Genomic DNA, 57671 nt, shown 5'->3' on the forward strand with positions numbered 1-57671 from the left:
AGGATGGGTCAACAACCAAGAAGATTGGTTGTACTCTTCAGCTCCAAACTATGCAGAAACAGAGATAATTTTACTAAACGAATTAGTATGTTTAACTCAAATGGTAGAAACTATTAAATGAAGAAGTTGATAAGAAAAATATTCCGCAGAGTTGCAAACACCTGCGGAGCATCCTGCTTATAATAACATTTTGTGAAATCAGGGAACAGGAGCTTTCTAGTTCAAAGAAATATAATGAAGGATTGCAAACTAGTCGGAGCTGGATTGTGTGGAGTTTTTTATTTTTTGAGCCTGTTTTTCAAGTCCATACTTTCGTGTAAAATTCTGTTTATCTCTATAGTACTGTTCTCAATAGATTCATAAAAAATTATATGACGTCCAAATTTAAATCCAAGTAATTTTGGTTCAACTTTATCATAATTTTTTCCAACTTTTGGATTATCTGCGAGCTTTTGAATGCAGTCAATTAGTGAATTATAATACTTGTCAGCTTGGGCAATCGACCATTTATTAAATGTATATTCCCAAATTTCGTTTAAGTCCTTATTAGCTGAATTTAAGATAATGTACTTAGACATTTATCCCATGTTTAGCTTTTAAGTCTTTTAAATTTTGCACTGGATCGAAGTCTTTAGCGATACCACTATCTTTTCCTTCTCTAATTGCTTCTCTTAATGCAGCAACTTTACTTTCTTCATCATCTAAAAGTCGAAGTCCTGCACGCACGACTTCACTCACATTTTTAAATCTTCCTGAAGAAATTTGATTAGAAACAAATTGGTCGAAATAATTTCCAAGTGAAATTGATGTATTTTTACTCATATTGCTGTTTTTGTCAAAAGTACCAAAAAATAATATTATTGACAATTACACACAACAAGTGGATATGATTTTTAGCACAGTTCTTCTTATGAAATCAGGGAACAGGAGCTTTCTAGTTCAAAGAAATATAATGAAGGATTGCAAACTCGTTTGAGCTGGGAGTTAGCTGCGTTATTTTTTTGTTCTATTGTTAAATTTATTTCTTTCAATCCATTCGTTATTAAGTGATTTCAAATTATTTAGGTCATCTTTAAATATCCAATCTGATATCTTATCTAGGTCTCTTTTTTTTAAACTACTCTCAAAACGAATTGATGTTTGATTTTTCAACCTATCATCAACACTAGGGAAAAACCCTTTCCCTAAGTCCTTTTGTCCCGTATATGAAATAATGTGAAAATGTGGTTGACCATGTTCACTTCTGCCACTTGAACCTGTTTCTCCTCCTCTCACATCGAGATAAAAATTACTAAAGTATCTTCCACTTATCCTGCGAAGTTTAACTAAGTCTTTAGAGTTCTTGATTTGTTTTTTATCTTTTTGATAATGGGGTAGTAACTCCTCTAAATAAAATTCATTAGAGTCATTTGACTTTATTAGTTCAATAGCAAATTGTTCAAGAGCAATTTTTCCATATCTATCGTTTATTTCAAATTCAATTCCTTTTGCTCTGTCTTTGACACTATCCAAACTCCATACAGTAAATGATTCAATTACATATCCATGAACTTTATTTGATTTTCTAGATTTTAATTTAGCACCTAAGTAAGTAAAAATTTCATTTGCTGGAAGAACTCCATTTAAACTGTTATCTTTTTCGTCAAAGTAATATTTAGAAACATCAATCTTGTTTCTTTTTTTCATCACTCGAAGAAGAATTTGATTTACGATTCTGCCAAGTCCAAGTAGATAAACTATATTGTCCGAAATACCTGAATAGAAATGTATATCATTTACGTAATTTTTGATAATTACATAACCGATACGCCAATGATAGAGCGCTGTAAAAGCTACTAATACTACAAAGAGTAGTAAAGAAATCCCAATTAATGGTATAAGGTCCAAATAATATAATAGATACATTAGTCCAAGACCCGGTAATGCAAATAGAGCTGTTAATATTGTTCCAATTAATAATAATGTTGGAAATGAAATTAGATTAGTTAAGAATATCAGTTTAGCTAACTTTCTATTTTCTTTCGAGAAATATAGAAGTAAACAAATAAAGATGGTTATAGCCATTAAACATCCATAAACTATGATGCCAAGGAATATTAAAAATGTAGGGGGCATTTATTTATGGTTATTATATATTGCAGCTAACGCCCAAATATGGTGCGTAGTGAGTTAAGTAAAGATACAATTTGCTAAAAACTAAATAGTAAAAATCGCAGAGCGATTTTGTACATTTTCTTTTTCTACAAAATTCGCTTGCGAATTTTACGGAGTATCAGATAGCAATTAAACTTTCTTAATCTGCTGACTCACTATGCAATATATTTAATGTTAGCATTAGTTTTTTATTTATCTATTTCTATTTTTTTATGTTTGCCCTTTTTTGAATAAATAATTTCTTCGATAAAAGCGTTAGTGTCAAGCAGAAGATTGGCATTTTTAAACCGAATCATTGGTGTAGTAATTCCATATTCATGGGTTGTATCATAATCAATCCAACCTTCAATTTTATATCTGTAAGAATGGAAGTAAAAAGGATAGGTTAATGAATAATCATATTGGCTATTGTTTATAGACTCTGGGATACCTTCATTGTTGTAATAGATCTCTGCTACATTTCCTTTGTTCTTCTTATATATGATTTCCTTTTTAAGATGACCATTGGGATGCCTTAAATATTGTGTATAGTCTCCATATCGATTATATGGTATTTTAAAAGGTTTTCTTGTCAAAAAATAATACCAATTACCAACCTTATAAGTTGTATCAATCTTTAAGTCTTCAAAGTAGAATGTCCAAATGGTGTCGTTAAAATAGTTCCCTTCAGAAATAAGATTACCGTAATTAGATTGCAATTTAAAATATTCAGGTTTTTGGTCTAATATTTCTACGAAAGCTACGAGGTTGGTATCCCCGTATATATTTTCAATTTTCCAAAATCCATCTTTAGGCTTAACCTCAAGTTTGTTTGCTTGTAAATATATTGAGTCATTTGAAAGTACGTCAATCCATAAGCACCTTTGACCAAAACAACTGGTTGAAAATATTATTAAAAAAAAGATGGTATTAAATTTAGTCATTCCAATTAATGCTAACAAGTAGATATGACGCACTCCGTGCGTCATATCCATATTATAATTCCGTCCAAATTAACTAAAAAGTTCTAAAAAATCGTTTTATTACACTGACTGTTAGAAATATAATTCAAAAAATCTAAATAACACCTCAAACCTTTTCAAATTCCCAATTAAAAAATTATCAAAATCCACCAATTCTCAATGGGGTGGTGTTCAATTATGGTCAGTATATTTATGGCCTAAATCATTTTAATGACTCCCTTAGATTATTCTAAACGAACATACGGATTAGACATTTTTCGAGCTGTAGCGATTATCCTTGTCGTGCACGGCCACGCTAGCTATATGCTCGATTATACTTTTCTATCCGGTCTTCCTTGGATCAAACTCATAGATGGAGTGGAATTTTTCTTTGTCCTCAGTGGGTTTCTAATCGGAACCATACTTATCAAAGAAGTGGTGAAAAGTGATTTTAAATTTAGCTCCTCTCAATTGTACACTTTTTGGAAAAGACGTTGGTTTAGAACCTTACCCAACTACTATTTGATTCTATTCGCCAATTATTTAGTGGTACTATTTGGCATCATCCCGGGCGACATCTCTCAATTCAATTGGAAATTCTTATTTTTCTTACATAACTTTTCAGGCCCTTTTTACGATTTCTTTTGGGAATCTTGGAGTTTATCCATCGAAGAATGGTTCTATATCTTTCTTCCATTTCTGTTGCTGCTGCTTCTAAAACTCCTACCATCACGCAAAGGAATTTTAACGGTCATCATCATCATGTTAGTGGTTCCACTACTCTATCGTTTTGCTCATGCCGATTTGGTACTGGATGATTTTTGGAGAGATGTGACTTTCAGAAAAGTAGTTTTGATGCGATTAGATGCCATCGTTTACGGGGTTTTGGCAGCTTACATCAAGTTTTATTATTTAGATCATTGGAAAAAATATGCACGCCCTTTATTTATTTGGGGGATCATTTTAGCCTTAACCATCCCTTATTTTAACTTCCCCAATTGTTTTTCGAATACACTGGGTTTCAATTTAGTCGCTATTTCGGCTACTTTACTATTGCCCTTGGCTGATGGTTACAAATCTTTTAAAACCAATGTAGGAAAAGCAGTAACACACATCAGTTTGATTTCTTATTCCATGTATTTAATCAATTTAGGATTGGTCTCTATGGTGATTGGAACCAACTTTCCAATCCAAGAAAACGCCACCGATGGCTTGGTGAAATATGGAATTTATTGGGTAATTGTGATTGTAGTTTCTAGTTTTATTTTTAAGTATTTTGAATTGCCATTCACTAGTTTGCGAGACAAGAAATTCTTTAAGTAGTAGATTGGTCATTGAATAAACGATGAAATAGTTTATCTTGAAACGAAATTAAAAATCAATTAAAATGAGTTCATCCACCGTTATCTTACAAGCCGAATTTAATCCAAAAATAAAAGCTTACATCCTTTTTGTTGGGGTTTTATTACTGACCATCACCATTTTTGGAATTCCTTTAATTGTAATTTGGTTGCTAGGTTTAGGGCAATTGGTAAGCAGGAAATACTATGAAAACCTTTCCTGTCAGTTGACTTCACATCATTTGGAATTCAAAAAAGGCGCATTCTTTAAAATCGAGAAAACCATACCGTTGGAAAATATTCAGGATTTGACTTTTATCCAAAATCCTATTCTAAACTTATTGAACCTAAAAATTCTAAAAGTAGAAACTGCCGGTAATGCACAGGCTCATGGTTCTGACATGAAACTGGTAGGAATCATTGATGCCGAAAACTTTAAAAAGCAAGTACTGCTACAGCGTGAATACTTGCAAACGGGACAAAAATCTTCATTTAACTCCACCAACGAACAACCAGACTGGAAAGAAACCAATGATTTATTGCGTGAGATTAGGGACCTCTTAAAAAAGAAAACAACGAATTAACAGTACTATCGTTTTTATAAGAACTTCCGACTTTGAAAAACTACCTGATTATCCTATTCGCATTTTCCACTTCTCTATCCTTTGCTCAATTAGCGTTGGACACGAATACTGCCTACCCAGAAATGGTAAAGGAGTATTTAATCGGCCCTACTTCAGGAATAATTGTAAATGCAGTTCAATACCAAGGTCATCGAAAATCGATTGCAGGTTTTACCGACCCCAGCAATTATGCCATCATATCTAAAGGAGTCGCCATTAGCACCGGAAATGTGTTCGATGCCATTGGCCCAAACGATTCAGGCAGCAAAGGAGAAGGCAGCAGTGGATTAAGCGATAAAGATTTAGAACTGTTGGCCAATGGAAAAAGCTATGATGCAGCTATTTTAATCATCGATTTTATTCCAACCTCCGATTCATTTTCATTTGACTACTTTTTTGCTTCCGAAGAATACCCTGAATATGTTAACAAAGGAGTAAATGATGTATTTGCATTTATTGTAAAACGAGTTGGAGATTCTGTTGGTCAAAATTTAGCCGTTTTTGAGAATGCTGCAATTCCCATCACAGTCGATCAGATCAATGGAAAAATAAACTCCCACTTATACATCGCCAATTCCCTTTGGGACCCTAATGACATCAACAAATGGAAAGATGACCGTGCAAGAGGTGAGCGTTCGTTGCAGTATCAGTTTGATGGATTTACCCACCTCCTACACGTGAATACAAAAGTGATTGCTGGGCAACGCTACCAAATTAAGATAGCCATTGCAGACATTGGAGATCGTATCTACGATTCAGCTGTTTTTCTAAAAGCAGGCTCCTTGAAAAGCGACGGTGAAAAAGCAAAAGGTGTAGAATACCTCCAGTTAATCGCCGAAAATAGTACGTGGGATAATACACCCACCTTTAAAAAAGTAAATGAAAACTGCTTTGCTATCAATGCAAAAATCAATTATCAAACGGATGAATTCCGCTTGCGTGCAGACATGCGACCCATGCTAAACAAAATGGTTTCCTTACTGAAAGCAGATGAACGGATTCAACTAAAAATAATAGGCCATACTGACAATACCGCAAGTTCTGAATACAACAAAACGCTTTCTGCTAAGCGTGCTAATGTGATATACAATTATTTAATTTCATCGGGTATTGCTCCAAACCGACTCTCGTTTGAAGGGAAAGGTGACTCTTCACCAACACTCCCCAACTCATCCGAATCCAATCGTTTAGAAAATAGACGAGTGGAATTTCAATTAAGTTTGAATTAAATATCGTCGTAATTGACAATAACACCAGCCGTTTTAGGGCGACTACAACAGGTCAAAACAAATCCTTCCGCAATTTCTTCGTCATCTAAACCAAAGCTTTCGCCCATTTCTACTTCACCTCGAGTCACTAAAGCTTTACATGTGGTGCAAACCCCTGACTGACAAGAATAAGGAGGATCTATACCTTGACGATCGGCAGCTTCCAATATTGTTTCTCCTTTTTGAAGAATCAATTTGTGCTCTTCTCCGTCCAAAATTGCAATTACTTCATTCACATCGCCTTCATAAACAGTCTCTTTTCCTTCATCAACTGCAGAATTGGTAAAGTGCTCAATATGGATGGTTTTAGAATCTACTCCAGCATTTTTCAAGGCCTCATTTGTCACTTGAATCATTCCTTCGGGACCACATATAAAATAGACTTTCTCAGTAGATTGTTGCTGTTCTTCTGCAACTATTGCACTCACGATTTCTGGAGTAATCCGTGTATTATTCTTCCCTCCATCTATAGCGCCTTGGCTGATGATGTATTGCACGGTTAATCGATCTGAATAATTCGCACTCAAGCGTTGTAACTCGTCATAAAAAATGATGTCTTCGATTTTACGATTACCATAAATCAAATGAACAGTGCTTCTTGGCTCTTCTTCCAAGGCCGTTTTTAAAATAGAAATAATCGGTGTAATCCCACTTCCGGCAGCAAATAGTATGTATCGTTTACTTTTGATAGCATCTGTTTCTAGCACAAAATTGCCATCTGGTAACATCACCTCTAGAATATCGCCAACATTTACATGGTCGTACAAATAATGAGACATTTTTCCATTTTCAACTTTCTTAGAAGTCACTTTCAGAAAAGAATCTATCGATGGCGATGAAGACAAAGAATAAGAACGTCTTACTGATTCCCCTTTGATGTCGGCTTTAATGGTCAGATACTGACCTGCTTTATATTTAAAATCTTGCTTTTGATCCGATGGAATTTCAAAAACTATGGAAACAGCGTCTTTGGTTTCTTTTATTACTTCTTTGACTGCTAGCTGACGAAAATGCTTACTCATATATTTCTATTTTTACGTCCGTAAAGATACTATTTGTAATTTCCTTATTCCAATTGATTTTGGGAGTTTATTCTAATTTAACAATACATTACATGCGTCTAATTTCATTTTTCATCCTTTTGAGTATTACCATTACTAGTTCTGCGCAAGGATTACTAGATGGGTATATGAAAGGTAAAAGTAACACGGATATAGCCTTATCGGGTTCCTTTGAGACTGGGAGCCAGTTTTTTCTAGAAGATGGAACAACGGCTATTTCACGTTCAATTGCCAGTGTAAATTTATTTGCTGCTCATGGAATAACCAACTGGTTAGATGGTGTGGCTTCTCTTCCTTTTGTATCTAATGGTGGCAAAGAATCGGGTTTACAAGACGCTTCATTCTTTTTGCGAGCGCAACTTCTGGAAACAACTATTAAATCGGTTAAAACTCGATTTATGCTAGGTGTAGGATATCAATTTCCGGTGACTGATTATGAAACAGAAAGTTCATTCGCTATTGGGCAACAAGGTGAATCTAAAGAAATTCGCGGAATTATTCAATTTGAAAAAGGAAGCTATTTTTTGATGCTAAAAGGAGGCTATAGTTTTAGAAATAATCCAAACACCAATGCACTACCTCTGGTAGCAAAAATCGGAATTGCTAAAGAAAAGTTTTACGCTGATTTATTTGTAGACTATTTAGAAGCAGACGGCGGAGGCAATTATTTGCCATTAAGTGAACGCACTTCATTTCAGGAATTGGGTGTTAGTTACCTGAGAATTGGTGGAAACTTATACCGTCCATTTAGCGATTTAATTGGCGGAGTAGCTGGGGTGGCTTATACTTTGGACGGAAGAAACATTGGACAAACGATAAGATTATCTGTAGGTTTGGTGGTGAAATTGTAACAACTGCTTCACTTCTACTCCTCTCCAAAAAGCAACATATCCTTCAATTTGTTTCGCTCCTTCTTTAGTCTGTGGATAATACCAAGCAGCATCCTTATTTTGTTCTCCGTTTACTTCTATTGTATAATAGGAAGCTGTTCCCTTCCACGGGCAAACCGTATGCGTTTCTGTCGGTTTGAAATATTTAGAATCAATACTTTCAGCTGGGAAATAGTGATTCCCTTCTATATTAATTGTCTCTTCGCTTTCTGCCAAAATTTGGCCATTCCAAATCGCTTTCATCGTCTTTTATTTTATACTCCAAAGGGTGTCTGTAAATAAATGCTTGCAATCAAAATAATTCTTCACCACATTAAATCCAGATTTACTGGCTAAATCTTTCAAATCTTTGATGCTGTACTTTTGAGAAATTTCCATATCAATAGGTTCTCCTGCTTCAAAATGAATCTGTAAATCCAGTGAGCTAATGCATACCGTTTGCTCCCTTTTACTGATTAAATAGCTTTTTGTGGCTCCACTAACCGGATCATAAATGGGAAAATGCTCAAAATTAAAAATGTCAAAATCTCCTCCTAATTCTTGATTAATTCGATTCAACAAATTCAAATTAAAGGCCCTAGTTATTCCGTTCTTATCGTTGTAAGCAGCCAATATCACATTGGGATCCTTTTTTAAGTCTACTCCCATCAACAGGTAATCATCAGGATTCATTCGATCAGAAAGCTGAGTTAAAAAACCAGGTGCATTGTTCTTCGTGAAGTTTCCAATATTGGATCCTAAAAACAAAATTACCTTACGGATATTATTCGATTTCAAATCTTCCAATGCACTGAAGTAGTCTTTCGCAATTGGCCTAACCTTTAAATCAGGCAATTCTTCTTGCAAGCTATTTTCTAGCTGAACTAGTACTGAAGTTGAAATATCAATTGGAATATACTCAAAGTCTAATTCACTTTCTAATAAAAAGCGCAGCAATACTTTGGTCTTGTATCCATCACCTGCCCCAAACTCAATCAGCTGAAATGGTGCATCCATCAACTTCATATCGGCAACCAATTGCTCCTTTTGCATCGATAAAATCTCGTACTCTGCAGCAGTCAAATAATATTCGTCCATTTTCATAATGGATTGGAACAACTCGTCTCCTCTCTCATCATAAAAATATTTTGAATACATTTTTTTGGGAGTTTGTGACATCCCTTCTTTTACATCTGCGGCAAATTGTTTTATAAAATTTGCATGTTGTTCGCTTTCTATTTGTTCTGTGTCCATTAATATTCTAGTTGTAGTCGTTTTTTATAAAGATTTTGCCAATCGAAATCCGTTGAATAACCAACGTAAATTAGGATGGAAGAAATTACGGTAAGTGATTCTAAAATGGTCGCTTGGTGTGGCAATTGAACCTCCTCTAAGTACCATCTGGTTAATCATAAATTTGCCATTATATTCCCCTAGAGCCCCTTCGGGTGGTGTATAATTGGGATAAGGCCGATAGGCACTTGAGGTCCATTCCCAAAGAGTACCAAAATAATGTGGACCTTCCTCAGATTGAATTGCAGGAGTTAATCGATTTCCTTCTACAAAGCAATTGTCTTTTACTTTCCCCATTTGACTTGCTGCCACTTCCCATTCAAATTCTGTTGGCAATCTCATTCCTTTCCACCGAGCATAAGCATCTGCTTCAAAAAAACTAATGTGAGACACAGGTGCCTCCATTTCTATGGGCTGAATTCCCGAAAGGGTGTAATTCATCCATTGTCCATCAATTTTATGCCAGTATTCTGGAGCATTTATCTGATTCATTTTTACCCAATCCCAACCTTCTGCTAACCAAAATTGAAAAGAAGAATAACCTTCTGCATTCATAAATTCTAAATATTCCTGATTAGTCACTAATCGATTGGAAATCTCGAAGGGATTCAAATACACTTTATGTTCTCCTTTTTCATTGTCAAAATGAAAACCATCTCCTTGATGCCCTATTGTATAGACTCCTTCTTGTATACTTTCAAAAGTGAGCGCAGTGGCTTTTTCGTTGGAATCGGCCTTTTTATTCATCGTAGAATAGGCCGGAAACAAAGGGTTATTCCCTAATATGTACTTAATGTCGTATTGTAATAATTCTTGATGCTGTTGTTCGTGATTCAATCCCATTTCTAAAATAAAACGCACATTTTCGTGAACGCCAATTTCTGATTGAATCAATTCCTCCATATACTCATTTACGTGTGCCCTATATTGATACACTTCTTCGGTAGTAGGTCTGCTCAAGTTTCCACGATCTGTCCTCAAAACTCTAGCACCAACACTCTCATAGTAACTATTAAAAACGTAGTTAAACTCAGAGTGAAATAAAGGATATCCCTCTAGAAAAGGAACTAACAAGAAATTTTCATAAAACCAAGTGGTATGGCCTAAATGCCATTTTGGAGGACTCACATCTACTATTGGCTGAACTACATAATCTTCAGTCTTTAAAGGTTTACAAATTTGTTCTGTCCGTGAACGAACCGTTCTGTATCGATTCAAAAAATGGTCTTGCATACTGAGTTAACGGCTTATAAAAGTAATTGTTCGATTGCAGAGAATCAATGAATTGATTTTCCATTTAATAAAGGACACAAATTACCCATATTCTTGCGGTTTAAAAAGTTCGATGGATTACATTTGAAAACATTTAAAAAAAATTAACTTAGTCTTATGGATTTGGAATAAGTCCGTACTTGGTTACAATTTAAAATCTATTCACATGAAATCAAACGTAGGAAAATTTGATAAAGTCATCCGAATATTAATTGCCGCGATAACCTCCACTTTATACATAACAGGTATAATTTCTGGAACTTTTGGAGCTGTTTTATTATTTGTCGGTGGAATACTATTACTAACTGCTTTAGTTAATTTCTGTCCACTGTATAAACTAATTGGAGTAAATACTTGTGGTGTGAAGAAGTAGTTAGTAAACGACAGACTCTTTAAACTGAAGTTCGAAAAGCTTTCTGTAATGGCCATCGTTAGCCAACAAATCCTGATGGCTACCTTGCTCAATTATTCTCCCTTTTTCCAGTACTATAATCTTATCAGCTTTTTGAATAGTAGACAAACGGTGTGCAATTACAATTGAAGTTCGACCTTTGGTTAAAACATCTGTTGCCTTTTGAATCATCAATTCTGATTCTGTATCAATTGAAGAAGTCGCTTCATCCAATATCAATATTTTGGGCTTGTGCACATAAGCTCGGATAAAAGAAATCAACTGACGCTGCCCAACAGAAAGCATTCCACCTCTTTCCTTTACATCATAATCATACCCACCTGGTAATTTAGAAATAAAATCATGCGCTCCAACTGATTTCGCTGCTTCTATCACCTCTTCAAGGCTGATTTCGTTATTGTTTAATGTGATATTATTGTAAATGGTATCTGAAAACAAGAATACGTCTTGCAAAACTACTGACATACTCTTTCGAAGTGAAGGAATAGTATATTTTCGAATGTCCACACCATCAACTTCAATCGTTCCTTTTTGAAATTCGTAAAACCGCCCTAATAAATTAATAGTAGAAGTTTTTCCTGAACCAGTAGCACCAACAAAAGCAACAGTTTCTCCTTCCTTTACTGTGAATGAAACATCCTTCAACACATAGTCTTCATCAATGTACGCAAACCATACTTTATTAAAAGATATATCGCCTTTCACAGCATCGGCTAACAATGTGCCCGAATCTTCGATAGTGGAATCGGTGTCTAACACCTTAAAAACCCTTTCAGAACTAACCATTCCCATTTGAAGGGTATTAAAACGGTCTGCCAACTGTCGGATAGGACGATACAACATATATATGTATAAAATGAATTGAAAAAGTACCCCTAAAGTTACTCCACTTCCCTCTTTCACCACTTCTCCTGTTCCCCACCAAACTAATAATGCCAAAGAACCAGCAGACAACATATCCACTACAGGAAAAAATACGCTGTACGCCCAAACGGTTTTAATATGTGCATTTCGATGTTTCTTGTTGATCACCTCAAATCGAGACATTTCTAACTCCTCACGGTTGAAAATCTGAATAATCTTCATCCCCGTCACATGTTCTTGCACAAAAGCATTCAGTTGAGAAACCTGAGTTCTTACCTCCTGAAAAGCAGACTTTATTACCCGCTTAAAAACGGAAGTTGATGCAATCAAAATAGGAATTGGAATTAAGCAAATTAAGGTCAATTTCCAATCTGCATAAAGCATTACTCCAATGACCACTATAAGCTTTAAAATATCTCCTATGATTTCCAATAAACCTTGAGAAAATACATCGGCAATGGTTTCTATATCCGAAACCACCCGTGTCACCAATGTTCCTAATGCAGTATTATCAAAGTACTTTAGTCGAAATCGAGTAACCTTTTGATAAAGTTGAGTTCTTAAATCCTTGATCACGGATTGTCCCAACCAAGAAGTTAAATAGGATTGAAAAAATTGAACGATGGCCTCAGCAATTAAAACTCCGATCAATAACATCGTCATATTCCATAGCCCTTGCATGTCACCATTCATCAACTCTTCATCAATGATTTGCTGAATCAGCATCGGACGAATTGGGGCAGCAAAAGCCAATGCGATAGTTAAAATAGCAGTAAGATAGAAAATACCTTTATAAGGTTTTACGAATCCTAAAACTCTCTTTAATATGGGTAAATCAAGTGCTTTTCCAGAAACTTCACTCATGGGTGTAAAGTTATTTAATTAAAAGGTTGAATTGGGTATTCTACCCAACTTAGATATAAACCACACGCAGGCACAGATGTTCCTGCTAAAGACCTATTTTTGGATCGAATAATTCGATGTAAATCATTTATTTCCAATTTTCCTGATCCGATTTCTAATAATGTACCTACGATAGCTCTAACCATATTCCTTAGAAAACGATTAGCCGTGATGTGAAAAACTAATCCATCAGACTCTACTTCCCATCGAGCTAACTTGATTTCGCAGTTATTGGTAAATGTTTGCGTATGGGACTTACTAAAACACGAAAAATCTTCATATTCAAAAAGGACCTTTGCTGCAGTATTCATTTTTTCTACGTCTAATTCTTGATTATAGTAATAAGAACGCTCTACTTTAAAGGGACTTTTTTCCTGATGGATACGATACTCGTAACTTCTGGCAGTTGCCGAAAATCGTGCGTGTAAATCAGACGGAACGCCTACTATTTTTTGAATAGCAATAGAGTTTGGCAATAAACTATTTACTTTAAACACTAATTTCTTCAAATCTTCAATAGCTGAATCATGGTCAAAATGGGCCACCATCATTTTAGCATGCACTTGAGCATCCGTTCTTCCGGCTCCTGTTATTTCAATCGGTACTCGCAAAATGGTGGATAAAGCTTGCTGAATTTCATCTTGCACAGAATGAGCATTCTTTTGGATTTGCCAACCATGAAATGGGGTTCCATCAAACGAAAGTTGAATAAAATAGCGCATTAGGAATGATTAAATTCTAATGCGAAATTACCCTTAGTATTTGAGTTGATTGTTCTCAATGGCTTAAAAATTGTTGTAGAAGTTGTAATTTCATCCACAAATAAAATAAGAAATACCATTATGAAGAATTGGAGAATAGCAATCATCGCAATGAGTTTATTTGCATGTAAATCCGCTGAAAAGACAACGGATCAGAAAGTTGAAGAAAAGAAGACCTTAAGCATTGAAAAACCAATTAAAGCAAGCGCGGGGCAAGGAAACGAATGGAACATTTGGTTCTTCTCCGACAACACGGCTACTTTCAAGGTACACGATGAGATTGTTTTTGAAAACCATGAAATCATAACTACTCCTAACGAAAGCGGCAATAAAAAAATAATTCGAGTTCATGACTTTGAACCAATTAAGATGCTTGTTTCAAAAGAAGAATGTATTCAAGAAGGCACAGGAAATGTTTATGACAAAGTAATTTCTATTCAGTATGCTAGTGATGAGTACAGCGGTTGTTATATTCAAATGGAGCAAGAGTTCAATGAAAATGAAAAATGGGACTTAACTTTTATAACCGGTATGGATAGAAAAATGATTTATGACTTGTCTACTCGTCCCTTTGTCAAGCTTTCTAGCGAAAACAAAAGAATTTCAGGTAATAATAGCTGTAATTCATTCAATGGAGACTACAAAACAAAAGCTGGAAAAATTAGTTTCGGACAAATGGTACAAACTAAGAGAGGGTGTCCTGAAAATAGTATTGAAGAACAGTTTATGGAAGCGATGACAAGGACGAACAACATTTCACGAGAAGATTATTTACTAAAATTTCTTGAAGGAGAAGATGTTTTACTTGAATTCAGACTGTCCGAATAAAAAATAGTTTAGAAAAGATAAGGCCCATTTAGCAATGCTGAATGGGCCTTTTTGATGATTCCAATTTCTTAATGAAACTAGTTGTAATGTGGTAAGAAAGAATATTTCTTAGCGTAATACAGCATTTGATCTTTAAAGCTTGTCGGATATTCTACTTTTACATCAGTAATATTTCCATCCGCATCCATCTCAGGAGTTAACACAGGATTAATAAACCCTCCATACGCTGCTTGATTTAAGGCTTCGTATCTATCTAAAACTTCTTGGTGCAATTCTGCGTCTACCTGAACTCCATAAGTTTCTACTAGATTTTTACCTGCTTCGTAATCACCTTCACTTTTAATTCGCTGTAATTCTCTGAGTAAGTCTCCAAAAAGGACTCTTAGCTTTCCGTAATCGTTGATTACAAAGTAGGTCTTTCCGTCTTTTACTTTCTTTTCGATTACATTTTCTGCTTTCCCTTTTTCATATGCCCATCCAGCTACTAGTTGTCGATTTCGCATATGTGCTTCTTCAATTACATCACCTTTCTTGATTCGTCTTAATTGCAACATCATTCCATTTCGGATGTAATCATCGTAAGCAGCTTTACCTACTTCATCAGAATCTACTAAGCCCATTTCGATCAATTTTGCATCAGGTAAATAGTACAAAGCAACTAAGTCTGCTCGTCCTTCCTCCAATGTCGAAGCATAATTCTTCAGCGTTTCTTTAGGTGTTCCTATCCCCTCATTGATCACTCCTGATGCATGTCCAATTACTTCATGCAAATCTGTGTGAAGAACGTCTGCTAATGAACCGTATTTTTTCTGACGATCAATTTCCTCTTGATTGTATGCAAACTCAGCTAATGCACTTTTTCCTTCTTTAGCAGCCATTTCATAAGCATGAACGATGTTACCTAAATTCACTGACTTAGAACCATGCTCCTGACGAATCCAATTGTTGTTCGGTAAGTTTATCCCGATTGGAGTTGATGGTGAAGCGTCTCCACTTTCCATCACTACTGTAATCACCTTTCCAGTAATACCCACTACATTCTTTTTCTTATGCTCAGGCAATAATGGAGAATTATCTTCAAACCACTGCGCCTCAGACCCTACTGCTGCTATACGTTTAGTAGCTTCTTCATCTCTAAAAGATACTACTGACTCGAAAGAACCTTTATATCCTAAAGGGTCATTGTAAACTTCAATAAATCCATTGACTGCATCTACACTTGCAGAGGTATCTCCAACCCATGAAATATTGTATAAATCCCAATCGGTTACTTTTCCACTTTTGTAGTAGTTGATTAGTTTTTGAAATGTTTCCGCTTGATGAGGAGTCTCAGCAACATTAACAGCTTTCTCTAACCAATAAACAATTTTCTCGATAGCTGGAGAATACATTCCCCCAATCATCCATTTCTTCTCAACTATTTTTCCATTTTCCTTTACCATTTTGGAATTCAGTCCATATTCTGGCTGATTTCCCTCCTTTGGCATATTCGAAAAATAATCCTCTACTTCTTTTTGAGTAACACCCTCATAAAAGTTAACTGAAGAAGAAGCAACTAAATCTCCTTCTGCATCTAATGATACTTTTTTAGGAGCGATAGCTGGATCAAACATAATCGGAATTAGGCGATCCGCTAATTCTACTGGAGTTTCTCCATTACTCAATGGCAATTTATCGCCATCTAAAGCACTGATTTGCTCCTTGAAAAACTCCTTAGAGAATTCAGGCATTAATTTCTCATTTCCATAATGATGATGTATACCATTCGAGAACCAAACCCTTTTTGTATAAACCATAAAATTTCTATAGTCTTCAGTGGCAGTATCACCAGCATAATTTTCAACGATAGCTTCTAAACTTCTTCTTATGGTTAAGTTGTGCTTAAAGTTTTGGTCGTACATGATATCACGACCTGCTACAGCAGCTTGAGACAAGTAGTATAATAACTCTTTTTGTTTCAATTCCAAATTTTCCCATCCTGGTATTTGGTATCGAACCAATTTCAAATCAGCAAATTGCTCTGACAAATATTGAAAGTCAGGCGATTCTGTTTTTACTTCTTCTACCACTGTCTCTTTTTGCTTTGGCGCATCACCACAAGCAGTTAAGATGGCAAAAGTTGCAGCAGTTACTGCAAACGCTATCTTTTTCATAAAAAATTAAATTTGATTTAAGTCGCTAATTTAAGCGGATTGAAAGGATAAAAAAAGAAGAAATAATTTATTCCTTGCCTTTCTCTATCAAATACAACGTATAATCTATTCCTCTTACAATTTTACCGTTCACTTCTGTTCTCAGATCTTGGAACTTACGATAAACCAGGCCATACTCTTTACTGTAATTTACGGCTTTAAACCGCTTTTCAATTAAATTCTCTTCATCTTGCAGTGTTACGGTGATGGTAGAATCAAATGACAAAACACCGTTATTGAAATTGGATTGGATTTTAGTTATCTCAGCGGTTACTGCATCAAGGTTATTTTTATGATTGATATCCCACTTGAGGTCTTCTGCAATAGGAAAAACCAACTGGACAATGGATTGATTCTCTTCAATTCTTACAAACTGACTAACTGTTTTATAAGCAACCCATACATTTTTAATCTTCCAATCTTGACTAGAATGACTTCTTTGATATCGCTCAATTCTATAACCAGTTTCACCTCCTAATAATTCGTAAGATGAATCGATTACTTCTTTCAATTGAAATTGAAAAGTATCTACCCGATTGGCAAAATCATCATAATGAATAGAATCAATTTGATAAATAAAATAATCTCCGACATTCAAGGGAGCATAATCATATCCAAAATCTATTGAAAGTGATTCATCGTCTTCTTTGCAACCGATACAACAAACCGCAATCAAAAGAAATAATATGGATATTTTATTTTTCATTTATTCGCTGATAAAACCACCACCTAATAGATCATTTCCTTCATAAAATACAGCAGATTGACCTGGAGCAATTCCTTGAACTTCCGCAAAAAAATCTACTTCTAATTCATTATCTCCTATGTATTTTACTTCTGCCATAGCTCCAGCATCTTTGTATCTTATTTTGGTTAGAATCTCTGTACCTTCAGGTAAACGATCGTATTTTCCCAAATTCGGATTTTTGACCTTCATTGTTTTTCGATTCAAATCTTCTTTATGACCCAAAACTACCGAATTGTCAGACGCATTTATACGAATAACATACAATGGATCACCGACCGCAATACCTAACCCTTTTCTTTGCCCAATGGTGTAAAATGGATAGCCTTCATGTTTTCCGAGAATATTTCCTTGCATGTCAATAAAGTCTCCACCTTTCACTTTTTCTTCCAATCCATCTACTTTCCGCTTGATAAAACCACGATAGTCATTATCGGGTACAAAACAGATTTCATAGCTTTCTGATTTTTTCGCCAATTCTTCATGCCCCCTATCTAGTGCCATTTGACGAATCGCCTTTTTAGTATACTTACCAAGCGGAAACAGTGTTCGTGCTAAAGCTTTTTGTGTTAAACCCCAAAGCACATAGGACTGGTCTTTATTTTCATCCAACCCTTTAGATACTACATATCTTCCATTTTCTTGGCGAACATTTGCATAATGTCCTGTCGCAATAAAATCACAACCCAACTGATCTGCTCTTCTTAGTAAAGCGTCCCACTTAATATGCGTATTACATAATACACATGGGTTTGGAGTTCTCCCTGCCATGTATTCCCCTACAAAATTATCGATGATATAATCTCCGAATTCCTCTCTAATGTCAATAATCATATGGTGAAACCCATATTCTACTGCTAAAATACGAGCATCGTTAATATCATCTAAACTACAACATCCTGTAGTTTTAGTGCTCCCACCTGAGCTTGCATAATCCCAAGTTTTCATGGTTACACCAATTACTTCATATCCTTCCTCATGCAACAACAAAGCAGTAACAGAACTATCTATTCCACCACTCATTGCAACCAACACTTTTCCTTTTTTACTCATTTCTTTTAATCGTACTTTATTCGTCCCTTCAAATCTTCTAATTCCAACACTTCTTTGCGTTGACTTTTTACAACCTCCGGCACCTCTAAATTGTTCGGGTTGTCTTTTGCCTTCCCATTTTCATATTCTACAATTTTATCAACTGTCCCATTGGGTTTATAGTAAATCCATTTTCCATTGCGCATGGACTTTTTATAAAAGCCTTTTAGTAGTTTATTACCGTCTTCATCGTAAAAAGTCGTCAGTCCTTCTTTAAATCCATTCTCAAATTGCGTCTCTTCTTTCAGGTTCCCATTTTCATAATAAGCCTTATACTCATCTACCTCAATATCATTCCTATATTGCACCATCTCTGCAACATTACCATTTGCAAAATAAGTCTCCCACTTTCCAGTTCGTGCTCCATGGATATATCCTCCCTTAGTCACCAACACACCTTCAGCTCCGTACGTTTTCCAAACACTATCCTTTTTTTGTTGAAAGTATTTGCCCTCTGCCATTATGTCGCCAGTTGAATAGTACATTTTGGCATAAGCATAGTCCTTTTTGAGGTGTACCAATAAGGTCTGTAACTTACCATCAGGATAGAAATAATAAAAAGTGTCTACCGGCAAATCATTTTTAAACTGCCCCACATAACGCACTTTACCTGATTTATAATAATCTTTCCAAACACCAGTCTTCTTTCCTTGAGCATCCTTTCGATTAATAGGTGTTCCATCTTGAGAAATCGCAGTGACTGAAAACAAAAATAGAAGTAGGATTGTTGTTATAAAATGTCTCATAGAGATTGCAAATTTAATAATAAACGATGAGCCCTTTACAAATTTTAGTCCATTCCGTAATGGATTAAAAGGCAGAAGACATCAACACAAATAAACCAACGGCTATAGCAGTGCGAATCGTATATTTGCAAACCAATTTTATAGAAGAGTAAAATGATACGTATTACAAGGAGAGAACGATTCAGTGCTGCACACAGACTGGCAAAAGACGAGTGGAGCTTAGAAAAGAACTATACGGTTTTTGGCAAATGTGCCAATCCAAATTGGCATGGACATAATTATATTCTTCATGTGACGGTGGAAGGTGAAGTAGATATGGAAACGGGATATGTTATCGATTTGTCGGAGCTCGGAAAAATAGTAAAGGAAAAAGTTATCCAGCATGTAGATCATAAAAACCTCAATCTAGATGTACCTTTTTTCAAGGGTGTAATGACCTCCGCTGAAAATATTGCAATTAAATTTTGGGAGCAATTGGAACAACCAATCAGTGAAACGGGAGCACGATTACACTGTGTTAAAATACAAGAAACAGAAAATAACTATGTAGAATATTTTGGCAAGTAACCAAAATAGATAATCTTTATACTTTAGAATGGATACATCATTTGAAAATCAAACTGAAGCTTACAAAAAAGTGGAAAATTACAACGAAGAAAAAATAAATAAAATAGCCGGACATTATTCTGAAATCATCACAGAACTTGGTGAAGACGTAAATCGAGAAGGTATTCTTAAAACGCCTGAGCGCGTAGCTAAAGCGATGTCTTTTTTAACACATGGTTATGATATAGATCCTGCTGAAATATTAAAGTCTGCCATGTTTGAAGAAGACCATAACCATATGGTAATCGTAAAAGACATTGAAATTTACTCGATGTGTGAGCATCACATGCTACCTTTCTTTGGTAAAGCACATATTGCTTATATTCCAAACGGATGGATTGTAGGATTGAGTAAAATTCCAAGAGTTGCCGATGCTTTTTCTAGGAGAATGCAAGTGCAGGAACGTCTAACTGATCAGATTAAAACTTGTATACAAGAAACATTAAATCCCCTTGGAGTGGCAGTGGTAATTGAAGCCAAACATTTATGTATGCAAATGAGGGGAATTCAAAAGCAAAACTCAGTGACTACGACCTCATCATTCACTGGAGAATTTGAAAAAGATGCTACTCGAAAAGAATTTATTCAATTGATTAGTTCAAAATTGCACTAAGACGTAATTCATATCAAACTCTAGCCGTTTCAAGTTGAAACGGCTTTTTTTTCGACTAGGTTAAGCTGTCTCCATTACTCCTTCATTAAATTTTGTTAAGGAGGTACTAGACGAGCATTTATATGTACGCTTTGATTAATTTAGCATCAAATTAAACACGATTATGAAAGACTTTAGAAATTTCAATAGTAATGTTCAGAGTGCCGAAGTTAGCACTGGTTCATTAGCAAAAACATTCATGGCCAACGTATTCACCTACATGGCTGGAGCAATGGCAATTACAGGCATCATCGCTTATGCATTTGGAACAAGTTCAGAATTATTAAGTTACTTAATTAATCCTGAAACCGGAGGCATGTCCATCTTTGGATATGTGGTAATGTTTGCACCATTATTGATGGTTTTTGGAATGTCAATGGCATTTAACAAGCTATCTTCCTTTGTATTACTGATGTTGTTTATCGTATTTTCAGTATTGATGGGCATGAGTATGAGTTTCATATTCTTGGCATACACAGGCTCTTCTATTGCAGCTACGTTTGGAATAACTGCAGGCACATTTGCCACAATGGCCGTACTTGGATACACCACAGATACTGATTTAACCAAGTTTGGAGGAATTCTTTACATGGCTTTAATTGGTATCATCATCGCTTCTGTAGTAAATATTTTTATGGGCAGCGAAACAATGGAATTTATTATCAGTATTGCAGGTGTATTGATCTTTACTGGATTAACCGCCTATGATGTTCAAAAGTTAAAAAGAATTGGTTCTGGAGTAGAGTACGAAGGTCAAGAGTCAAGTAATAAATTGGCAATAATGGGTGCCTTAACCCTATACTTAGATTTTATCAACTTGTTCTTATTCCTACTGAGATTCATGGGAGATAGAAAATAAATCGAGAAATAAATAGAATTATATGAAGAGATTGGAGCAGTATTGTTCCAATCTTTTTTTATTTTGCAGCAGAATTTAAAATGAAGGATATGAAAGCATATGTATTCCCAGGACAAGGGGCACAATTTTCAGGAATGGGGAAAGACCTTTACGATCAATCGGAAGAGGCGAAGAAATTATTTCATCAAGCGAATGAAATTTTAGGTTTTAACATCACTGACATCATGTTTGAAGGAACTGATGAACAGTTGAAGCAAACAAATGTGACGCAACCGGCTATCTTTTTGCACTCCGTTATATTGGCGAAAGTGTTAGGTGATCAATTTCAACCAGATATGACAGCAGGACACTCATTGGGTGAATTTTCGGCTTTAGTAGCAGCGGGTGCAATGAAATTTGAGGATGGTTTAAAATTAGTAGCTGCCAGAGCCAATGCTATGCAAAAAGCGTGTGAAGCCCAGCCTTCAACTATGGCTGCCGTGCTAGGAATGGAAGATGCTGAAGTGGAACGAATTTGTGGAGAAATTGACGGAGTCGTGGTTCCTGCAAATTACAACTGCCCGGGGCAATTGGTTATTTCAGGATCTGTTGAGGCTGTTGAAAAAGCCTGTGAGGCATTGAAGGAAGCAGGAGCAAAAAGAGCATTAATTCTGCCTGTAGGTGGAGCTTTCCACTCTCCTTTAATGGAGCCTGCACGAGCTAAATTGGAAGCAGCTATCAAGGCCACTGAAATCAACACACCGATTTGTCCAGTTTATCAAAACGTAGTGGCTAAAGGAGTAACAGACACCAATGAAATAAAAACCAACCTAGTTAATCAATTGACCGGAGCCGTAAAATGGACGCAAATCATGCAGCAAATGATAGCTGATGGCGCAAGTGAGTTCATCGAAGTAGGACCTGGTAAAGTTTTACAAGGATTAGTCAAAAAAGTAGATCGTGCTATGCCGACTGCTTCTGCGGAGATTTAGTGAAGTATTGAAACAAAAAAAACACCCATTCCTCTAAAGGTATGGGTGTTTTTTTTGTTAGGTTATAATGAGTACTTTCTTTTTATGCATTATATCTAGAGATAAAGACAATTTAATATTAAAAATTAGACAAATAATACTTATTTATCAATAAAAAACAATAAGCAACTAACTGTTGTTCTTTTTTTTAACTATTTTAAAGTTTCAAACCTACCCACTTTTATCAAGATGACTGTCAGAAACTTTATTCGCTTTCGTTTTTATACGCTAAAAAGACTGCATCCTAAAGTAGGTCGTATTTTCTCACTCAATTATCAAAGAGAATTCTTAATTAATAATACCACAAATTATATCTTTTGGGGTAAAGGCAATTATCTTTAAGAAAGAGAATACTAGTAAAAAACTCTTATGATATTATTCAAAATAACTAAAACTTTACAACTTGATGAATAAAAATAAATTACTGCAAAATAGCTTTATTTTGCTTGCAGTATTCACCTTAAATAGTTTTACAACGTATTGGGCAAGCAACATACCATTAGCCGTTTGAATGCAACCAATCAGCACCAAATTAAATTGAGTAACGTACAACCAGGCATTTATTTTTACCGTCTACTTGTTAACGATGCTGCTAGTGAAAGCGGTAAATTAATCATTGAATAGTTGAGAACAGTTTTAACCATAATTATTTTGTTTTGGGCGGTGCAGTGCACCGCCCAAAATTTAATCCCTAATTTTTCCTTTGAAGATACTTCAACAAATGTATGGAGGTATTATTTGCCTGATCAATGGAGAGTGATTGGGACGGGAAATACCCAGCCAGAATATTATAACGAATATCACGATCAATATTGGACAGTACCACAAAGTGCTTTCGGTTTTCAATATGCCCAAAATGGAAATAAGTATATAGGAATGAGAATATACCAATTTGCAACAATAGGTTGGAAACAAACGAGAGATTATATTCAAACGGATTTGAATCAGCCCTTAATGACTGATTCCATTTATTGTTTTCGGATTCATGTGAATCTACCAGATTCTTTTACCCACGCTTCTCGCAATCAATTGGGTATTTATTTGTCCAATAATCGTGTTTCGTCTAATTCTAGCTACAACCTGCCTTACACTCCACAAATTATTGTTTCTCCATCCAATTACATTACTGAAACCAAAAATTGGGCGGTGTACAATCATACCTATAAAGCTTTAGGTGGCGAAAAAGTATTGACAATGGGAAATTTTAATGACACAACAGCAATTGATACACTTTATGTTGGAGGGAGCAAAAGGGAAGATAGTTACTACGGTACATACTATTTTATTGATAACCTCTATTTAGGGAGTTGTGCTACTTTGCCGTTGAGTTATGATGGCAGTATTGGGGTGCAGTTAGATAGTGCATTGTGCTACACCAGCCTTGTAGATGCCATACTCCATTACACCAATACCGGTGAAGAATGGTTGGATTTTACAAGAGATACGTTGCACATTACTACTACGGTTAAACGCAATGGGTTTGTGGTGCAAATCCTACAACAGGAAGTGAATTCCAATAGTTACAATCCCATTCCTACAGAAGCATTGTTTGGAGGTAATACCTCAAAAATTCCGATCCAAGGGTTGGATTTTACTACTTTGGGTGCCAATTATGAGTTGAGCATAACGGCTACCTTTAATCGAGATGAAGTAAGTTCCAATAATCAATGGGATACTGTTTTTGTGCCCAACCACCAAGTGGATGATGTTACCATTTCAGCAGATACAATTTGTAAAGAAGAATCCATTCAATTGGTGAGAAACAACTCCAATGGGAATGCCCAATGGCAATACAGTCAAGATGCAGTTGTGTGGGCGAACCTCAGTGCTGGTGACACAGCCAATCACATTCCTACGGCTAGTCCGATGTATTATCGGTTAAGCGTGTGTAATGCGTTGTTTTCTGATACGTTTCAAGTGGTTCAAAGTAATCCACCAAAACTAAAAGATTCAATAGTCAATTATTGTCAAAACATCACACAAACCATTGTTCCACATTTCGAAGAATCTATTTCTGCAATTAATTGGTACAACACTCCTTCAGCGCCCACCCCTTTTTATCAAGGCTTTTCTTATCGCTTTAAAGTCAGTAACAATCAGACGTTCTATTTAGAAACAGAAATTGATGGGTGTAAAGCGGAAGAAAGAAGTAAAATAGAAGTCATTGTAGACCCTTGTGCGTTAATTATCCCTTCCTTTTTTACGCCCAACGGCGATGGAGATAATGATACTTGGGAGTTGGGAAATACCAAAGGCTTACCGATAGACATTACTATTTATAATACATGGGGAACCAAAGTAGCACAATGGAAAAATAACCCTTCTTGGGATGGTTACCATGTGGCAAGTGGAATGTATTTATACATCATCAAACACGATGGAAAAACCTACAAAGGAAAGTTGAGTGTGTGGAAGTAGTTGCCGATGCTCATAGCTTTGTTATCCAGAGCGGAGAAGTTTATACTAAGAGCAGACGAAGTGAAGGGTGGACAAAGGATAAATTGATCTAACAGCAAAGCAATTCCATAATTAACCATTCACAATTAACAATTAGTAATTAATACGGATCCACATCAAAAATCACACGCACACCTTTGAATTCATTCCGATGAATAGCATTGGTATAAATCTTCATTAGGTGGTCTTTAGAGGCTTGTATCGAAGCCGACTTTTCTACCTTAAGAATAATCTGTTTGTGGTAGCTGTTTCTAATCTTCGCAATAGCAGGAAACTCAGGACCCAACACTCGATTACCAAAAATGGCTTTCATGTCTCTTGCAAAAAAGTCAGCAGCAATATTCAGTTCTGCAGCCTTTCGATGTTTTAGAGTTATTCGAATCAATCGATAGTAGGGTGGATATTTAAAATTCCGCCGATCAATCACTTCATTTTTAAACATGGTGTGGTAATCGTGATCAATTACATTTCGAATAATCTGATGGTCGGGATTATACGATTGAATAATAACTTTCCCACGCTTACTTTTACGTCCTGCTCGACCTGACACTTGTGACATTAATTGATAACTGCGTTCGTACGATCTAAAATCAGGAAAATGCAGCATATTGTCTGCATTTAGAATTCCGACCAAACTGACATTGCTAAAATCCAGCCCTTTAGTCACCATCTGAGTACCTACCAAAATCTGAACCTCTTGATTTTCAAACTGATTAATAATAGTATGATACGCATTTTTGGCTCTTGTGGTATCTAAATCCATTCGAGCTACTTTCACATCAGGGAAGTAGATTCCAATTTCTTCCTCAATTTTTTCCGTTCCAAAACCTTTTACTTTTATAGCAGTATCTCCACAAGCAGGACAGACTTTTGGTGTAGCAATTGAATATCCACAGTAATGGCAATTTAATCGATTGGTGTATTTATGATAAGTTAGTCCAACATCACAATTCTTGCATTCTGCAGTATGACCGCAGGTTTCACAAATCATAATCGGAGAATATCCCCTTCGGTTTTGGAACAAAATAATTTGTTCTTTATTTTCTAGTGCTTCCTCCATTGCTTCAAACAACAGGGGAGAAAACAATGATTTCATTTTTTTCTTTTTCGTGGCATCCTTAATATCTGCGCATAAAACCTCAGGCATTTGGACGTTCCCAAAACGCTTGAACATTTCGACTAACTGATACTTTCCATCCTTAGCATTTCGATAACTTTCAATAGATGGTGTAGCAGAACCCAGCAACACATTAGCTTTATGCATATTCGCCAATACAATACTCGCATCACGGGCTTGATATCTTGGAGCAGGATCGTATTGTTTAAATGTATTTTCATGTTCTTCATCTACAATTACCAACCCGAGGTGGCTGTAGGGCAAAAACATTGCTGAACGCGCACCCAAAATAACTTGGAATCGGCTATTTTCATTAGTAGGGTCAAATTTTAAAACTTCATTCCATACTTCAGCACGTTCATTTTCATTGTATCTAGAATGATACACTCCTACTTTATCTCCAAACACTTTTTGCAATCGTCCAACAATTTGTGCCGTCAACGCAATTTCAGGTAAAAGATACAACACTTGCTTATTGGCCTTCAACGCTTCTTCTATCAACTGAATGTACACTTCAGTCTTTCCAGAAGAGGTTACTCCATGTAACAATGTTACTTTCCCTTCTGAAAAAGCTGATTTGATTTCGCTAAATGCGCGCAACTGTTCTTCGTTCAAGTCGTAGGATTCTTGTTGAGCTTCAGCCATCTTAATTCGATTAACTTCTTCTTCGTAGATTTCAAAAACCTCCTTCTTTACTAATGCATTAATAATAGCCGGTGAGATATTGGCTGTCTTTTGTAAATCTACTTTGCGAACCGCTTTGGGCTGCTTAGAATATCGCTGATTCAATTGAATAAATCCCATCAAAGCTTCAACTTGCTTTCCCGCTCGAGAAATTTCATCAAATATTAGCTTCAATTGTTCTTCATCATTCGCGCGCGGCGAAAGCCGAACATAGCTTTCCATTTTAGGTTTATAGCGTCGTTTTAATTCCTCTTCAACTACAATCGCTTTTTTCTCAATCAGTTTTTTAATGTATCCATGTATATTTTTGATGCCTAAAATCTCAGCAATCTCAGCTACATTCAATTCATTCCGAACCTCTAATGCTTCTACAATTAAATATTCATTATCAGACAAATCATCAATAACATCTCGAAAATTCTCATGCAGCAATATCTTTGTTTCACTTGCCAATTTTAATGAAGAAGGCAAAGCGGCATTCATTACATCTCCCGGATTCGCCATGTAATAGGACTCAATCCACTTCCAAAATTTCAACTGAAATGAATTGACAATAGGATATTCATCCAATACGGCCTCAATGTATTTGGCTTCATAATCAGGAGCTTTCTCATGAATTTTAACTATTATGCCAGTATATAACTTAGTTCCTTTACCAAATTGAGCAATCACTCGCTTTCCTACTTGAATTTCTTCACTAAATTCAACAGGAACTCTATACGTATATAAATTAGGTATAGGAAGTGGTAGAACTAAATCAACAAAATAAGTAACTCGACTCATTTAGGTAGATAGGATTTCTGCTAAACGAAGCAAGTTTTCATTCAATTTATTGTGGTGCTTAATGGCTTTTTCATATGGTGTATAAGCGATTTGATTATTTACCACTCCCACCATCTGATTCGTTTTACCCTCCAACAATGCTTCTACAGCTGCGACTCCCAATCGACTAGCCAATACTCGATCAGCCGCCGATGGACTTCCACCTCTTTGAATGTGTCCTAATACTGTCACTTTAGTATCGTAAAAATCAAATTTCTCCTTTACTTTACGTGCTACTTCAGCAGCATTTCCGGCATCATCGCCTTCAGCTACCATGATAATGGCACTCGATTTATGCTGTTCTCTTCCCTTCTCTATCTTTTGAATCAGAGTGTCTATGTATGTTGGAGTCTCAGGTACTAGTATCGCCTCAGCTCCAACACCTATACCACTTCGAAGTGCGATAAATCCAGCATCTCTTCCCATTACTTCTACAAAGAATAACCGGTCATGAGAACTAGCAGTATCTCTAATTTTATCCACTGCTTCAACTACAGTATTTAAAGCGGTGTCATACCCAATAGTGTTGTCGGTACCAAACAAATCATTATCAATCGTACCTGGCACTCCAATCGAAGGGATACCATATTCAGCCTCAAATATCTTAGCACCAGTAAAAGTTCCATCACCTCCAATAGCAACTAATCCTTCTATTCCTGCAGTTTTTAGACTCTCATAAGCCTTTTTCCGACCTTCCTTTGTTCGAAAAGCAGCACTACGCGCAGACTTTATAATAGTCCCTCCACGTTGAATAATCCCACTCACATCCTTAGATTCTAAGCGGTGGATATCTCCAGCGATCATACCATCATAAGCTCGATGTATTCCGTAAACTTCTATATTATTGTAAATGCCAGTTCGAACCACTGCTCTAACTGCTGCATTCATACCAGGCGAATCTCCTCCTGAAGTAAACACTCCTATTTTTTTCATAGTAGAATAGATTGAAGGTTAAAATTAATCTTTTTATGATGGTAATCGAGCAAATAAGAATGCTAAAAAAATAGCGATTATTAATAGGAACTTTATATGGGTTATTTCAATAAAAGTCATTTATTATGAATAATCCACCATTAACTGTATAAAATACAAAAACCCCCAATCTTAATGAATAGATTGAGGGCTTGAGATAATCTTTGGTAAAATTACTTGGCGTAATTTACTGCTCTTTTTTCTCTAATAACGGTGACTTTTACTTGACCTGGATAAGTCATTTCAGTCTGAATCTTCTGAGCAATGTCGAATGATAAAGTATCTGCTTCTAAATCAGATATTTTTTCACTTTCTACAATTACTCTTAACTCTCTACCTGCTTGAATTGCGTATGCTTTAGTTACTCCATTATGCGACATTCCAAGAGACTCTAACTCTTTAATTCGATTGATATATGATTCAACAATTTCTCTTCGAGCACCTGGACGTGCACCTGAAACGGCATCACAAACTTGAACAATTGGAGAAATCAATGATGTCATTTCAATTTCGTCGTGGTGAGCTCCAATCGCATTACATACTTCTGGCTTCTCTTTATACTTCTCCGCCAACTTCATCCCTAAAATTGCGTGTGGCAATTCTGGTTCATCATCTGGCACTTTACCTATATCGTGCAATAGTCCTGCTCGCTTTGCTACTTTCGCATTTAAACCTAACTCACTAGCCATAGTAGCACATAAATTCGCAACTTCTCTACTGTGTTGCAATAAGTTTTGACCATAAGAAGAACGATACTTCATACGCCCTACCATACGAATCAATTCAGGGTGTAATCCATGAATTCCAAGATCGATACATGTTTTCTTACCAGTATCTATGATTTCTTCTTCCAATTGTTTCATGGTTTTTGCAACCACTTCCTCAATTCTGGCTGGGTGAATTCTACCATCAGAAATTAACTGGTGTAAAGCCAAACGAGCACATTCTCTTCTAATTGGATCGAAGCAAGAAAGAATAATTGCTTCAGGGGTATCGTCAACTATGATTTCAACACCTGTTGCAGCTTCAAGAGCTCTAATATTTCTACCTTCACGACCAATAATTCGTCCTTTCAATTCATCACTTTCAATATTAAACACTGAAACTGAATTCTCAATAGCTTGTTCGGTAGCTACTCTCTGAATGGTTTGAACGACAATTTTCTTAGCGTCTTTGTTGGCGTTGATCTTCGCTTCATCTACAATGTCTTTAATATAAGACATGGCCTCAGTTTTAGCCTCAGCTTTCAATGCTTCTACTAATTGAGCTTTTGCATCCTCAGCACTTAATCCAGCGATGGTTTCCAATTGTTCTACTTGCCTTCTTCTATCCTTTTCAAGATCTTCTTGCTTGCGTTGAACGATTTCTAATTGTTTATCTAGATTTTCTTTAATCGCCTGAACTTCTTTATCTTTCTTGTTAACCTCATTCAACCGCTGGTTATATGTATTTTCCTTTTGTTTGATTCGGTTCTCACCGTCAGACATTTTTCGCTCACGCTCACTAATAACCTTCTCGTGCTCCTCTTTTAGTTGCAAAAACTTCTCTTTGGCCTGCAGGATTTTGTCCTTTTTAATAACCTCTGCCTCAGCTTTCGCTTCCTCAATGATGTCAGCATTTCTTTTTTCTATTGCTTTCTTTAACCCAAAGAAAACAACGGCTGCCCCTACTCCAATTCCAATGAGCAAACCAATAATGATACTTACTATATCCATTCGTTTATTAATTTATTTAAATAAAAAAACCCGGGCAAATTTGACGTTTGAGTAAACCCCTAATAAAAGGATTTGAGTTTTCCGGATAACCGCAGACTTCCAACGTCTCTCAATAAATTGAGAAATCCCCTAGTCTAAACTAGGCTAAATAAAGGCCTGTCTTTGGCATCACTAAGTTAAACTCACGCTGTTAAGCATGTTGAGTTTACCAAACATTACAAATTTGCACGGGCATGCATTTTCCCACTTGAGTGGGTATACTTTAAGAACGCTTCTTTTTTTATGTTATAAGAACTTCGACACCAATGCGTCCAGTTCTTCCAACTCTTCTCTCAATCCGTTATCTTCAATGATGTCTTTCGACTCCAACTCTATGGCTTTGGTGGCATATTCTAATGCACACATGGCCAATAAATCTTGTTTATCTTTCACTGCATATTTGCTCTCGTAATCTTTAACTATTTCGTTAATACGTTTAGCCGCTTTACGAATAAGTTCCTCTTCTTCTTCTCCACTAACTGTAAGTGGATAAGGACGATTTGCAATAATTACCTTTATTGAAAGATTCCTCACGGATTAATCATTACTTGTTAAATTGTGCTATGCACTTATCTACTTCCCGTACAAGTTCGTTTAATTTCAACTTCATTTCTCGATTGCTGCCATCTGTCGATTGTCCAGCAATTTTTAAAATTTTGTTTTTATCATTCAACTCGTTCAATTCTCCCCTTAAATCAGCTATTTCTTGTTGCAACTCTTCTACACGTTTCTTCTCTTGTTCTAATTGCTCCAACGTTAGTTGATGCTTCTTTACTAACTCTAACAATTTAGCTTTAATACCCTTAACTGTCAAACTTAGATTTTCCACTTCTCCTTATCCGTTTATAAAATAACTGCTTTAAGTCTTTTACAAAGCTAACAATTTTTTTGAGCCATTAAGTGTTGAAATAAATATGATTTAAAATTTTACCTCCATTTTCTAAAACTTAGTTTTGTAATCGATTTAAAAAAACTCCCAGAAACTTTTTATGAAGAATTTACTTTCTATTTTGCTCATAATAAATTGTCACTTTGCATTCTCACAAGAGAAGAAATATCCACAAGATTATTTTGCTCCTCCCATGGATATTCCATTGTACCTTTCTGGAAATTTTGGAGAAATTCGAACTAATCACTTCCATGCAGGGATTGATATTAAGACTCAAGGAGTTGAAGGTATTCCTATAAAATCCGCGGCTGAAGGATTTGTAAGTCGTATAAAAATTTCACCATATGGTTATGGAAAGGCTATTTATGTGGTTCACCCCAATGGATATACAACGGTATATGGACATATCCAAAAATTCAGTGAAACCATAGAGAAATACATTAAGGCAGCTCAATACAAAAAAGAAAGTTTTAGTATTGAACTTTTCCCCATGAGTAGTGAGTTACAAGTAAAAAAAGGAGATTTAATCGCTTATTCAGGAAATACAGGAGGCTCAGGTGGCCCTCATTTGCATTTTGAAATTAGAGAAACCAAATCAGAAACGCCACTAAATGTGATGCTTTTTGGTTTTGACATCAAAGATAATATTTCACCTATCGTTCAATCCATCTATGCTTATCCTCTAGATGATACATCAACAGTAAATGGGAGCCATTCTAAAATGAGGTTTCCTGCCACAGGAAGTAATGGAAATTATCGATTATTAGTTAATGCTATTCAGGCTTATGGTAGAATTGGCTTTGGCATTGAAACCATCGACCAAGCTAATGGCGTAGGTAATCGGATAGGAGTTTATAAAATAGATTTGAAGGAAAATGATCAGCTTGTTTACAGTCATATCATCGACGGAATACCTTTCAACAAATCTCGATTTATGAATGCTCACATCGATTATGAAGAAAAAGTAAAAACTGGTAGAGCCGTGCAAAGAAGTTTTGTATTGGACAATAATCAACTCGATATTTATCAATTAGACAAAAAGTCGGGGCCTATAACTATAAATAATGGGGAGCAAACAACGATGAAATATGAATTGCAGGATGCTTATGGTAATGAAAGCGAAATCAGTTTTAGTGTTGCCGGGAAAAAGACTTCTTCAGCCAGTAGAAATGCATCAATTAAATCAAGTGAAAACCGCTATTTTAACTTTAACCGACGTAGTGTAATATTAGAGGATGATATTCTAGTGAATATCCCAGCCTACTATCTATATGAGGATTTGGAGTTTGAATTTTCTAAAGAATCCAATTCTAGATGCATTTCTCCACTCTACAATCTTCATAATAAATATACTCCATTGCATTCTTACATGAATATATCTATTAAAATGGAAGGCTTAAGCGATCGTTTAAAAGAAAAAAGCTTAATCGTTTCTACTACAAATAAAAGAAGTTTTTCAGCGGAAGGTGGAAAGTGGAACGGAGATAACCTCAATGCAAAATCAAGAACTTTTGGTAGTTATTGTATCATGGTAGATTCTACTCCACCTGTCATCGTTCCTGTTAATATAAGCAATGGAGCAAACATGAATGGAAAATGGTCTATCATGATAAAGGCCACTGACAATTTATCTGGTATAGATTACTATAGAGGTGAAGTGGATGGTAAATGGATACTATTCGAATATGATTATAAACGAAATTTATTCTTCCACTATTTTGATGGAACGATAGACAAAGGGAATCATACTTTAACTTTTGAAGTAAAAGATGGAACCAACAATTCTTCTAAAATAGAGTTGAAATTTAACAATTAATAGGAGCAGAACATTAGATATTCACTTACTTTTATAGTCTATGAAAAATATACTATCCTCACTTTTAGTATTGATTCTAATGACGATATGCAATAATGCTTTCAGTCAAGACGAATCTTCAGAACAAGATTTAATACAGTTTTCAGGAATTATTGTGACTGGAGATAGCTTAAACCCTGTTCCGTTTGCAAATATTATTGTCAAGAATACACATAGAGGGACAATGTCTGATTACTATGGGTACTTTTCATTCGTTGCTAAACCGTTAGATACCATCACCTTTTCATCTATTGGTTACAAGAAAAGTACTTTTATTGTGCCTGACTCTTTGAATGATTCTAGGTATTCATTAATTCAAATGTTGCAAAGTGACACTATTCTCTTGGATGAAGCCGTGGTTTATCCTTGGCCGACACAAGAACAATTCAAGACTGCTTTTCTAAATTTAGACATTCCTGACGATGATCTAGAAATAGCTCGAAAAAACTTGAGTGATGAGCAATTATCTGCACGTTTTGAGGCCATGCCAATGAATGGAAGTATGAACTTTAGGTTACAAATGCAACAACGGACCAATCAAATCTACTACGCCGGTCAGTACGTTCCAAATAACCTACTTAACCCAATTGCATGGGCCAAATTTGTTGAAGCCTGGAAAAGGGGTGACTTTAAACGTAAAGAGAATAAATAGTACTAAGGTAGCAGTCTAGCATGCCAACTGTTCTTAACAGTTGTTTTCCAATTGGATTCCAATTCTGCTTTATTACCTACTAAGTTATTGTAAACTACCGTTTCCGCATTTAATGCTCCGCTTTTTAGAAGCACTTCAAAATCGTGCATTTTGGTCAATTTTATTTCTCCCTCTAATTCATAGGCTACTCTTAAGCGATCAAATAGGTCCAAATCGAAGCTTTTTTCTATATGTTTGATGAATCCAACTGAAGAGTCTATACTGCAACCAGAGGCTTTTGCTTGAGCCTCATCTACCAATAAAATCAAAAATAAATTTTCTCGCACTAAGAAATTAGCAGCCAAGGGCATACCATGTGCTGCCCATGATTGAATAAACTGATCTCCCTCTTTTTGAATCGATTGCACTTCTTTATCACTCAAAAACCGATTGGCTTGATAAATCCATACTCTACTATGAGCGGCAATATTCTGATAGTCCATTTTTCTTTTTTTTCAAATTTAGGAATTCTATCATCTTTGCCACCAAATAGACTATACTTATTGATAAAAATGAATTATCTTTAACAAAAAGCAATCAAGTGAAAGAGATTCTCTATTCTAAAGAAGTGATATGGTTCATTATTGGTTTAATTTTGTTCCTTTTGGAGTTTATTTTTCCAGGATTGGTATTGCTATTTTTCGGTGTTGGAGCTTGGATTACCTCCATTGCTGCCTATCTATTCAATCTTAGTTTAGACACTCAATTACTTCTATTTATTATTTCCTCCTTACTCAGTCTTGCTGCTTTGAGAAAGCTTTTGAAAGAAAAATATATGAATAAGTCATCTTCTGATTCAGAAAATGATGCAGAACTAGATTTTGTTGGCAAAACAGCAATAGCTGTATCAACATTCGATCCGGGAGAAAGTGGAAAAGTAGAATTCAATGGTAGCAATTGGATGGCTATTTCAGACGAACCCATACAGGTAGGACAGCGTGTCAAAATAATTGCTATAAATAGCATTAAACTTACTATAACACCAATAAAATAAACATTATGATTGGATCTACAACCATTATTTATTTAGGATTAATTGTATTTGCGCTAGTCGCATTTATCTCCACTGTTAAAATTGTTCCTCAACGAAGTGCTTTTATTATAGAGCGATTTGGTAAATATCAAAGTACTTTACTTGCCGGATTTCACATTATTATTCCGATTGTTGACAAGGTCGCTTATAAACACACGTTAAAAGAACAAGTAATTGATGTTTCTGCACAAACATGTATTACAAAGGATAACATTTCAGTGGAAGTTGACGGTGTATTGTACCTGCAAGTTGTTGAGCCTAAAAATGCCTCATACGGAATTGACAATTACCACTTTGCATCTATTCAGCTTGCTCAAACAACCATGAGAAGTATTATCGGAAAGTTAGAATTGGATAAAACATTCGAAGAGCGGGATACTATCAACTCAATTATTGTGGAAGCTGTTGATAAAGCTTCAGATCCCTGGGGTGTTAAAGTAGCACGATATGAAATCAAAAACATTGCTCCACCACAAAGTATAAAGGATGCTATGGAAAAGCAGATGCGTGCGACTCGTGAAAAGCGAGCGATCATTGCCACTTCAGAGGGAGAAATGCAGGCAAAAATAAATCAGGCAGAAGGTGATAAACAAGAATTGATTGCACGATCTGAAGGAGAGAAAATGAAGCGAATAAATGAAGCTGAAGGAAGGGGGCAGGAAATTGAAAGAATAGCTCAAGCTACGGCTGAAGGAGTTCGACTGATAGCACAAGCCATCCAAGAAAAAGGTGGAAGAGACGCCGTAAACTTAAGGGTTGCAGAACAATACATTGGTGAATTTGGGAAATTAGCTAAAACCAACAATACCATTATATTACCTACCGACTTAAGTGATATCGCAGGATTAGTAGCAACCGCGACCTCAGTATTGGATCAAAAGAAAACGGTATCAAATACCAAAACTTAGTAGAGCTATATTCTCGTCTTGGGGTTTACCATCCAGCCACGCATCATAAAAGTAATTCAGTTTATGTCTTTTGACTTTATTGTCTGCTAGGGCTATCAGTTGAAGAAACCCAATGAAAGTTTCTTTATCAAGGTCTTTATTTTTATTATTTTTTTGTTGTAAACAACCTTTGTTAAATAACACCATAGAATCATTTGGTTGAATCTTTATTTTCTGTAGGTTTTCCAATTCAACTGAAGTTTTACTCCTGAATATCAGCAAATTATTCTCCCCATAGTATCTTAACTCTTTAGTTTGACAATTTAATACCGCAATCTCAAAAGACATTGTTTTATGTTTTCTAAGCTTCATTACTATTGATTCCGGAGAATTGATTAATTCTGACTCTTGTTTTAACCAAAATTGAATTTCTGCAGAATCAAGTGCTGCATCTATTGAATTGTCTCTTCCTTGACCTACAATACACAAAATAATTTGATTGAATTTTACCTTAAAAACAAAAGACGAACTAATAATATCTTTATTTGAAACGAAAGAAAACGATTGTCTCATAGTTTCATTTGAGATCAAACATTCCTTTTCACAGTCGAGATGATTATTAATACTTAAGGAAAGGCACTGCTTATTACAAATATGGCTCAAATTAGTGTCTAACTTTAATTGGGTAAGAATTCGTTCTCTCTTATTAATCAATTCATTAATCAAAGGATTGATTTGATGATGAAAACTAGCTGAAGTAATTGGATTAAAAATAAACTCCTTTATTCCTATTTTAATGAATTTATGAAACAAGGACTCATTAAAGTCATCTACCAAGCCAATAATAACTTGACTACTATTTTTAACTAGTCTGTTTAAACTGGCCATATCATCACTCTCCAACAAGGAATTGCTTAGATAAATCAGTAATATGTCTTGTTGAGAACATTGCTCAAAATTTAATTCTGAATTAAACGAAGAATTTAGAAACTTGGCTAAGAAACCATTATTTCTAATGTATGTCACTATCTGATTATTAGTAAGCTGATTATTAAAACTTATTTTTTCTGTTGGTATTGAAATATTATCCATTTTCGATTCGCCCAATTTATTGCATTTATATGCAACAAAAATATTGAAGCTAAATAGCTATCAATTAACGATAAAACGGAGTCTTTAAATTTAGGGAAATTACTTACTTATCATTAAGCACTTCATTATTAATGGCCCAAACCAAAAGGCCAGCCATATTCTTAGAACCTGTTTTCTCAATCATATTTCTTTTATGCGCATCCACAGTTCGTATGCTAATAAAAAGCTTCTCAGCGATTTCACCGTTATTGTATTCTTCAATAATCAGTTTTAAGATCTCCTTCTCTCGCTTAGTTAAAGAGAAGGCATTGTCAAATCGACTAACTTTTTTCTTTTTGGCGCCAGTCGTTAGTTGTGTCATCACAGCGTCCATTACATCCCCCCCATAATAGTTATTTCCTTTCATTACTGCGTCAATAGCAGCTTTTACTTCATCGATACCAGAATTTTTTAATAAATACCCATTGGCTCCTAATTTTAAAACCTGACGAATATACTGGGTTTCATCTACCATTGACAATACGATAATTTTGATTGAAGGGAATTCCTTTTTAACAAAGCTAATTAACTCCATACCATCCATATTAGGCATATTAAGATCTGTAATAATCAAGTCAGGAGCATTTTGTTTTATCGAATTAATAGCTTCCAAACCGTCAGAAACTTCATCAGTAATCTCATACTTGGAACTATCTGACAAGAATGACGTTATGCCATCCCTAATCAGCTTATGGTCGTCTACAATTAAAATCTTTATCATATTATTTTGTTTTGGGGGATTTCTACTGATATTGTGGTTCCACTGCCTTCTGAGCTATCTATGGTTAAAGTTCCTCCCAAAGATTTTACTCTGTTTTTAATACTAAGAAGCCCTACTCCACTTTTGTTTTTTGATGAAGCAACTTCAAACCCTACACCATCATCTTCAATCATCAAATTGATACTGTCGTTGTATTCTATCAATTGTATGGAAACATACTTGGCTTTAGCATGTTTCAAAATATTATTGACTGACTCTTGAATAATTCTATATAACATTACTTCGATGTTAATAGTTAACCTCATATCAGCTAAATTATTAAAGAAGTATATTTCTGTTTCTGAATCGCCTAATGATTCAATCATTCCTTCTACACTCGAAACTAACCCAAACTCTTCAACTGTTTTGGGCATTAAATTTCTAGCCATTCCTCTAGTTTCAGCTATTGCTGTTTGTAGTGTATTAATCACCCGATAAAATGCTTCTTGCTTCTCGTCAGATAGATAATGAAGCTCAGGAACAATGGTTTGTAAATTCATAGATGCCGAACTCAATAGTTGACCTAAACTGTCGTGTAAATCAATTGCGATACGTTTACGAACAATATCTTCTGTTTCTAAAATAGCTGAAACCATTCGTTTTTCCGTATTCTTTCGTTGAATAGCATAATGAATGGACTTATTTATAATTAAAGCATCTATTTGCTCTTTTAGCAAAAAGTCCTGAGCTCCTTCTAAAACAGAATTCAATGCAATTGCATCATCCTTCAAATCTGTTAAGATCACAAATGGAGTAGTTGAAAATTCATCAAACAAAGCCGTCAAAGTATGTGATCCGTATGAATCAGGCAATCCCAAATCTATAAGAACAACATCTATTTTGGTTTCAGTTAAAATTCGTTTTCCCTTTTTCAAGGTAGAAGCATGATAACCGATGTAGTTGTAGTCGGGCATCGTACTCATTAACTCCATAATAGAAAAACCCTCACGCTCATCTACCACAAGAATAAGAACTTGCAAATCGTTCAACTGCTCTTTACTTCCTTCAAATGACATACTGCAAAAGTAAAAGAACTTTTTGAAGAATTTACCACATAACTATTTGATTATTTATATTTTAGACAAATGACAAAAATATAGTGACCAATGGAATGAAACTGCCTATAAATGACTTTTTATTTTAAAAAAGCCTACATATTATAAATATAGACCTACCCTTAAACACAACGTAAACAACTAATTAACTATCGCTTCATAGGTAATACCACTTTGTTTGATAGCTCCAAATCCACCCTTAATATCAATTGCATTATGATTACCTCTTGCTTTCAAAATAGAGATCGCAATCATTGAGCGATATCCGCCAGCACAGTGCAAATAAAATGGCTCTTGAGGAAAATCATTTACAGAACTATTAATATCGTCTAATGGTATCAATTTCGCAGTTGGCAGATGACAAGTAGCATATTCACTTTCTTTTCTCACATCAACGATAGGAAATTGAGGTTTAACATTTAGTGCGACTCTAAGACCATCAACATCAATCGACTCTACTGTGTCTATCTCTTTTTCTGCAGTTTTCCATGCATCAAATCCACCGTCTAAAAATCCAATAATTTGATCAAAACCAACTCTCGCTAATCTAGTTATCGCTTCTTCTACTCTACCCTCCGGAGCCACTAAAAGTATTTGTTGTTTTACATCACCTATTATTGCTCCTACCCATGGTGCAAATTGTCCATCCAATCCAATAAAAATAGATTGTGGAATATGACCCTTTGCATATTCATCTTGATGACGAACATCCAGAACAATAGCACTTGTAGCATTCGCTGCTTGTTCAAAATCATTAGGGGACATAGCTGTCTGACCTTTTTCCATCACTGTATCTATAGAAACATACCCCTCTTTATTCATTTTTACATTCAATGGGAAATATGCGGGAGGGGGCAACAAACCATCCGTGACTTCTTTAATAAATTCTTCCTTAGTCATGTCGGCTCTTAGCGCATAATTCATTTTCTTTTGGTTTCCCAATGTGTCCACTGTCTCCTTCATCATGTTTTTTCCACAAGAACTACCAGCACCGTGAGCAGGATATACTGTAACATCGTCAGCTAAAGGCATGATTTTGTTTCTCAAACTGTCAAACAACATTCCCGCTAAATCATCTTGAGTAATTGATCCCATTTTCTGAGCCAAATCAGGACGACCAACATCTCCTAGAAATAAAGTATCTCCAGAGAAAATTGCAATATCTTTCCCGCTTTCATCTTTCAATAAATAGGTTGTACTTTCTAAGGTATGCCCGGGGGTGTGCAATGCAGTTAATGTAATATCCCCTACTTTAAATACTTGATTGTCTTCTGCGATTAATGCATCAAACGAAGGATTTGCATTCGGACCATAGACTATAGTTGCTCCAGTTTTTTCTGCCAAAGTAACATGACCACTTACAAAATCAGCATGAAAATGGGTCTCAAAAATGTACTTAATTTGGGCTCCATTCTTTTCTGCCTTTTTAATGTAATCATCCACCTCTCTTAATGGATCTATAATTACAGCTTCTCCATTACTTTCAATATAATATGCTCCTTGGGCTAAACAGCCAGTATATATTTGTTCTATTACCATCATTTTAATTTTTGGTTCAAATTTAAGCAAGGTAAAATTAATAAGTGGTCAATTCCTGACTTCAAACCACTATCTCCGCTTTCACTAAACTCTTTTTATCACAGGTCAACATTTTTTTAGGTACACTTTCTTTGATTAATTTCACCAAACTTTGTGCTAGGTGCAACTTCGGTTCATTCTTAAGGTATACCAAACTAATTTCTCTCACTCGAGGAGCCCCTTCAATTTCTTTAATACACTCCTCCTGTTCCGATGGCACATTTAATGTAGCCAACTCTGGTAAGAAGGTTATACCGTCTGTTTGATCTACAATTCGTCGTAATGAATCTATTGAATTACTTGTGTAATGAATGGGTATGGTTTCATTCAACTCAGGAGCTAATCCACACAAATTACTTACTTGATCGCTAAAGCAATTTCCTTCTTTCAATAACCATAAATTCTGATCATGAACTAATTCTAAAGGTAACTCACTTTGATTAAAATAGGTATTCCGCGGAGACACATACAGATAAAACTTTTCATAAAAAATAGCCTCAAATTGAAGTTTTAATTTGGTTTTAATAGGGGTTGCAAGTATACCAGCATTCAACTCTCGATTCATTAACCCTCGAATAATGTCTGCGGTCACCATTTCTCGAACATTCAAATTTAAATCTGGATATTCCTTTTTTAAATTACCAATAAACAATGGGGTCAAATAAGGCGAAAGTGTTGGTATTATCCCCACAGTAATCGCACCCTTCACTTCTTCCGATAAAGTGGCAGCAAACTCCTTTAATTGATTTATACCTAGCGCTATTTCATTCGCCTTCTCTAAAAACAATTGACCATCAACTGTAGGCCTTATTGGTTTACTTTGGCGATCGAATAATGGAAACCCTATCTCTTCTTCCAAACTTCTAATTTGTTGACTTATGGCTGACTGCGTCAGCTTGGACTGAAAAGCTGCTCTACTAAAAGAGGCCGTTTTCTGTACCAAAAGTGCGTATTCCAATTGTTGAATATTCATATTAGCAAAACTAATATTAATATTAATTTTATTAGTTATAGTAATAATACTTTTGTATCATTATAACGAATAAATAAAAGCACAACTATATGAAAACTAAAAAGACATTAACTACATCGGCAGGTGCACCTTTGTCGAGCAATCAACACTCACAAACAGTTGGAGAGAAAGGTCCAGTAATGCTACAAGACTATAAGCTACTTGAAAAACTAGCACATCAAAATAGAGAAAGAATTCCAGAAAGAGTGGTTCACGCAAAAGGATGGGGAGCACATGGAACTTTTACTGTAACGCACGATATCAGTAAATATACTAGAGCCAAACTATTTGATACCGTTGGTAAAAAGACTGAAGTTATTTCACGATTTTCTACTGTAGCCGGTGAATTGGGGGCTGCAGACGCGGAAAGAGATGTTAGAGGTTTTTCATTAAAATTCTATACAGAAGAAGGGAACTGGGATTTAGTAGGAAACAATACTCCAGTATTCTTCATCAGAGATGGTTATAAATTTCCAGACTTTATCCGAACACAAAAAAGACACCCTAGAACCAACATGCGATCTGCCACTGCAATGTGGGATTTTTGGAGTCAAGTACCTGAAAGTTTACACCAAGTGACTATACTGATGTCCGACAGAGGTATTCCACAGTCGCCAATGAATATGAACGGTTACGGAAGCCATACTTTTAGTTTTTGGAACAAGGATGGCGAACGATTCTGGGTAAAATTTCATTTTAAAAACCAGCAAGGACACAAACACTTTACCAATGAAGAAGCAGAGCAACTGATTGGTAAAACGAGAGAAAGCTATCAAGAAGCTTTATATGGAGCGATAGAAAATGGCAACTTTCCGAAATGGACTTTAAAAATTCAGGTAATGCCAGAAGCAGACGCAGAAAAAGTACCATATAATCCATTCGACTTAACGAAAGTTTGGCCTCATGCTGATTACCCATTAATTGAAGTGGGAGAATTAGAATTAAATCGGAATGCAGACAACTACTTTTCAGAAATAGAATTGGCAGCATACTCACCATCGAATGTAGTTCCAGGTATTGGCTTTTCTCCAGACAAAGTTTTACAAGCACGAATATTCTCATACGCCGACGCGCATCGTTACAGAATAGGCACACATTATGAAGCCTTACCTATAAACCGCCCTAAGTCTGAGGTGAATCACTATCATAAAGATGGAAGTATGCGATTCTTTGATAACAATGAAGGAAATCCGAATGCCTACTATGAGCCAAATTCATTTAACGGTCCTGTAGAAGACAAAAGTGTTGAGGAGCCGCCTATGAAGGTTTCAGGAGATATCAATCGATACGAATTCAAAGATAATATTGATGATTATACCCAGCCTGGTAACCTTTTTAGGATGTTTGATGAAGGGCAACGAAATCGATTATTCTCTAACATTGCAGCAGCAATGGATGGTGTTCCGAGAGAAATCATTGAGCGCCAATTAGTGCATTTTGACAAAGCAGATCCTGCTTACGGTGCAGGAGTAAGAAAAGCATTGGGAATTTAAAAATTAGAATCATGGAATTATTCAATCATATCAGGGAAGGAAATAAAGAGCAAGTAATAGAAATAATTGCAGCTAATCCAGATATTGTTAATCAAAAAGATGCAAGAGGATTCACTCCATTAATAATGGCAACTTATAGCGAACAATTAGAAATTGCTGAACTGTTATTAAAGAATGGGGCGAATATCAACGATCAAGATGCTGCGGGAAATACTGCATTGATGGGTGTTTGTTTTAAAGGTTTTGATGAAATCGCAGGAATGCTCATTAAGAAAGGAGCCGAAACAAACATCCAAAATTTTCAAGGAGCTACAGCCCTTATTTATGCGGCTACTTTTGGCCAAAATAAAATAATAGAATTACTTTTGAAAGCAGGTGCGGATATTTCCCTATCTGATAACAAAGGAAATACAGCCATTAACCATGCTAAATTTCAAGGAGCTCCAGGAACTTTAGAACTACTAACACAAACAGTAACAGTATGAAAACGAACAACAGAATTGGATTAAATGCTAAAAAAAGTGAGGAACTAGCCAACTCATTGAACGATCTTTTAGCGAATTACTCAATATTTTATCAAAATGTTAGAGGATATCATTGGAACATTAAAGGAAAGAATTTTTTCGAGCTACATATCAAATTTGAAGAGTTGTACAACGACTTGTTTTTAAAAATAGATGAAATTGCAGAACGAATTCTAACTTTAGGACACCAGCCTAAACATCAATTTAGTGACTATTTAAAGATATCTGTTATCAAAGAAAGTAAAGAGGTGACAGATGGAGAAAAATCACTTCAAAATATTTTGGATGCCTTTGAGACCTTGTTGGTAAAACAAAGAGATATTTTAGATTTCGCTGGTGATATGGGCGATGAAGGAACCAACGCTCAAATGAGTGATTACATTAGAGAACAAGAAAAATTAGTTTGGATGTATTCTGCATATTTAGGATAAGCAAGAATCAATTATAAAAAGAAAGGAAGAGCGTCGCTCTTCCTTTTTTTTATACTACAGTCCCTTGGCAGCTTGACCCTGCTCCAGCCGTACAACCATAACAATGCTGATTAGTTAAGATGTTCCGTTTTGATAATGCCTCCATATCAAAGTCGTTAATATGTTGTGAAGATGGAGCAGCCACTTTCATATCCAACATTTGATTGAAATCACAGTCATACATATATCCATCCCAGTCTACCGATATGGTATTTCTACACATTACCCCTTTTACTGCACCGGGATTAAACGCTGTAACCAATTTATCCATATAATCTTCATAATTATCGCTTGCTACTAAATAATCGAGGTATCGACTAATTGGAATATTCGTAATGGTAAACAGACCATTGAAATCAATATCAAAATCCTTCTTTAAATTTCGTTTAAATTCCATCTCCAATTGGGCTTGGTCTCCAGGAAGAAACGCACCAGTAGGATTGTATACCAAATCCAACTGCAATCCTGAACCAGGAATTCCGTACCCTTGTTCATTTAAACTTTGTAATGCTTCTATTGAACTTTTAAAAACTCCATCTCCGCGTTGTGCATCCGTTTTTCCTGCTTGGTAATACGGCAAAGATGAAACCACATGGACATTGTGTTTCTTGAAAAACTCAGGTAGATCATAATACTTCTTATTGGCCCTAATAATGGTCAAATTGGATCTAACTATAATTTCCTCAACACCAATTTTGGAGGCCTCTTCCACAAACCAACGAAAGTTTGGATTCATTTCAGGAGCCCCACCAGTTAAATCAACGGTATGAATCTTAGTTGTTGCCAAAATATCCAAACACTTCTGAAGGTACTCCTTAGTCATAATTTCCTTTCGGTCAGGACCTGCATCCACATGACAATGCTTACAGACTTGATTACACATGTAACCTACATTTATCTGAAAGATCTCAATTTGGGTAGGCTTCATTGGGAAGTCTCCTAATTGCGTCAACTGATCTTTAAACGTTGGTAACTCTCCATTGAATGGGCTACCACTTAAAACTTTTAATTGATTCTTTATGTCCGCCAGCTTATCTCCTCTAGCTTTTAGTGATTTAATCATAAATGATTTTTCCTACTTTTTTACATTGAAAGCTTCTTCGCTTTATTCATCATTTGCACTCCATGAACCATGGAAGCCCCACCTCTTATAGCACTTGCGACATGCACTGCTTCCATCATCATCGCTTCATTTGCTCCTTTTTGCATAGCATCTTCTGTGTAAGCATCAATACAGTAAGGGCACTGAACGGCATGAGAAACCGCTAGTGCAATAAGTGACTTTTCTCTTTGGGTTAATGCTCCTTCTTTAAAAACTTCACCGTACCAGTCAAAAAACTTCTCTGCTAACTTGGGTTCAAATTCAGCAATTTGTCCAAACTTTTTTAGATCTTTTGGGTCATAGTATGTCTTATCCATTTTTCTTTTTTTTAAATACGATTAAAGTAGTCGATTAGATTTTATCTGAGCTATAAGATTAATAAAAAAGGAACCCATGCTCCAATTAAATTGATTAAAAAACCCAAATAAAGTTGATACTGTCAAATAATTGACAAAGCTAATAACGAATGTTATTCAGTAACAAAAAAATGGTTTAAAGGTTTTCCCGTTGCTCCATTTGGGAAAGGCAATTCAAGTAATGCCGAAAGTGTGACAGCTATATCTTTAATGGCTACCTCCTCATTATAAGTTCCAAACTTCACATCTTTACCAAACCAAATCATGGGAACATGCGTGTCGTAATTGTATGCGGTACTATGTCCGGTTCCTCCATTTTTTAAATAATAATCACTCAACCAACCGGGTTGAAAACTATAAAAAATATCTCCACTTCTTTTAGGATCAAAACCGTTAAACATTCGTTGGCATATAGCTTCATCTCCAACGCATATTTTTCCACTCATATCAGCCGCAGACGTCAAATTGGGGTAGCCAAACAATTGATCCAGTAATGCTCGTTTAACCTCACTCTGCTTTAAGGAAAGACGTTCTAGTTCTGTATAGTTTAAATAAATCTGATGGTTGATTATCCGCTCTATAACATCAGCTCCATACAACTCCATAGACCATGATCTGATTGCTTCTTTGAATACTTTATTGTCATAATAGTCTGTACTTCCTTTGGCATGAGCTGGAATATCTGCTACTCCGTGATCCGCTGTAAGAACTACTAGGTATTGTTTCTCTCCAACCTTTTGATCTAAAAATGTGAGTAACTGCTCTATTTCCTGATCCAATCTCAAATAGGTATCCTCTACTTCTATCGATTGAGGGCCATACATGTGTCCAATATAATCGGTAGATGAAAAGCTAATACTGATGACATCTGTTATTGAATCTCCTCCCAATTGCTCGTTCAAGATTGCTTCTTTTGCAAAATCTGCTAACAACGAATTTCCGAATGGAGTTTGCTTAATTAAACTCAACCCACTCTCCTTCTTAATGGCTGGTAAATTATGTGGAAAAGTAGAATGCGATTCACCATCAAACTTACCTTCAAAATCGGCATCATCGGCAGAAGACGCTATATAACTTTCAATCGGATAAAGTGTATTCCAGGGAGATTTTAAATATTCCTCCACGTGCTTTTTTGAATTAAAAGACTTCACCCATTTAGGCAATTCATCTTTATAAAACGTACTCGTGATAAATTTCCCTTCGTCTCCGCTTAACCAATACGCAGCATCAGCAGCATAACCAACAGGCAATATAGCTCCTCTATCTTTAATAGAAATTCCGATGACTTTGCTCTTCGGAGAATTTAACTTCAATTGATCTGTAAATGAATTTGCCTTTAAATTTCTCGGGGAATGCTGACCATCGGCACCTTTCACCCCTACAGAAGTTTCAGAAGAGTCTTCCACACAATAAATAGTTGTTTTTTTATTACGATCGTACCAATCATTTGCTGCGATTCCGTGATGAACCGGAGTGGTTCCTGACCCAATCGTAGCATGACCAACAGCAGTTAAAGTTGGTGCGTAACTAAAATTGGCATTATCAAAAGCAAACCCTTTATTTACCAATCGTTTGAATCCATTTTCAGAATAACGATCCCAGTATTTTGAGATATAGTCGTGTCTCATTTGATCGACAGTTAGCATTACTATTAATTTGGGTTTTCCTTCTTTGGCAAAAGAATTCAATGAGATAAAGAATACTAATGTGAGTAGTAGTTTTTTTGATTTCATTTCCAATTATTTTATTGGAACAAAATAACTAATAATTTCATCTCTAATGGCTGGGTTCGCACCCGAAGCTAAAGCCAAAGAAACAAACAATCCTATTGCTGCATAACTGACATCTTTCCCAATCATCTTAAGAGACTTAACTTTGTGAACTCTTCCTTCTTTAGTTCTAGATAGATTAACTGCGATCTCTCTTCCTCCAATGATTCCCAAGAACACCCAAGTTGTACTCATCGGCACTGTGCTTATAAACAATTTATACACCAACAGCAACACGTAAGTCAAATCGATTAAGGTGGCTGCACGAACATCTGAAATGCGAGCCTTTTCACTAACCACCTTTTGGATTTTATCTCCTTTTAGGTAGAATAAAATTCCTAATCCAACGAATATTGTTAACGAGAATATTAAAAACTGCCACCATGTTTGCTGCCGTGGTAGAAACACTGCAACGTTTGCACCATCTTGCATGACCCAAACTGCCCATAAAGCGCCACTTACTATCCACTGGATAATACTCCAGGCGTTATGGGCAAAACGTTGATAGAAGTATTTGCGAATCAACCCATAAGAAAAATACCACACGAGGAATGACAGTATAAATGCCATACCATAACCCGATAGACTTTTACTAACCACCGATACAATTCCGCTAGATGAAGCACTAAATACACTCAACATCAAAAAAGTAGTTGATACGGGCATTCTTAACCGAGTAAGAATTAACAGTATCAAAGGAGCAATGACTTGGAAATAATTAAAATTCTCTGGATGTGGATACTCCGAAGTACCATCGGAAGACAACAACCTTTGATAAGTGACATCTCCATTGTAATAAAACCAGCTAAAAGTAACGGTGACAATAAAAATCCCTCCGATATACAACCATAGTATCCACCACTTTTTATCTTGATTGCTCTCAATAAATGTCCCTAAAGATTGAATACTATCGTTTGCCACTGTCGCGTATGCCGCGAAAATAAAACCTAACCACATCGCTGCTTGACCGAATCCAACCAAAATGGCCGATAAAACAAACCCCAATAAAATGATGGTTAAAAAACCTCTTTCCTTCACTAAAACTGCGACTAAGTCCAGTGTTTTCCCATTCTGTTTTTTACTCTTTTTTCGGCCCAAGAAAGTAGTTTATTAAAAATTATTTGAGCCACAAATTTGCTCAATTGCATCCCCTTCCATATTAGTGATACGTTAAGAAATGGTTAATTCCTTTACGTATATCAACTTTTTTCAAACTGTTTTTTTAATGTTAAAGATTCAAAAATTGGGAGTAATTTTGCACCCTCTTATTAAATTCAGACCGTCTTGAAAAATTTACTTTTAGCGAGTCTAGTTGTAATTCAGCTTTTCTCCAACACCTCCAATATCTCTGCTCAAGAAGCCAACAAAGTTGATTGGAATCTTAGAAAAAGTCAATTAGATATTAAAAATCAAAAAGGAAATTTCTATTTCTACTGGGGTTATAATCGAGCAACTTACGCTAAAAGTGATATCCACTTAAAAGGACCAGATTACGACTTTATCCTTTCTGATGTGACGGCAAGAGATATGCCTGAAGAATTTTCTTCTGTATACTTTGATCCAGGACAAATTACCATACCACAGTTCAACTTCAGAGTTGGCTACCACCTCTCAGATAAATACGCTTTAGCTGTAGGATGGGATCATATGAAATATCGAACTCGCAGTGGACAGCCAGCCATAATTACAGGAAGAATAGATGCCTCGGCTTCTCCAATTTATGCAGGCTACTACAACCATGACAAAATTATTATGGATGAGTGGAATTTGGTAAAAATGGAGCACTCAGACGGTTTTAATGTCATCAATGTGAATGTAGAACGAAACGACTATTTACTTACCACCAATGATCAAAATTTAGCATTAAGTGTGATTTCTGGGGCAGGAGCTGGAATAGCTTTTCCATGGACTAATTCAAGAATTTTTGGAGTTCGCAATGACGACCGTCCAAAAATTTCAGGTTTAGGTGCCCATATTTATGGTGCGGCTCAAGCAACTGTATATAAACGATTTTTCCTAAGATTAACCTTACAAGGTGGATTTCAAAATATGTGGGCAATAGCTACTGTCCCAAAAGGAGACAAATCTGCACATGCTGAACAAACTATCTTTTATTACGAACGTTCTCTTGTACTAGGATACAATTTTAGATTATACGATAAGAAGCAATAAAAAATCTACTGTTTCAACGCTTGTTCGATATCCTTTTTTAAATCTTCGTAAGCTTCTATGCCGACAGAGAATCTTACATCTTGGTTACTGATACCCATATGGTCTCTCTCTTCTTGACTAATACTCTTGTGAGAAGTTAAATAAGGGGAACCAATTAATGATTCTACTCCGCCTAGACTAACTGCAGGACAGATAATGTTTAACTTTTTCTGAAATAGGATTGGATCAATGTTTGGCTTTAATCTAAAACTCATCATGGCGCCAAATCCGCCATTCATTTGTTTTTTTGCCAATTCATATTGAGGATGAGATGGTAATCCTGGGTAATAAACTTTCTCTACACTGGAGTTATTCTCTAGCCAAACCGCTAACTCCATGGCATTTTCAGCAGCTCTTTCTACTCTTAAATGTAAAGTTTTCATACTTCGTTCTATTTCATAGCATAAACGCGCGTCCAACGTCGAACCAAAGTCTACCTGGGCAGTTTTTATTTCATTGATTAAACTCGTTTTTCCACCTAAATATCCAAAAATTATATCACTGTGGCCTGAGAAGTATTTCGTTCCAGAATGCATAACCATATCAATTCCAAGATTCAAAGGTTGCTGAAAGAGAGGCGTCGCAAAAGTATTGTCCGCAAAAGAAATTAATTGATGCTTATTTGCAAAATCAGCAACCATAGCTATATCAGTTAACTTCATTAAAGGATTAGAAGGAGTTTCGATATAAATTAACTTTGTCTTAGCAGTAAGTGCTTTTTCCATTTCTGTATAATCTGAAAAATCAACAAATGAAATTGTAACACCTATTCGCTCCAATTGATGATGCATAAAATGAGCAGTACCACCATAAATATCTGATTGAACTAAAATGTGGTCACCAGGCTCTAATAAACCCATCAAACCAGCCGCTATTGCACCTAATCCTGAGCTAAACACTAATCCCTTTTCTGCTCCCTCCAAGGCATTAATCTTATCTACTACTGCAATTTGATTAGAGGTATTAGCCATTCTTGGATATTTCATTTCATAGTCTTCCAAGTATTTAAAAGCTGTAGAAGTATGAATAGGTGTATTCACTCCTCCTTGATTTTCATCAATTTGAGTTCCAGAATGAACACATTTGGTGGCCGTTTGAATCAATTTTGGTAGCTTCATTTTTCGTTGATTTATTCAGACTATATTTTTTTGAGAAGGAATTAGCCTGTACATTTACGCCAAATGTAAGATTATATGGATTACTTTATTATTGAATACTCAAAATCTATCTTATGAAAAGTATTGCTGTTTTTTGTGCTTCTTCTTCCGGTGTAAATCCAATTCACCTTGAAACTGCTTATCAACTTGGAAAATATCTAGCACAACATCAATACACCCTGATATACGGTGGGGCAAGTGTTGGTTGTATGGGAGCTCTTGCAAAGGGAGCTATGGAAAATAGGGGAAAGGTAATTGGAGTTTTACCTCATTTCTTAAACAAGAGAGAAGTCGCAGCGACGCATGTCTCCGAGTTAATTATGGTGGAAAGTATGCATGAAAGAAAACTAAAAATGCATGAACTCAGTGACGGTATCATCACCCTACCAGGTGGATATGGCACTATGGAAGAGTTGTTTGAAATGATGACATGGGGACAATTAGGATTGCATCAAAAACCAATGGCTATTTTAAACACCAATGGATTTTATTCTCCTTTGTTGCATCAACTAAAGTTGATGCAACAAGAAGAAATGGTTCAGAGTCGTTTTGTAGAGATGCTTATTGTAAAAGAAAGTGTGAGCCAGCTTATAGAAGCAATGGAAAAATATACTGCTCCAGAAGCCATCGAATTATTAAATGTAAAGACCACATAGATATGGACCACCTTGTCAAAGCTTACCAAGCATCTATTCTTCAAAAAGAGTGGATGATAAATAAATCAGTTGAAAGTAATGCAGACTTCAATTCAATCAAACCAACTGAAAAGTGGTCCATCAACCAATTGTTGTTTCACTTATTTACGGTAGAAAAGTCCATTTTGGATTACATCAAATATAAATATTCTATAAATGAATTAACTCAACCCGCAGGACTTAAAGCAAAACTGAGATATCACGCTTTAAAAATATTACTAAAGACTAAAATGAAATTTAAAGCTCCAAAAAAAATTAGCAATTTACCTGAGAAAATAGACCTTGAGCAATTGATAAAGGATTGGAATATATTGCAAACTGATTTTGAAGCCTTTCTAAGTCAATTCCCCAAAGATTTGGTAGGAAAAGCAGTTTTTAGACATCCATATGCTGGATTTCTTTCTATGGAGCAAACCATTGAATTTATAGTGGATCACTCTAAACACCATCGATCGCAAATGAGCCGATTGATATAAAATTATTCAACCAACTTCTATGTGAGGTATAATTTGGACTGGAAAGTTTAGAGAGTTTGCTATAAAACACATTTGATGCGCTTTACCATGTAAACTTATTGCTTTCTCTACCATTGTCTTGTTTGCTACCTTAATTCTAGGAGTCAATACAATCTTAGTAAATTGTCCAACTCCACTATTGCTCTCTTCCGTCATTTCTCCTATAGGATTATCAGAGTAGGAATTCACCACCACACCATTGTCTGCACATATATGAAGATACCATAACATGTGACAGGAGGAAACTGAATGGACTAGCATTTCTTCTGGATTATATCTAGACTTATCACCTCTGAAAGCTGGATCAGCAGAGCCCAAAATTGGTCTTACTTTAATATCACCACTTTCGATTACAAAAGATCGTTCGTATGAAGTATATGCAGAAGTTCCAGACCCTGTATTTCCGGTCCATTTTAACTCTGCGGAGTAGTTGTGTTTTCTCATTTTTTAAACAAAATAGGGTAAACCGAATATCTACTGTACCAGTAAATTCAGGACCTTAAGTTAATTAAAAAAGAGATTTCTACAATAGTATAGCTAAACTTTAATAGCCATATTTGTCTTGCCAGAAACGTTTCATGCGTTCACGAAGTTCACGTTCTCTTGGATTCTCACCCATATCATAAAACTTTGTATTGGCTACTTCTGCGGGCATAAACTCTTGCGCAACAAAATTACTTGGTCCATTATGGCTGTATTGATATTCCTTCCCGTAACCGATTTCTTTCATCAACTTAGTCGGAGCATTTCTCAATGCCAGTGGCACACTTAAATTACCTGATTGTTTCACCTCTGCTTGTGCCATATTGATGGCCATGTATGCTGCGTTGCTTTTTGCTGAACACGCTAAATAAGTCACTGCTTGAGATAAAATGATTCGACTTTCCGGCCAACCAATTACGTTTACAGCCTGAAAACAATTGTTTGCAATTACTAGTGCCGTAGGATTCGCGTTGCCAATATCTTCACTGGCTAAAATCAATAATCGACGAGCAATAAATTTAGCATCCTCTCCGCCTTCTATCATCCTTGCTAACCAATACACTGCCGCGTTAGGGTCACTTCCACGAATGGATTTTATGAATGCTGAAATAATATCATAATGCTGCTCTCCGTCTTTGTCGTATCTCGCGATAGATTGCTGCGCTACAGCCACTACTTTTTCGTTTGTTATGACCACTTTATCGCCTTCGCTGTTATTTACTGTCAATTCCAATAGATTCAGCAACTTTCGTGCATCACCACCCGACAGCTGCATGAGTGTTTGATATTCTTTCAATTCAATCTCTTTCTTTGCTAATTCTTTGTCGTTTTTTATTGCCAAATGAATTAAGCTAAGCAACTCATCTTTAGTCAACGGCTCTAAAATATAAACCTGACAACGGGATAATAGCGCAGAAATGACTTCAAAAGATGGATTTTCGGTAGTCGCTCCAATTAATGTAACAATCCCCTGCTCCACAGCTCCTAATAAAGAATCTTGTTGCGATTTACTGAAACGATGAATTTCATCAATAAACAAAATGGGGTTCCGATCGGCATTGAAAAACTGTTGTTTTTTTGCCTTATCAATAACATCCCGAATGTCCTTCACTCCAGAATTAATAGCGCTTAAAGTAAAAAATGGACGATCTGTGGCATGCGCAATAATATTGGCCAAAGTGGTTTTCCCAATTCCTGGTGTACCCCACAAAATCATTGAAGGAACCATTCCCTTTTCAATCAGTTTACGCAATACTGCACCTTCTCCAATCAAATGTTTCTGACCGATGTAGTTGTCGAAATTGGTGGGACGTAGTCGTTCTGCTAAGGGAATTAAAGAGGCCATTTTTTTAAGGCGAAATTAAGCATTTTGAAGAAGGAGATTTATTAATATAGTTATATAGATTTAATAATTGTTCATCGGCTAGCTTAAGAGTTTAATTACACTTCAAATTGGAATTAACAATTATAGATCTCTCAATTACAACTAGCTTTGAAAATATTTTTCACTAAATACAACCAAAACTAAAACTCTTGGCTCTAATACTGTAGAACGACAACTGAATAATGCAAGAACAAGAACTAATAGAAAAGTGTATCAAAGGACATCGAATTTCACAAAGGAAATTGTATGACACCTATAAAACTCCAATGTATACACTGGCCTATCGCATTACCAATAGTTTTGAGGATGCCGAAGACGTATTGCAGGAAGGATTCTTAAAAGTGTTTAGAAATTTAAACAGCTTTAAAAATGATTCCAAGCTTTCTACTTGGATTCACACCATCATTGTTCGGACAGCATATCGAAAAATAAAAGACACTATAAATTATAAAACAACAGACATTCTTGAAGATGAAAGTCTTTTAGAAATCGTTTACCCTTCTGATGTTGACTATTTAGAAAAGGCCATTCAGAGTTTACCTGATGGCTATAGAACCGTATTTACGCTTTATGAGATTGAAGGATATAAGCACCATGAAATTGCTGAATTGCTAGAAATCTCAACTAGCACTTCTAAAACACAATTGAGAAATGCTAAAATAACACTGAGAGATCAACTTAAAAACTTTTCAATCAATGGATAAAAATAAGCCAATTCTTCCGGAGTATAGTCCAAGCGAGAACGTTTGGAATGCTATTGAAAATGAATTAAACAACAAGGAACTACTTGGCGCGTTGCCTCAATATAGTCCTTCAGAAAAAGTATGGAATAAGATTCAACCTTCGGAAAAGGGTCGAATTATTACTCTTACTAATATTCTAAAAATAGCAGCATCTTTTGTCTTCATTATTGGAGTCGGTTACTTGATTGCATTACTAAATCCGCTGAACAAGGAGAAAGGGGCAATCACATACTCAGAGGAGTGGATAGAGCCTATTGACTATGGAAATTGGAATTTGGAAGAAGACAGAAACATTGCATCATTGATTGAACAAAAAGAAACCGAGACCCCTCTACTCTTAAAATCAGAAGAATATAATTTATTAAAAAAGGAATACAACAACCTTTTAGAATCAAAACAAGAGATTTTAAACGAAGTGAATCCATACAACGAAAACGTAGAATTAGAATTGATCCTTACACGAATAGAATTAGAAAAAAGTTCGATCGTGAGAAGTTTAATTTCTTTCCATACAACTTAATAACAAAACGATGAAATTAATAAAACAGCTTCTTATACTGATTGTTCCTTTGCTTGTTTCGATGCCACTTATCGGACAAATTAAAGTGTACAATGTAGAGTCTACTATTGTCAGGGAATTTGAAATAGGTGCCAAAACATACTTCTCTATTATAACCAACAAAGCAGATATTAAAGTAATTACTACAACTGAGGAATTGATAAAAATAACTACCGTATTGAGCTCGAAGAATGAGAACAAACAATTGGCTGAAAATGATTTAAAACTGCAAAAACACATTATCCATAAAAAATCGAACACCATTTCAATCGTCAACTATGTGGAAATAACCAATGGTGGATCAAAACCCACCTCTAACCTTCAAACTACTTTTATAATTGAAATACCTCATTCTGTGATCGGTGAATTTAAAATCAAAAATAATTTCGGAAAAATTGAATTTTCTAACGTAGCCGCCAAAGCAATTATTGAAAGTAAATTTTGTCCAATTACTATAACGAATTATGAAGGCAGCTTAAAATTAGATTCTTATTATGGAGATGTGAGTTTAAATAATATTGAAGGCAAACTCGCCTTATCTACCAAGCATTCCAAATTGAACATTGAAAACCATAATGGCGACTTTATCTTGAAGTCTAGTTTTTCAAAGATCAACCTGATCAATATCAATCCAAAACAGACCTCAACGATTGAAGACGATCATTCAGAAATCAATTTATCTCAAACCTGTTTGAGTTGTAATTACATATTATTTGATTTAGAGAAATCTGAATTTAATTTTCCAAGTACTGCCACTGTCAGCTATTCATTAAAAGAAGAATTCAAAATTACAGGTTCACTTTTCAATTCCAAACCAACGCGGATTATTGACATTAAGTCCAATACAGGTATCGTATCATTAAAAGCAATTTCAAAATAAATCTTCTATGCTACTCAAAAAACACATTTCTATCCTTTTTCTGCTAATCGGCTTGAACGGCTTCGCACAGAACGACACTATAAAAATTACCAATCGATTGGACTCCAATTCTACGCAATACTTAACCCCGATGGAATATGCTTTTATGTTTCATGAAGATACGCCGTGGATGCTGAAAGCTGCTATTAATTCTAGACATAGCTTTTACTTAGCCTTTGAGAAAAGAATTAAGGGTGTGTTTACCGCAAACATTTCTTTAGAATATACTGACAACATAGGAATTGCAAACCTCCACCCAATCAATTACTATTTAGGTGCAAGATTGGCTGCAAGATATTACTATAAAATGAAACAACGAAACAAAAATAAAAACACTCCCTTTTCTTTATCAGGAAATTACTTTTCTTTAGGATATGATTTATTTAACTTGACGAGGACCAATCAAAATACTAGTAATCATAATATTTTTATAAAGTGGGGGATGCAAAGACGCTATTTAAAAAATGGATTTATTGATTTTGGACTTAAAGCTTCTCGCAACATAGGTGATAAAAATTCCAACATTTTTAATATCTCTACTGAAACTTCAATTGGAGTTGCTTTTGCAAAAGATAAATCATCTCTAAACTTTGATAGACTCTGCCCTGTAATTCAATGTCATGAATCTGAACGTTCTATTTTTAAATTTAACCTTTCAAATATTCTTTCTTCAACTATTTATAATCATTCTGCTAGTTTTTTTATTAATCCAAACCTAACACATGAATTGAAGTTGGGTGCCTCTCCATTTTCAATTAACAACACTATTGACATTAGTTTGTATTTAATAGGATTAAATAAAACTTCATTTGGTTATATCAATTATCGCTTTGAAGAACGATATTACTTCAACTTAAAAAATAGAATCCTTAAAGGTAAAACTGGAAACGGACTTTCAGCAGAGTATCTATCACTTGGATTTAACAATTACTACTCCAGTAATTCCTATTTAAGTGCTATTAAGATAGAAAAAGAAAATGGAATGGATAATTTCATTTTCTTACACCCTCAACTTACTATTGGTACTCAGCGATTTGTAGGCAAACATTTTTATTACGATATGAGTATTGGTATGGCTTTTCCTAATTTAATTATTAATGCTCCTAGTATATATAATCAATCTGATGCTGAACTTATAATCAATAACAAAGTAGGTTTTCGATTTTAAATCGCCTAGCATTTAACAATACTCAAAAAGACTTTCAAAATAACAAATCTATGCTACTCAAAAAACACATTTCTATACTATTCCTGCTAATCGGCTTGAACGGTTTTGCACAGAATGATACTATAAAAATAACCAATGGATTGGACTCCAATTCTACCCAATACTTAACTCCAATAGAATATGCTTTTATGTTTCATGAAGATACGCCGTGGATGCTGAAAGGAGGAGTGGATTCTAGAGAAAGTCTTTTCTTGGCCTTTGAAAGAAGAATTAAAGGTGGATTCACTGCAAACTTTTCATTAATGTATGCAAATAGATTACCCTACTCTGGCTACAGTAACGTACTTATTGCCAATATTGCTGCGAGGTATTATTACAATATGAGACTCCGTAATAAAAGTAGGAACACCCCATTTAATTTATCTGGCAATTACTTTTCTCTGGGTTATGAAATAAAAAATAACGGAACTTCAAATGAAAAAATTACAAGAAACAGTATAGAATATATAAATGCCGAAAGAGGACTTAATTCTACCTATTTTCTAAAATGGGGAATGCAACGCCGTTATTTAAAGAACGGTTTTATTGATGCCGGCATCAAGGCTGCATATAGCTCAAACGGAGATTATTACAACAGCTTTCAATTGCATTCAGAAACCTCTATAGGATTAGCATTCGCAAAAGACAAATCATCATTAAATGACAAAAAATTGTGTTCTGTTATTAAGTGTTTTGAATCTGATCGATCTGTTTTTAAATTTAACATTACAGATTTATTTGAATTTCAAACAACAACTGATTACAGTAACTTTTGGCTAAATCCTGAAATTTCTTATGAAGTAAAACTGGGAAAATCACCTTTTTCAATTAGTAATACAATAAAATCTAGTATAGATTTTTACTTCAACCCTTATAAAAATGATAATGGAAATGTA

The 57671-nt window shown here is 35.5% G+C and carries 59 protein-coding genes (1 of these 59 cut by a window edge); 27 read left to right on the forward strand and 32 right to left on the reverse strand.

The annotated features are described in order from the left end of the window. Positions 1-278: 278 nt before the first annotated feature. From GQN54_RS09450 to GQN54_RS09465, 4 genes are all read right to left on the reverse strand, one after another. Positions 279-578: a type II toxin-antitoxin system RelE/ParE family toxin gene (locus GQN54_RS09450; RefSeq protein ID WP_160633293.1), complete on the reverse strand. Its 300-nt coding sequence runs from the start codon at positions 576-578 to the stop codon at positions 279-281. After that, positions 571-822 carry a type II toxin-antitoxin system ParD family antitoxin gene (locus tag GQN54_RS09455; RefSeq protein ID WP_160633294.1) on the reverse strand — a complete coding sequence of 84 codons (252 nt, stop codon included), beginning with the start codon at positions 820-822 and terminating at the stop codon, positions 571-573. Before GQN54_RS09455 ends, GQN54_RS09450 begins: the two co-directional genes overlap by 8 nt. A 171-nt stretch (positions 823-993) precedes the next feature. Then, complete coding sequence (locus GQN54_RS09460) at positions 994-2064, reverse strand: hypothetical protein (protein ID WP_160633295.1); 1071 nt, start codon at positions 2062-2064, stop codon at positions 994-996. 278 nt (positions 2065-2342) lie between these two features. Then, complete coding sequence (locus GQN54_RS09465; RefSeq protein ID WP_160633296.1) at positions 2343-3128, reverse strand: hypothetical protein; 786 nt, start codon at positions 3126-3128, stop codon at positions 2343-2345. Between the two features lie 198 nt (positions 3129-3326). On the opposite strand from GQN54_RS09465, the gene GQN54_RS09470 reads away from it, so the two are divergent. The 3 genes from GQN54_RS09470 (at position 3327) to GQN54_RS09480 (ending at position 6287) form a co-directional block, all read left to right on the forward strand. Further along, the gene (locus GQN54_RS09470; RefSeq protein ID WP_160633297.1) at positions 3327-4418 is read left to right on the forward strand and encodes an acyltransferase family protein; all 1092 of its coding nucleotides are present in this window, start codon (positions 3327-3329) and stop codon (positions 4416-4418) included. Between the two features lie 64 nt (positions 4419-4482). Next, a complete protein-coding gene (locus GQN54_RS09475) occupies positions 4483-5019 on the forward strand; it encodes a PH domain-containing protein (protein WP_160633298.1) in 537 nt (178 codons plus the stop codon). Positions 5020-5051: 32 nt separating this feature from the next. After that, entirely contained in the window at positions 5052-6287 is a 1236-nt protein-coding gene (locus GQN54_RS09480) for an OmpA family protein (protein ID WP_160633299.1), read from the forward strand. On the opposite strand, the gene GQN54_RS09485 is transcribed toward GQN54_RS09480, so the two are convergent. Beyond that, positions 6284-7348, reverse strand: coding sequence for a 2Fe-2S iron-sulfur cluster-binding protein (locus GQN54_RS09485; protein WP_160633300.1), 1065 nt, complete (start codon positions 7346-7348; stop codon positions 6284-6286). The genes GQN54_RS09480 and GQN54_RS09485 overlap by 4 nt on opposite strands. A 92-nt stretch (positions 7349-7440) precedes the next feature. Here GQN54_RS09485 and GQN54_RS09490 point away from each other — a divergent pair, with 92 nt between their 5' ends. Next, positions 7441-8238, forward strand: coding sequence for a hypothetical protein (locus GQN54_RS09490; protein ID WP_160633301.1), 798 nt, complete (start codon positions 7441-7443; stop codon positions 8236-8238). Here the strand turns inward: GQN54_RS09490 and GQN54_RS09495 are convergent. Genes GQN54_RS09495 through egtB form a run of 3 tightly spaced genes read right to left on the reverse strand, consistent with a single transcriptional unit; the run spans position 8209 to position 10782 of the window. Next, positions 8209-8520: a DUF427 domain-containing protein gene (locus GQN54_RS09495; protein WP_160633302.1), complete on the reverse strand. Its 312-nt coding sequence runs from the start codon at positions 8518-8520 to the stop codon at positions 8209-8211. The two genes, GQN54_RS09490 and GQN54_RS09495, sit on opposite strands and share 30 nt — an antisense overlap. 6 nt (positions 8521-8526) lie before the next feature. Further along, positions 8527-9510, reverse strand: a complete 984-nt coding sequence (gene egtD, locus GQN54_RS09500; RefSeq protein WP_160633303.1) for an L-histidine N(alpha)-methyltransferase — start codon at positions 9508-9510, stop codon at positions 8527-8529. Between the two features lie 24 nt (positions 9511-9534). Next, positions 9535-10782, reverse strand: coding sequence for an ergothioneine biosynthesis protein EgtB (gene egtB / locus GQN54_RS09505; RefSeq protein ID WP_160633304.1), 1248 nt, complete (start codon positions 10780-10782; stop codon positions 9535-9537). A gap of 205 nt (positions 10783-10987) precedes the next feature. Here egtB and GQN54_RS09510 point away from each other — a divergent pair, with 205 nt between their 5' ends. Then, entirely contained in the window at positions 10988-11194 is a 207-nt protein-coding gene (locus GQN54_RS09510) for a YgaP family membrane protein (protein ID WP_160633305.1), read from the forward strand. Here the strand turns inward: GQN54_RS09510 and GQN54_RS09515 are convergent, their stop codons facing one another. Then, entirely contained in the window at positions 11195-12961 is a 1767-nt protein-coding gene (locus tag GQN54_RS09515) for an ABC transporter ATP-binding protein (RefSeq protein ID WP_160633306.1), read from the reverse strand. Positions 12962-12975: 14 nt separating this feature from the next. Continuing rightward, positions 12976-13722, reverse strand: coding sequence for a tRNA pseudouridine(38-40) synthase TruA (truA, locus tag GQN54_RS09520; protein WP_160633307.1), 747 nt, complete (start codon positions 13720-13722; stop codon positions 12976-12978). 120 nt (positions 13723-13842) lie between these two features. Here truA and GQN54_RS09525 point away from each other — a divergent pair, with 120 nt between their 5' ends. Next, positions 13843-14589 carry an META domain-containing protein gene (locus GQN54_RS09525; RefSeq protein ID WP_160633308.1) on the forward strand — a complete coding sequence of 249 codons (747 nt, stop codon included), beginning with the start codon at positions 13843-13845 and terminating at the stop codon, positions 14587-14589. A gap of 77 nt (positions 14590-14666) precedes the next feature. Here the strand turns inward: GQN54_RS09525 and GQN54_RS09530 are convergent, their stop codons facing one another. From GQN54_RS09530 to GQN54_RS09545, 4 genes are all read right to left on the reverse strand, one after another. Continuing rightward, complete coding sequence (locus GQN54_RS09530) at positions 14667-16742, reverse strand: dipeptidyl-peptidase 3 family protein (RefSeq protein WP_160633309.1); 2076 nt, start codon at positions 16740-16742, stop codon at positions 14667-14669. Between the two features lie 67 nt (positions 16743-16809). Next, positions 16810-17487, reverse strand: a complete 678-nt coding sequence (locus GQN54_RS09535; RefSeq protein ID WP_160633310.1) for a hypothetical protein — start codon at positions 17485-17487, stop codon at positions 16810-16812. Beyond that, positions 17488-18579: a tRNA 2-thiouridine(34) synthase MnmA gene (gene mnmA, locus GQN54_RS09540; protein WP_160633311.1), complete on the reverse strand. Its 1092-nt coding sequence runs from the start codon at positions 18577-18579 to the stop codon at positions 17488-17490. Between the two features lie 5 nt (positions 18580-18584). Further along, positions 18585-19364 (reverse strand): toxin-antitoxin system YwqK family antitoxin, encoded by a 780-nt coding sequence (locus GQN54_RS09545; RefSeq protein WP_160633312.1) that lies wholly within the window; start codon positions 19362-19364, stop codon positions 18585-18587. A 153-nt stretch (positions 19365-19517) separates the two neighbouring features. Between GQN54_RS09545 and GQN54_RS09550 the strand changes: the two genes are divergently transcribed. The 6 genes from GQN54_RS09550 (at position 19518) to GQN54_RS09575 (ending at position 24909) form a co-directional block, all read left to right on the forward strand. Continuing rightward, a complete protein-coding gene (locus GQN54_RS09550; RefSeq protein ID WP_160633313.1) occupies positions 19518-19931 on the forward strand; it encodes a 6-pyruvoyl trahydropterin synthase family protein in 414 nt (137 codons plus the stop codon). Positions 19932-19959: 28 nt separating this feature from the next. Continuing rightward, positions 19960-20583, forward strand: a complete 624-nt coding sequence (gene folE, locus GQN54_RS09555) for a GTP cyclohydrolase I FolE (RefSeq protein WP_160633314.1) — start codon at positions 19960-19962, stop codon at positions 20581-20583. Between the two features lie 163 nt (positions 20584-20746). Next, complete coding sequence (locus GQN54_RS09560; protein WP_160633315.1) at positions 20747-21481, forward strand: Bax inhibitor-1/YccA family protein; 735 nt, start codon at positions 20747-20749, stop codon at positions 21479-21481. A gap of 89 nt (positions 21482-21570) precedes the next feature. Beyond that, entirely contained in the window at positions 21571-22452 is an 882-nt protein-coding gene (gene fabD, locus GQN54_RS09565) for an ACP S-malonyltransferase (protein ID WP_160633316.1), read from the forward strand. A gap of 519 nt (positions 22453-22971) precedes the next feature. Continuing rightward, a complete protein-coding gene (locus tag GQN54_RS15615; protein ID WP_160633317.1) occupies positions 22972-23115 on the forward strand; it encodes a hypothetical protein in 144 nt (47 codons plus the stop codon). Further along, a complete protein-coding gene (locus tag GQN54_RS09575) occupies positions 23116-24909 on the forward strand; it encodes a T9SS type B sorting domain-containing protein (RefSeq protein WP_160633318.1) in 1794 nt (597 codons plus the stop codon). Positions 24910-25048: 139 nt separating this feature from the next. On the opposite strand, the gene priA is transcribed toward GQN54_RS09575, so the two are convergent. The 5 genes from priA to GQN54_RS09600 all read right to left on the reverse strand — a co-directional run bounded on the left by priA (position 25049) and on the right by GQN54_RS09600 (position 31126). After that, a complete protein-coding gene (gene priA, locus GQN54_RS09580) occupies positions 25049-27532 on the reverse strand; it encodes a replication restart helicase PriA (RefSeq protein ID WP_160633319.1) in 2484 nt (827 codons plus the stop codon). Further along, complete coding sequence (pfkA, locus tag GQN54_RS09585) at positions 27533-28504, reverse strand: 6-phosphofructokinase (RefSeq protein ID WP_160633320.1); 972 nt, start codon at positions 28502-28504, stop codon at positions 27533-27535. Between the two features lie 212 nt (positions 28505-28716). Next, the gene (rny, locus tag GQN54_RS09590) at positions 28717-30258 is read right to left on the reverse strand and encodes a ribonuclease Y (protein WP_160633321.1); all 1542 of its coding nucleotides are present in this window, start codon (positions 30256-30258) and stop codon (positions 28717-28719) included. Between the two features lie 285 nt (positions 30259-30543). Further along, positions 30544-30831, reverse strand: coding sequence for a cell division protein ZapA (locus GQN54_RS09595; RefSeq protein ID WP_160633322.1), 288 nt, complete (start codon positions 30829-30831; stop codon positions 30544-30546). Between the two features lie 10 nt (positions 30832-30841). Further along, positions 30842-31126 carry a hypothetical protein gene (locus GQN54_RS09600; RefSeq protein ID WP_160633323.1) on the reverse strand — a complete coding sequence of 95 codons (285 nt, stop codon included), beginning with the start codon at positions 31124-31126 and terminating at the stop codon, positions 30842-30844. Positions 31127-31286: 160 nt separating this feature from the next. On the opposite strand from GQN54_RS09600, the gene GQN54_RS09605 reads away from it, so the two are divergent. Continuing rightward, on the forward strand, positions 31287-33002 hold the full coding sequence (locus GQN54_RS09605) for a M23 family metallopeptidase (protein ID WP_160633324.1): 1716 nt from the start codon (positions 31287-31289) through the stop codon (positions 33000-33002). A 40-nt stretch (positions 33003-33042) separates the two neighbouring features. Then, positions 33043-33693, forward strand: a complete 651-nt coding sequence (locus tag GQN54_RS09610; protein WP_160633325.1) for a carboxypeptidase-like regulatory domain-containing protein — start codon at positions 33043-33045, stop codon at positions 33691-33693. 2 nt (positions 33694-33695) lie between these two features. Here the strand turns inward: GQN54_RS09610 and GQN54_RS09615 are convergent, their stop codons facing one another. Further along, complete coding sequence (locus GQN54_RS09615) at positions 33696-34175, reverse strand: ABC transporter ATPase (protein WP_160633326.1); 480 nt, start codon at positions 34173-34175, stop codon at positions 33696-33698. Between the two features lie 98 nt (positions 34176-34273). Between GQN54_RS09615 and GQN54_RS15520 the strand changes: the two genes are divergently transcribed. Then, the gene (locus tag GQN54_RS15520) at positions 34274-34726 is read left to right on the forward strand and encodes an NfeD family protein (RefSeq protein ID WP_160633327.1); all 453 of its coding nucleotides are present in this window, start codon (positions 34274-34276) and stop codon (positions 34724-34726) included. A gap of 5 nt (positions 34727-34731) precedes the next feature. Further along, positions 34732-35673 carry an SPFH domain-containing protein gene (locus GQN54_RS09625; protein WP_160633328.1) on the forward strand — a complete coding sequence of 314 codons (942 nt, stop codon included), beginning with the start codon at positions 34732-34734 and terminating at the stop codon, positions 35671-35673. Here GQN54_RS09625 and GQN54_RS09630 read toward each other — a convergent pair. From GQN54_RS09630 to GQN54_RS09650, 5 genes are all read right to left on the reverse strand, one after another. Continuing rightward, positions 35656-36744 (reverse strand): hypothetical protein, encoded by a 1089-nt coding sequence (locus tag GQN54_RS09630; protein ID WP_160633329.1) that lies wholly within the window; start codon positions 36742-36744, stop codon positions 35656-35658. The two genes, GQN54_RS09625 and GQN54_RS09630, sit on opposite strands and share 18 nt — an antisense overlap. A 103-nt stretch (positions 36745-36847) precedes the next feature. Then, positions 36848-37504, reverse strand: a complete 657-nt coding sequence (locus GQN54_RS09635) for a response regulator (protein WP_160633330.1) — start codon at positions 37502-37504, stop codon at positions 36848-36850. After that, positions 37501-38559, reverse strand: coding sequence for an ATP-binding response regulator (locus tag GQN54_RS09640; protein WP_160633331.1), 1059 nt, complete (start codon positions 38557-38559; stop codon positions 37501-37503). Before GQN54_RS09640 ends, GQN54_RS09635 begins: the two co-directional genes overlap by 4 nt. Positions 38560-38739: 180 nt before the next feature. Further along, positions 38740-40137 (reverse strand): MBL fold metallo-hydrolase, encoded by a 1398-nt coding sequence (locus GQN54_RS09645; protein WP_160633489.1) that lies wholly within the window; start codon positions 40135-40137, stop codon positions 38740-38742. Between the two features lie 61 nt (positions 40138-40198). Further along, positions 40199-41149, reverse strand: a complete 951-nt coding sequence (locus GQN54_RS09650) for a hydrogen peroxide-inducible genes activator (RefSeq protein ID WP_160633332.1) — start codon at positions 41147-41149, stop codon at positions 40199-40201. Between the two features lie 89 nt (positions 41150-41238). Here GQN54_RS09650 and GQN54_RS09655 point away from each other — a divergent pair, with 89 nt between their 5' ends. From GQN54_RS09655 to GQN54_RS09665, 3 genes are read left to right on the forward strand one after another with little or no spacing between them, the layout of a single operon-like run. Continuing rightward, positions 41239-42681: a catalase gene (locus tag GQN54_RS09655; protein WP_160633333.1), complete on the forward strand. Its 1443-nt coding sequence runs from the start codon at positions 41239-41241 to the stop codon at positions 42679-42681. Between the two features lie 11 nt (positions 42682-42692). Further along, a complete protein-coding gene (locus GQN54_RS09660; RefSeq protein WP_160633334.1) occupies positions 42693-43166 on the forward strand; it encodes an ankyrin repeat domain-containing protein in 474 nt (157 codons plus the stop codon). Next, positions 43163-43636, forward strand: a complete 474-nt coding sequence (locus GQN54_RS09665; protein WP_160633335.1) for a Dps family protein — start codon at positions 43163-43165, stop codon at positions 43634-43636. Before GQN54_RS09660 ends, GQN54_RS09665 begins: the two co-directional genes overlap by 4 nt. Positions 43637-43685: 49 nt before the next feature. Here GQN54_RS09665 and arsS read toward each other — a convergent pair whose 3' ends face one another. The 4 genes from arsS to GQN54_RS09685 form a co-directional block, all read right to left on the reverse strand. Then, entirely contained in the window at positions 43686-44738 is a 1053-nt protein-coding gene (arsS, locus tag GQN54_RS09670; protein WP_160633336.1) for an arsenosugar biosynthesis radical SAM (seleno)protein ArsS, read from the reverse strand. A 20-nt stretch (positions 44739-44758) separates the two neighbouring features. Further along, the gene (locus GQN54_RS09675; protein WP_160633337.1) at positions 44759-45094 is read right to left on the reverse strand and encodes an arsenosugar biosynthesis-associated peroxidase-like protein; all 336 of its coding nucleotides are present in this window, start codon (positions 45092-45094) and stop codon (positions 44759-44761) included. Between the two features lie 152 nt (positions 45095-45246). Next, on the reverse strand, positions 45247-46866 hold the full coding sequence (gene pafA / locus GQN54_RS09680) for an alkaline phosphatase PafA (RefSeq protein ID WP_160633338.1): 1620 nt from the start codon (positions 46864-46866) through the stop codon (positions 45247-45249). A gap of 6 nt (positions 46867-46872) precedes the next feature. Next, positions 46873-48000: a hypothetical protein gene (locus tag GQN54_RS09685; protein WP_160633339.1), complete on the reverse strand. Its 1128-nt coding sequence runs from the start codon at positions 47998-48000 to the stop codon at positions 46873-46875. A gap of 186 nt (positions 48001-48186) precedes the next feature. Here GQN54_RS09685 and GQN54_RS09690 point away from each other — a divergent pair, with 186 nt between their 5' ends. Then, the gene (locus tag GQN54_RS09690; protein ID WP_160633340.1) at positions 48187-49074 is read left to right on the forward strand and encodes a hypothetical protein; all 888 of its coding nucleotides are present in this window, start codon (positions 48187-48189) and stop codon (positions 49072-49074) included. A 5-nt stretch (positions 49075-49079) separates the two neighbouring features. On the opposite strand, the gene GQN54_RS09695 is transcribed toward GQN54_RS09690, so the two are convergent. Then, positions 49080-50231 (reverse strand): trans-sulfuration enzyme family protein, encoded by a 1152-nt coding sequence (locus GQN54_RS09695; RefSeq protein WP_160633341.1) that lies wholly within the window; start codon positions 50229-50231, stop codon positions 49080-49082. A 113-nt stretch (positions 50232-50344) separates the two neighbouring features. Here GQN54_RS09695 and GQN54_RS09700 point away from each other — a divergent pair, with 113 nt between their 5' ends. Both GQN54_RS09700 and GQN54_RS09705 read left to right on the forward strand, forming a co-directional pair. Beyond that, positions 50345-50926 carry an LOG family protein gene (locus GQN54_RS09700; protein ID WP_160633342.1) on the forward strand — a complete coding sequence of 194 codons (582 nt, stop codon included), beginning with the start codon at positions 50345-50347 and terminating at the stop codon, positions 50924-50926. A 2-nt stretch (positions 50927-50928) separates the two neighbouring features. Continuing rightward, positions 50929-51441, forward strand: coding sequence for a DinB family protein (locus GQN54_RS09705; protein WP_160633343.1), 513 nt, complete (start codon positions 50929-50931; stop codon positions 51439-51441). A gap of 6 nt (positions 51442-51447) precedes the next feature. Here the strand turns inward: GQN54_RS09705 and GQN54_RS09710 are convergent, their stop codons facing one another. Together GQN54_RS09710 and GQN54_RS09715 are read right to left on the reverse strand one after the other, a co-directional pair. Then, on the reverse strand, positions 51448-51924 hold the full coding sequence (locus tag GQN54_RS09710) for an OsmC family protein (protein ID WP_160633344.1): 477 nt from the start codon (positions 51922-51924) through the stop codon (positions 51448-51450). A 100-nt stretch (positions 51925-52024) separates the two neighbouring features. Then, positions 52025-53308, reverse strand: coding sequence for a replication-associated recombination protein A (locus tag GQN54_RS09715; RefSeq protein ID WP_160633345.1), 1284 nt, complete (start codon positions 53306-53308; stop codon positions 52025-52027). A 221-nt stretch (positions 53309-53529) separates the two neighbouring features. Here GQN54_RS09715 and GQN54_RS09720 point away from each other — a divergent pair, with 221 nt between their 5' ends. The 5 genes in view from GQN54_RS09720 to GQN54_RS09740 are tightly spaced (at most 50 nt apart) and all read left to right on the forward strand, a layout consistent with a single transcriptional unit that may run on beyond the window. Continuing rightward, on the forward strand, positions 53530-54051 hold the full coding sequence (locus tag GQN54_RS09720; protein ID WP_160633346.1) for an RNA polymerase sigma factor: 522 nt from the start codon (positions 53530-53532) through the stop codon (positions 54049-54051). After that, positions 54044-54610, forward strand: a complete 567-nt coding sequence (locus GQN54_RS09725; RefSeq protein ID WP_160633347.1) for a hypothetical protein — start codon at positions 54044-54046, stop codon at positions 54608-54610. Before GQN54_RS09720 ends, GQN54_RS09725 begins: the two co-directional genes overlap by 8 nt. A 10-nt stretch (positions 54611-54620) precedes the next feature. Further along, positions 54621-55529 (forward strand): DUF4097 domain-containing protein, encoded by a 909-nt coding sequence (locus GQN54_RS09730; protein ID WP_160633348.1) that lies wholly within the window; start codon positions 54621-54623, stop codon positions 55527-55529. 7 nt (positions 55530-55536) lie between these two features. After that, the gene (locus GQN54_RS09735) at positions 55537-56736 is read left to right on the forward strand and encodes a hypothetical protein (protein WP_160633349.1); all 1200 of its coding nucleotides are present in this window, start codon (positions 55537-55539) and stop codon (positions 56734-56736) included. 50 nt (positions 56737-56786) lie between these two features. Then, on the forward strand, positions 56787-57671 hold the 5' portion of the coding sequence (locus tag GQN54_RS09740) for a hypothetical protein (protein ID WP_160633350.1). 408 nt of this gene lie beyond the right edge of the window; the window shows 885 of its 1293 coding nt (coding positions 1-885); its start codon is at positions 56787-56789; the stop codon falls past the right edge of the window.

The organism is Acidiluteibacter ferrifornacis (genome assembly GCF_009909615.1).
Lineage (GTDB): Bacteria > Bacteroidota > Bacteroidia > Flavobacteriales_E > Vicingaceae > Acidiluteibacter > Acidiluteibacter ferrifornacis.

Coding starts and splice junctions, on each gene's coding strand:
- GQN54_RS09725 (WP_160633347.1), top strand. CDS start 54,044: ATGGATAAAAATAAGCCAATTCTTCCGGAGTATAGTCCAAGCGAGAAC.
- GQN54_RS09475 (WP_160633298.1), top strand. CDS start 4,483: ATGAGTTCATCCACCGTTATCTTACAAGCCGAATTTAATCCAAAAATA.
- GQN54_RS09605 (WP_160633324.1), top strand. CDS start 31,287: ATGAAGAATTTACTTTCTATTTTGCTCATAATAAATTGTCACTTTGCA.
- GQN54_RS09665 (WP_160633335.1), top strand. CDS start 43,163: ATGAAAACGAACAACAGAATTGGATTAAATGCTAAAAAAAGTGAGGAA.
- priA (WP_160633319.1), bottom strand. CDS start 27,532: ATGAGTCGAGTTACTTATTTTGTTGATTTAGTTCTACCACTTCCTATA.
- GQN54_RS09460 (WP_160633295.1), bottom strand. CDS start 2,064: ATGGCTATAACCATCTTTATTTGTTTACTTCTATATTTCTCGAAAGAA.
- GQN54_RS09710 (WP_160633344.1), bottom strand. CDS start 51,924: ATGAGAAAACACAACTACTCCGCAGAGTTAAAATGGACCGGAAATACA.
- GQN54_RS09550 (WP_160633313.1), top strand. CDS start 19,518: ATGATACGTATTACAAGGAGAGAACGATTCAGTGCTGCACACAGACTG.
- GQN54_RS09560 (WP_160633315.1), top strand. CDS start 20,747: ATGAAAGACTTTAGAAATTTCAATAGTAATGTTCAGAGTGCCGAAGTT.
- egtD (WP_160633303.1), bottom strand. CDS start 9,510: ATGGACACAGAACAAATAGAAAGCGAACAACATGCAAATTTTATAAAA.
- GQN54_RS09660 (WP_160633334.1), top strand. CDS start 42,693: ATGGAATTATTCAATCATATCAGGGAAGGAAATAAAGAGCAAGTAATA.
- truA (WP_160633307.1), bottom strand. CDS start 13,722: ATGCGCTATTTTATTCAACTTTCGTTTGATGGAACCCCATTTCATGGT.
- folE (WP_160633314.1), top strand. CDS start 19,960: ATGGATACATCATTTGAAAATCAAACTGAAGCTTACAAAAAAGTGGAA.
- GQN54_RS09655 (WP_160633333.1), top strand. CDS start 41,239: ATGAAAACTAAAAAGACATTAACTACATCGGCAGGTGCACCTTTGTCG.
- fabD (WP_160633316.1), top strand. CDS start 21,571: ATGAAAGCATATGTATTCCCAGGACAAGGGGCACAATTTTCAGGAATG.
- GQN54_RS09730 (WP_160633348.1), top strand. CDS start 54,621: ATGAAATTAATAAAACAGCTTCTTATACTGATTGTTCCTTTGCTTGTT.
- arsS (WP_160633336.1), bottom strand. CDS start 44,738: ATGATTAAATCACTAAAAGCTAGAGGAGATAAGCTGGCGGACATAAAG.
- GQN54_RS09650 (WP_160633332.1), bottom strand. CDS start 41,149: ATGAATATTCAACAATTGGAATACGCACTTTTGGTACAGAAAACGGCC.
- GQN54_RS09735 (WP_160633349.1), top strand. CDS start 55,537: ATGCTACTCAAAAAACACATTTCTATCCTTTTTCTGCTAATCGGCTTG.
- GQN54_RS09615 (WP_160633326.1), bottom strand. CDS start 34,175: ATGGACTATCAGAATATTGCCGCTCATAGTAGAGTATGGATTTATCAA.
- GQN54_RS09530 (WP_160633309.1), bottom strand. CDS start 16,742: ATGAAAAAGATAGCGTTTGCAGTAACTGCTGCAACTTTTGCCATCTTA.
- GQN54_RS09495 (WP_160633302.1), bottom strand. CDS start 8,520: ATGAAAGCGATTTGGAATGGCCAAATTTTGGCAGAAAGCGAAGAGACA.
- GQN54_RS09535 (WP_160633310.1), bottom strand. CDS start 17,487: ATGAAAAATAAAATATCCATATTATTTCTTTTGATTGCGGTTTGTTGT.
- GQN54_RS09455 (WP_160633294.1), bottom strand. CDS start 822: ATGAGTAAAAATACATCAATTTCACTTGGAAATTATTTCGACCAATTT.
- GQN54_RS09525 (WP_160633308.1), top strand. CDS start 13,843: ATGAAGAATTGGAGAATAGCAATCATCGCAATGAGTTTATTTGCATGT.
- GQN54_RS09610 (WP_160633325.1), top strand. CDS start 33,043: ATGAAAAATATACTATCCTCACTTTTAGTATTGATTCTAATGACGATA.
- GQN54_RS09485 (WP_160633300.1), bottom strand. CDS start 7,348: ATGAGTAAGCATTTTCGTCAGCTAGCAGTCAAAGAAGTAATAAAAGAA.
- GQN54_RS09465 (WP_160633296.1), bottom strand. CDS start 3,128: ATGGATATGACGCACGGAGTGCGTCATATCTACTTGTTAGCATTAATT.
- GQN54_RS09510 (WP_160633305.1), top strand. CDS start 10,988: ATGAAATCAAACGTAGGAAAATTTGATAAAGTCATCCGAATATTAATT.
- GQN54_RS09675 (WP_160633337.1), bottom strand. CDS start 45,094: ATGGATAAGACATACTATGACCCAAAAGATCTAAAAAAGTTTGGACAA.
- GQN54_RS09700 (WP_160633342.1), top strand. CDS start 50,345: ATGAAAAGTATTGCTGTTTTTTGTGCTTCTTCTTCCGGTGTAAATCCA.
- GQN54_RS09635 (WP_160633330.1), bottom strand. CDS start 37,504: ATGATAAAGATTTTAATTGTAGACGACCATAAGCTGATTAGGGATGGC.
- pafA (WP_160633338.1), bottom strand. CDS start 46,866: ATGAAATCAAAAAAACTACTACTCACATTAGTATTCTTTATCTCATTG.
- pfkA (WP_160633320.1), bottom strand. CDS start 28,504: ATGAAAAAAATAGGAGTGTTTACTTCAGGAGGAGATTCGCCTGGTATG.
- GQN54_RS09645 (WP_160633489.1), bottom strand. CDS start 40,137: ATGGTAATAGAACAAATATATACTGGCTGTTTAGCCCAAGGAGCATAT.
- GQN54_RS09470 (WP_160633297.1), top strand. CDS start 3,327: ATGACTCCCTTAGATTATTCTAAACGAACATACGGATTAGACATTTTT.
- GQN54_RS09545 (WP_160633312.1), bottom strand. CDS start 19,364: ATGAGACATTTTATAACAACAATCCTACTTCTATTTTTGTTTTCAGTC.
- GQN54_RS09720 (WP_160633346.1), top strand. CDS start 53,530: ATGCAAGAACAAGAACTAATAGAAAAGTGTATCAAAGGACATCGAATT.
- GQN54_RS09490 (WP_160633301.1), top strand. CDS start 7,441: ATGCGTCTAATTTCATTTTTCATCCTTTTGAGTATTACCATTACTAGT.
- GQN54_RS09625 (WP_160633328.1), top strand. CDS start 34,732: ATGATTGGATCTACAACCATTATTTATTTAGGATTAATTGTATTTGCG.
- egtB (WP_160633304.1), bottom strand. CDS start 10,782: ATGCAAGACCATTTTTTGAATCGATACAGAACGGTTCGTTCACGGACA.
- GQN54_RS09640 (WP_160633331.1), bottom strand. CDS start 38,559: ATGTCATTTGAAGGAAGTAAAGAGCAGTTGAACGATTTGCAAGTTCTT.
- GQN54_RS09450 (WP_160633293.1), bottom strand. CDS start 578: ATGTCTAAGTACATTATCTTAAATTCAGCTAATAAGGACTTAAACGAA.
- GQN54_RS09705 (WP_160633343.1), top strand. CDS start 50,929: ATGGACCACCTTGTCAAAGCTTACCAAGCATCTATTCTTCAAAAAGAG.
- mnmA (WP_160633311.1), bottom strand. CDS start 18,579: ATGAGTAAAAAAGGAAAAGTGTTGGTTGCAATGAGTGGTGGAATAGAT.
- GQN54_RS09715 (WP_160633345.1), bottom strand. CDS start 53,308: ATGGCCTCTTTAATTCCCTTAGCAGAACGACTACGTCCCACCAATTTC.
- GQN54_RS09630 (WP_160633329.1), bottom strand. CDS start 36,744: ATGGATAATATTTCAATACCAACAGAAAAAATAAGTTTTAATAATCAG.
- GQN54_RS09515 (WP_160633306.1), bottom strand. CDS start 12,961: ATGAGTGAAGTTTCTGGAAAAGCACTTGATTTACCCATATTAAAGAGA.
- GQN54_RS09695 (WP_160633341.1), bottom strand. CDS start 50,231: ATGAAGCTACCAAAATTGATTCAAACGGCCACCAAATGTGTTCATTCT.
- rny (WP_160633321.1), bottom strand. CDS start 30,258: ATGGATATAGTAAGTATCATTATTGGTTTGCTCATTGGAATTGGAGTA.